This window comes from Mariprofundus sp. NF, from assembly GCF_013387455.1.
In the GTDB taxonomy this organism is placed as follows: Bacteria; Pseudomonadota; Zetaproteobacteria; order Mariprofundales; family Mariprofundaceae; genus Mariprofundus.
In genome coordinates this window covers 1-57,671 of the sequence record NZ_VWNC01000006.1, presented here as the reverse complement: position 1 = coordinate 57,671, position 57,671 = coordinate 1, and the positions used below count along the sequence as shown (strand labels likewise).

At 51.0% G+C, this 57,671-nt stretch carries 58 protein-coding genes, 3 tRNA genes and 1 pseudogene (1 of these 62 running past the window's edge); 32 read left to right on the top strand and 30 right to left on the bottom strand.

The features are described 5' to 3' along the window. The 14 genes from F3F96_RS09360 to serS form a co-directional block, all read left to right on the top strand. Positions 1-77, top strand: the final stretch of a protein-coding gene (locus F3F96_RS09360; RefSeq protein WP_176962997.1) for an SLC13 family permease. 1,264 nt of this gene lie to the left of the window's left edge; only the last 77 of its 1,341 coding nucleotides appear in the window; the start codon falls outside the window, past its left edge; it ends in the stop codon at positions 75-77. Between the two features lie 63 nt (positions 78-140). After that, positions 141-1,391, top strand: coding sequence for a lipoprotein-releasing ABC transporter permease subunit (locus F3F96_RS09355; protein ID WP_241697763.1), 1,251 nt, complete (start codon positions 141-143; stop codon positions 1,389-1,391). Then, complete coding sequence (locus tag F3F96_RS09350; RefSeq protein WP_176962996.1) at positions 1,384-2,067, top strand: ABC transporter ATP-binding protein; 684 nt, start codon at positions 1,384-1,386, stop codon at positions 2,065-2,067. The genes F3F96_RS09355 and F3F96_RS09350 overlap by 8 nt, the downstream gene beginning before the upstream one ends. Positions 2,068-2,209: 142 nt before the next feature. Continuing rightward, positions 2,210-2,497: an integration host factor subunit alpha gene (locus tag F3F96_RS09345; protein ID WP_176962995.1), complete on the top strand. Its 288-nt coding sequence runs from the start codon at positions 2,210-2,212 to the stop codon at positions 2,495-2,497. Next, positions 2,494-2,865, top strand: coding sequence for a MerR family transcriptional regulator (locus tag F3F96_RS09340; protein ID WP_176962994.1), 372 nt, complete (start codon positions 2,494-2,496; stop codon positions 2,863-2,865). The genes F3F96_RS09345 and F3F96_RS09340 overlap by 4 nt, the downstream gene beginning before the upstream one ends. 447 nt (positions 2,866-3,312) lie before the next feature. After that, a tRNA-Pro gene (locus F3F96_RS09335) sits at positions 3,313-3,389 on the top strand. Between the two features lie 97 nt (positions 3,390-3,486). Next, positions 3,487-4,104 (top strand): protein-L-isoaspartate(D-aspartate) O-methyltransferase, encoded by a 618-nt coding sequence (locus F3F96_RS09330; RefSeq protein WP_241697762.1) that lies wholly within the window; start codon positions 3,487-3,489, stop codon positions 4,102-4,104. Beyond that, the gene (locus F3F96_RS09325; protein ID WP_370465529.1) at positions 4,101-4,700 is read left to right on the top strand and encodes a YqaA family protein; all 600 of its coding nucleotides are present in this window, start codon (positions 4,101-4,103) and stop codon (positions 4,698-4,700) included. The genes F3F96_RS09330 and F3F96_RS09325 overlap by 4 nt, the downstream gene beginning before the upstream one ends. Beyond that, positions 4,691-5,452 carry a peptidoglycan DD-metalloendopeptidase family protein gene (locus tag F3F96_RS09320; protein ID WP_176962992.1) on the top strand — a complete coding sequence of 254 codons (762 nt, stop codon included), beginning with the start codon at positions 4,691-4,693 and terminating at the stop codon, positions 5,450-5,452. Before F3F96_RS09325 ends, F3F96_RS09320 begins: the two co-directional genes overlap by 10 nt. A gap of 74 nt (positions 5,453-5,526) precedes the next feature. Next, positions 5,527-6,372, top strand: a complete 846-nt coding sequence (locus F3F96_RS09315) for an RNA polymerase sigma factor RpoD/SigA (protein ID WP_176962991.1) — start codon at positions 5,527-5,529, stop codon at positions 6,370-6,372. Further along, positions 6,372-6,899 (top strand): adenine phosphoribosyltransferase, encoded by a 528-nt coding sequence (locus F3F96_RS09310; RefSeq protein ID WP_206675311.1) that lies wholly within the window; start codon positions 6,372-6,374, stop codon positions 6,897-6,899. The genes F3F96_RS09315 and F3F96_RS09310 overlap by 1 nt, the downstream gene beginning before the upstream one ends. A 66-nt stretch (positions 6,900-6,965) precedes the next feature. Further along, positions 6,966-7,042: transfer RNA gene (locus tag F3F96_RS09305), tRNA-Arg, on the top strand. A gap of 96 nt (positions 7,043-7,138) precedes the next feature. Then, positions 7,139-9,736, top strand: a complete 2,598-nt coding sequence (gyrA, locus tag F3F96_RS09300; protein WP_176962990.1) for a DNA gyrase subunit A — start codon at positions 7,139-7,141, stop codon at positions 9,734-9,736. Beyond that, the gene (gene serS / locus F3F96_RS09295) at positions 9,733-11,013 is read left to right on the top strand and encodes a serine--tRNA ligase (RefSeq protein WP_176962989.1); all 1,281 of its coding nucleotides are present in this window, start codon (positions 9,733-9,735) and stop codon (positions 11,011-11,013) included. The genes gyrA and serS overlap by 4 nt, the downstream gene beginning before the upstream one ends. 243 nt (positions 11,014-11,256) lie before the next feature. On the opposite strand, the gene F3F96_RS09290 is transcribed toward serS, so the two are convergent. Beyond that, complete coding sequence (locus F3F96_RS09290; protein ID WP_241697761.1) at positions 11,257-11,673, bottom strand: hypothetical protein; 417 nt, start codon at positions 11,671-11,673, stop codon at positions 11,257-11,259. 310 nt (positions 11,674-11,983) lie between these two features. On the opposite strand from F3F96_RS09290, the gene F3F96_RS09285 reads away from it, so the two are divergent. Continuing rightward, entirely contained in the window at positions 11,984-12,169 is a 186-nt protein-coding gene (locus tag F3F96_RS09285) for a hypothetical protein (RefSeq protein ID WP_176962988.1), read from the top strand. Between the two features lie 41 nt (positions 12,170-12,210). On the opposite strand, the gene F3F96_RS09280 is transcribed toward F3F96_RS09285, so the two are convergent. Beyond that, positions 12,211-12,975 (bottom strand): ImmA/IrrE family metallo-endopeptidase, encoded by a 765-nt coding sequence (locus tag F3F96_RS09280; RefSeq protein ID WP_176962987.1) that lies wholly within the window; start codon positions 12,973-12,975, stop codon positions 12,211-12,213. Between the two features lie 302 nt (positions 12,976-13,277). Between F3F96_RS09280 and lpxK the strand changes: the two genes are divergently transcribed. Continuing rightward, entirely contained in the window at positions 13,278-14,276 is a 999-nt protein-coding gene (gene lpxK / locus F3F96_RS09275; RefSeq protein ID WP_176962986.1) for a tetraacyldisaccharide 4'-kinase, read from the top strand. A gap of 27 nt (positions 14,277-14,303) precedes the next feature. Here lpxK and F3F96_RS09270 read toward each other — a convergent pair whose 3' ends face one another. Next, complete coding sequence (locus tag F3F96_RS09270; RefSeq protein ID WP_176962985.1) at positions 14,304-14,501, bottom strand: hypothetical protein; 198 nt, start codon at positions 14,499-14,501, stop codon at positions 14,304-14,306. Positions 14,502-14,667: 166 nt separating this feature from the next. Here F3F96_RS09270 and F3F96_RS09265 point away from each other — a divergent pair, with 166 nt between their 5' ends. The 10 genes from F3F96_RS09265 (at position 14,668) to F3F96_RS09220 (ending at position 24,405) form a co-directional block, all read left to right on the top strand. Next, positions 14,668-14,940 (top strand): helix-hairpin-helix domain-containing protein, encoded by a 273-nt coding sequence (locus F3F96_RS09265; protein WP_176962984.1) that lies wholly within the window; start codon positions 14,668-14,670, stop codon positions 14,938-14,940. A 229-nt stretch (positions 14,941-15,169) separates the two neighbouring features. Further along, complete coding sequence (locus F3F96_RS09260; RefSeq protein ID WP_176962983.1) at positions 15,170-15,712, top strand: manganese efflux pump MntP family protein; 543 nt, start codon at positions 15,170-15,172, stop codon at positions 15,710-15,712. Between the two features lie 164 nt (positions 15,713-15,876). After that, on the top strand, positions 15,877-16,344 hold the full coding sequence (gene rimP, locus F3F96_RS09255; protein WP_370465534.1) for a ribosome maturation factor RimP: 468 nt from the start codon (positions 15,877-15,879) through the stop codon (positions 16,342-16,344). 31 nt (positions 16,345-16,375) lie between these two features. Then, a complete protein-coding gene (gene nusA, locus F3F96_RS09250) occupies positions 16,376-17,851 on the top strand; it encodes a transcription termination factor NusA (RefSeq protein WP_176962981.1) in 1,476 nt (491 codons plus the stop codon). After that, positions 17,844-18,458: a YlxR family protein gene (locus F3F96_RS09245; protein WP_176962980.1), complete on the top strand. Its 615-nt coding sequence runs from the start codon at positions 17,844-17,846 to the stop codon at positions 18,456-18,458. Before nusA ends, F3F96_RS09245 begins: the two co-directional genes overlap by 8 nt. 9 nt (positions 18,459-18,467) lie before the next feature. Next, entirely contained in the window at positions 18,468-21,512 is a 3,045-nt protein-coding gene (infB, locus tag F3F96_RS09240) for a translation initiation factor IF-2 (protein WP_176962979.1), read from the top strand. Between the two features lie 39 nt (positions 21,513-21,551). After that, positions 21,552-21,866, top strand: a complete 315-nt coding sequence (locus F3F96_RS09235) for a ribosome-binding factor A (RefSeq protein WP_241697760.1) — start codon at positions 21,552-21,554, stop codon at positions 21,864-21,866. Next, on the top strand, positions 21,863-22,864 hold the full coding sequence (locus tag F3F96_RS09230; protein WP_186338952.1) for a bifunctional oligoribonuclease/PAP phosphatase NrnA: 1,002 nt from the start codon (positions 21,863-21,865) through the stop codon (positions 22,862-22,864). The genes F3F96_RS09235 and F3F96_RS09230 overlap by 4 nt, the downstream gene beginning before the upstream one ends. A gap of 15 nt (positions 22,865-22,879) precedes the next feature. Beyond that, complete coding sequence (truB, locus tag F3F96_RS09225; RefSeq protein ID WP_176962977.1) at positions 22,880-23,806, top strand: tRNA pseudouridine(55) synthase TruB; 927 nt, start codon at positions 22,880-22,882, stop codon at positions 23,804-23,806. Between the two features lie 38 nt (positions 23,807-23,844). Then, positions 23,845-24,405: a peptidylprolyl isomerase gene (locus F3F96_RS09220; protein ID WP_176963111.1), complete on the top strand. Its 561-nt coding sequence runs from the start codon at positions 23,845-23,847 to the stop codon at positions 24,403-24,405. Positions 24,406-24,513: 108 nt separating this feature from the next. Here the strand turns inward: F3F96_RS09220 and cmoB are convergent, their stop codons facing one another. Both cmoB and cmoA read right to left on the bottom strand, forming a co-directional pair. After that, positions 24,514-25,500 (bottom strand): tRNA 5-methoxyuridine(34)/uridine 5-oxyacetic acid(34) synthase CmoB, encoded by a 987-nt coding sequence (cmoB, locus tag F3F96_RS09215; RefSeq protein WP_176962976.1) that lies wholly within the window; start codon positions 25,498-25,500, stop codon positions 24,514-24,516. Next, positions 25,497-26,207 carry a carboxy-S-adenosyl-L-methionine synthase CmoA gene (cmoA, locus tag F3F96_RS09210; protein WP_176962975.1) on the bottom strand — a complete coding sequence of 237 codons (711 nt, stop codon included), beginning with the start codon at positions 26,205-26,207 and terminating at the stop codon, positions 25,497-25,499. The genes cmoB and cmoA overlap by 4 nt, the downstream gene beginning before the upstream one ends. Positions 26,208-26,456: 249 nt before the next feature. On the opposite strand from cmoA, the gene F3F96_RS09205 reads away from it, so the two are divergent. Beyond that, the gene (locus tag F3F96_RS09205) at positions 26,457-27,884 is read left to right on the top strand and encodes a diguanylate cyclase domain-containing protein (RefSeq protein ID WP_176962974.1); all 1,428 of its coding nucleotides are present in this window, start codon (positions 26,457-26,459) and stop codon (positions 27,882-27,884) included. Between the two features lie 68 nt (positions 27,885-27,952). Here F3F96_RS09205 and F3F96_RS09200 read toward each other — a convergent pair whose 3' ends face one another. After that, complete coding sequence (locus tag F3F96_RS09200; protein WP_176962973.1) at positions 27,953-28,171, bottom strand: hypothetical protein; 219 nt, start codon at positions 28,169-28,171, stop codon at positions 27,953-27,955. A 228-nt stretch (positions 28,172-28,399) separates the two neighbouring features. On the opposite strand from F3F96_RS09200, the gene F3F96_RS09195 reads away from it, so the two are divergent. Further along, on the top strand, positions 28,400-29,083 hold the full coding sequence (locus F3F96_RS09195; RefSeq protein WP_176962972.1) for a rubrerythrin family protein: 684 nt from the start codon (positions 28,400-28,402) through the stop codon (positions 29,081-29,083). A gap of 19 nt (positions 29,084-29,102) precedes the next feature. Here the strand turns inward: F3F96_RS09195 and F3F96_RS09190 are convergent, their stop codons facing one another. The 12 genes from F3F96_RS09190 to F3F96_RS09135 form a co-directional block, all read right to left on the bottom strand. Further along, positions 29,103-30,095 (bottom strand): phosphotransferase, encoded by a 993-nt coding sequence (locus F3F96_RS09190; protein WP_176962971.1) that lies wholly within the window; start codon positions 30,093-30,095, stop codon positions 29,103-29,105. A gap of 25 nt (positions 30,096-30,120) precedes the next feature. After that, positions 30,121-31,062 (bottom strand): succinylglutamate desuccinylase/aspartoacylase family protein, encoded by a 942-nt coding sequence (locus tag F3F96_RS09185; RefSeq protein ID WP_241697759.1) that lies wholly within the window; start codon positions 31,060-31,062, stop codon positions 30,121-30,123. A 98-nt stretch (positions 31,063-31,160) separates the two neighbouring features. After that, the gene (gene rimK / locus F3F96_RS09180; RefSeq protein WP_176962969.1) at positions 31,161-32,066 is read right to left on the bottom strand and encodes a 30S ribosomal protein S6--L-glutamate ligase; all 906 of its coding nucleotides are present in this window, start codon (positions 32,064-32,066) and stop codon (positions 31,161-31,163) included. Beyond that, positions 32,063-32,524, bottom strand: a complete 462-nt coding sequence (locus F3F96_RS09175) for an ATP-dependent zinc protease (protein WP_176962968.1) — start codon at positions 32,522-32,524, stop codon at positions 32,063-32,065. The genes rimK and F3F96_RS09175 overlap by 4 nt, the downstream gene beginning before the upstream one ends. Then, positions 32,517-33,824, bottom strand: a complete 1,308-nt coding sequence (locus tag F3F96_RS09170) for a mechanosensitive ion channel family protein (RefSeq protein WP_241697758.1) — start codon at positions 33,822-33,824, stop codon at positions 32,517-32,519. The genes F3F96_RS09175 and F3F96_RS09170 overlap by 8 nt, the downstream gene beginning before the upstream one ends. A gap of 17 nt (positions 33,825-33,841) precedes the next feature. Further along, positions 33,842-34,828 (bottom strand): mechanosensitive ion channel family protein, encoded by a 987-nt coding sequence (locus F3F96_RS09165; RefSeq protein ID WP_176962966.1) that lies wholly within the window; start codon positions 34,826-34,828, stop codon positions 33,842-33,844. Positions 34,829-34,835: 7 nt separating this feature from the next. Continuing rightward, the gene (locus F3F96_RS09160) at positions 34,836-35,789 is read right to left on the bottom strand and encodes a magnesium transporter CorA family protein (RefSeq protein WP_176962965.1); all 954 of its coding nucleotides are present in this window, start codon (positions 35,787-35,789) and stop codon (positions 34,836-34,838) included. 101 nt (positions 35,790-35,890) lie between these two features. Continuing rightward, positions 35,891-37,327, bottom strand: coding sequence for a glutamate synthase subunit beta (locus F3F96_RS09155; RefSeq protein ID WP_176962964.1), 1,437 nt, complete (start codon positions 37,325-37,327; stop codon positions 35,891-35,893). Next, entirely contained in the window at positions 37,320-41,978 is a 4,659-nt protein-coding gene (gene gltB / locus F3F96_RS09150) for a glutamate synthase large subunit (RefSeq protein WP_176962963.1), read from the bottom strand. The genes F3F96_RS09155 and gltB overlap by 8 nt, the downstream gene beginning before the upstream one ends. 193 nt (positions 41,979-42,171) lie before the next feature. Next, the gene (locus F3F96_RS09145) at positions 42,172-42,942 is read right to left on the bottom strand and encodes an SDR family oxidoreductase (RefSeq protein ID WP_176962962.1); all 771 of its coding nucleotides are present in this window, start codon (positions 42,940-42,942) and stop codon (positions 42,172-42,174) included. Further along, entirely contained in the window at positions 42,935-43,759 is an 825-nt protein-coding gene (hisJ, locus tag F3F96_RS09140; protein ID WP_241697757.1) for a histidinol-phosphatase HisJ, read from the bottom strand. Before hisJ ends, F3F96_RS09145 begins: the two co-directional genes overlap by 8 nt. Before the next feature lie 107 nt (positions 43,760-43,866). Continuing rightward, a tRNA-Lys gene (locus F3F96_RS09135) sits at positions 43,867-43,942 on the bottom strand. A gap of 169 nt (positions 43,943-44,111) precedes the next feature. Here F3F96_RS09135 and F3F96_RS09130 point away from each other — a divergent pair. The 3 genes from F3F96_RS09130 to F3F96_RS09120 all read left to right on the top strand — a co-directional run bounded on the left by F3F96_RS09130 (position 44,112) and on the right by F3F96_RS09120 (position 47,396). After that, a complete protein-coding gene (locus F3F96_RS09130; protein WP_176962961.1) occupies positions 44,112-45,146 on the top strand; it encodes an SH3 domain-containing protein in 1,035 nt (344 codons plus the stop codon). 304 nt (positions 45,147-45,450) lie between these two features. Beyond that, positions 45,451-46,653, top strand: coding sequence for an SH3 domain-containing protein (locus tag F3F96_RS09125; protein WP_176962960.1), 1,203 nt, complete (start codon positions 45,451-45,453; stop codon positions 46,651-46,653). A 188-nt stretch (positions 46,654-46,841) separates the two neighbouring features. Beyond that, entirely contained in the window at positions 46,842-47,396 is a 555-nt protein-coding gene (locus F3F96_RS09120) for an SH3 domain-containing protein (RefSeq protein WP_176962959.1), read from the top strand. Positions 47,397-47,521: 125 nt separating this feature from the next. On the opposite strand, the gene F3F96_RS09115 is transcribed toward F3F96_RS09120, so the two are convergent. From F3F96_RS09115 to hpnC, 11 genes are all read right to left on the bottom strand, one after another. Continuing rightward, positions 47,522-48,319: a TonB family protein gene (locus F3F96_RS09115; RefSeq protein ID WP_176962958.1), complete on the bottom strand. Its 798-nt coding sequence runs from the start codon at positions 48,317-48,319 to the stop codon at positions 47,522-47,524. Continuing rightward, entirely contained in the window at positions 48,297-48,719 is a 423-nt protein-coding gene (gene tolR / locus F3F96_RS09110) for a protein TolR (protein WP_176962957.1), read from the bottom strand. Before tolR ends, F3F96_RS09115 begins: the two co-directional genes overlap by 23 nt. A gap of 11 nt (positions 48,720-48,730) precedes the next feature. After that, positions 48,731-49,420 (bottom strand): protein TolQ, encoded by a 690-nt coding sequence (gene tolQ, locus F3F96_RS09105; RefSeq protein WP_176962956.1) that lies wholly within the window; start codon positions 49,418-49,420, stop codon positions 48,731-48,733. Beyond that, positions 49,417-49,854 (bottom strand): tol-pal system-associated acyl-CoA thioesterase, encoded by a 438-nt coding sequence (gene ybgC, locus F3F96_RS09100; protein WP_370465528.1) that lies wholly within the window; start codon positions 49,852-49,854, stop codon positions 49,417-49,419. Before ybgC ends, tolQ begins: the two co-directional genes overlap by 4 nt. Further along, positions 49,851-50,882, bottom strand: a complete 1,032-nt coding sequence (ruvB, locus tag F3F96_RS09095; protein WP_176962955.1) for a Holliday junction branch migration DNA helicase RuvB — start codon at positions 50,880-50,882, stop codon at positions 49,851-49,853. The genes ybgC and ruvB overlap by 4 nt, the downstream gene beginning before the upstream one ends. Continuing rightward, positions 50,879-51,448, bottom strand: coding sequence for a Holliday junction branch migration protein RuvA (ruvA, locus tag F3F96_RS09090; protein WP_176962954.1), 570 nt, complete (start codon positions 51,446-51,448; stop codon positions 50,879-50,881). Before ruvA ends, ruvB begins: the two co-directional genes overlap by 4 nt. Before the next feature lie 36 nt (positions 51,449-51,484). Beyond that, the gene (ruvC, locus tag F3F96_RS09085; RefSeq protein ID WP_176962953.1) at positions 51,485-51,973 is read right to left on the bottom strand and encodes a crossover junction endodeoxyribonuclease RuvC; all 489 of its coding nucleotides are present in this window, start codon (positions 51,971-51,973) and stop codon (positions 51,485-51,487) included. 205 nt (positions 51,974-52,178) lie between these two features. Next, complete coding sequence (coq7, locus tag F3F96_RS09080) at positions 52,179-52,832, bottom strand: 2-polyprenyl-3-methyl-6-methoxy-1,4-benzoquinone monooxygenase (RefSeq protein WP_206675310.1); 654 nt, start codon at positions 52,830-52,832, stop codon at positions 52,179-52,181. Between the two features lie 301 nt (positions 52,833-53,133). Beyond that, complete coding sequence (locus F3F96_RS09075) at positions 53,134-54,372, bottom strand: FAD-dependent oxidoreductase (protein WP_370465533.1); 1,239 nt, start codon at positions 54,370-54,372, stop codon at positions 53,134-53,136. 22 nt (positions 54,373-54,394) lie between these two features. Continuing rightward, the gene (gene hpnD, locus F3F96_RS09070) at positions 54,395-55,270 is read right to left on the bottom strand and encodes a presqualene diphosphate synthase HpnD (protein WP_176962952.1); all 876 of its coding nucleotides are present in this window, start codon (positions 55,268-55,270) and stop codon (positions 54,395-54,397) included. After that, positions 55,260-56,174 carry a squalene synthase HpnC gene (gene hpnC / locus F3F96_RS09065; RefSeq protein WP_176962951.1) on the bottom strand — a complete coding sequence of 305 codons (915 nt, stop codon included), beginning with the start codon at positions 56,172-56,174 and terminating at the stop codon, positions 55,260-55,262. Before hpnC ends, hpnD begins: the two co-directional genes overlap by 11 nt. A gap of 184 nt (positions 56,175-56,358) precedes the next feature. On the opposite strand from hpnC, the gene thiO reads away from it, so the two are divergent. Beyond that, positions 56,359-57,528, top strand: a complete 1,170-nt coding sequence (thiO, locus tag F3F96_RS09060) for a glycine oxidase ThiO (protein WP_370465527.1) — start codon at positions 56,359-56,361, stop codon at positions 57,526-57,528. Positions 57,529-57,579: 51 nt separating this feature from the next. Here the strand turns inward: thiO and F3F96_RS12720 are convergent. Then, a pseudogene (locus F3F96_RS12720) lies at positions 57,580-57,671 on the bottom strand (integrase); the annotation flags it as partial.

Sequence of the window (57,671 nt, the reverse complement as noted above, 5' to 3'; positions counted from 1 at the left end):
TGAAACACGCCTTCGGCCTGATGCTGATCTCCATTGCTATTTCACATATCTACTTGTATCTGCGCTACTTGTCCTGAAAGATTACGCTTTTCCAGAGGGGGAGATGTGTCACTACGATTTTCGTATAGAGGGGTCTGTCTTTGAAACAGCTTTTGTTCCAGCCACATGAGTGGATGCTGGCGCGTCGCTACCTGCGTTCCCGACGCAGTGAGCGCTTTGTTTCGCTGATCAGCTGGAGTTCAGGCATCGGTATCGCTATTGGTGTGATGACACTGATTGTGGTGTTGTCGGTGATGAATGGCGCGGCGGCTGAAATTCGCGATAAGATGCTCGGTTTCTCCTCCCATATCGATGTACAGGGGCCCGGTGACACCCTGGTCGACTGGCGGGGCTGGCTGACCACTGTTGAGGCGCTGCCTGAAGTGAAACGGGCTGCGCCCTATATTCAGGGGCAGGTATTGGCCTCTTACGGGTCGCGTGCTTACGGGGCACTGCTTAAGGGTGTAGATGTAAGCCGCAGTGATGATATTGCCCAGCACATTATTCGAGGTCGTTTTGTCGATGATGAGGGATCACCTTTTCAGGTGGTGATGGGCAAAACGCTGGTCAGAAAACTGGGGCTCGACCTTGGTGATCAGGTGCGTTTGATGTCGCCATCCGGTGGTATAAGTCCATCCGGTGCAGCACCGCGTATGCGTGGTTTTGAGCTGGTTGGCATCTTTGATTCAGGTTTTCATGAGTATGATGTGGGGGTGGTCCTTACACCACTTGTTGCCGTGCAAAAATTAAATCGTATGGGTGATGCAGTGACCGGTATTGAGCTGTTTCTGCATGATCGTGAAATTGCCGGTCAGATGAGCAGCAGGGTAAAAGCTGTGCTGCCACCCAATGCATGGATTGTTGACTGGCAGCGTCGTAATCGCGCTTTTTTCAATGCCCTGAAAACCGAGCGGCTGGCCATGGGTGTGATTCTATCGCTGATTATTATGGTGGCTGTATTTAATATGGTGGCCTCTCTGGTGATGGTGGTGATGGAGCGGCGCAAAGAGATCGCCATTCTTAAAACCATTGGTGCCTCACGTATTTCGGTGATGCGTATTGTGATGTTGATGGGCACCATGCTCAGCGGCATCGGTACACTGGTTGGTGCACTTTTGGGGCTGCTGCTGGCCTGGAAGCTTGATGTGCTACTGGCTTGGATTGAGACCCTTACCGGAGCCCAGTTTATGTCCGGCGAAGTCTATTTTATCGATCATATCCCATCCAAGGTGGACCCGGTTTCGGTTGCCATCATTGTCGGAATCAGTCTGATTATGGGGATTGCTGCTACCCTCTACCCGGCATGGAGGGCGGCAAGCGTGCCGCCTGCGGAGGCACTGAGATATGAGTGAGCAACCACTGTTTGAAGTAAAAGGTCTGTTTAAGGGGTTTGATGCACCTGCCGGTCGTCTTGATATTCTTAAAGGTCTGCAGTTTAGCCTTCATGAAGGTGAGTTCCTTGCTGTAGTGGGGGAGTCAGGCAGCGGCAAATCGACCATGCTGCAGATTCTCGGTACGCTGGAGTCACCTGATGCAGGTGAGATTTCACTTGAGGGGCAATCACTGCTCAATCTCAAAGAGGGTGATCAGGCCAATGTGCGCAATCGCAAGATCGGTTTTGTCTATCAGGCCCACCATCTTATTCCTGAGCTGACTGCGCTGGAGAATGTATGTCTACCACTGCAGGTGCAGGGCATGGATCTCGCTAAAGCTGAACTGCGTGGCATGGAGCTGCTGGAGCGTTTGAATATTGGTGAGCGCGCAACACATGTGCCGGCCAAGCTCTCCGGCGGTGAAGCCCAGCGTGTGGCGGTGGCCAGAGCGCTGGCGGCAAGTCCTTGTCTGATTCTGGCTGATGAACCGACAGGCAATCTGGATGAGCACAGTGCCCAGGAGGTGTTTGATCTTCTGCAGCAGCTCTGCAGGCAGGAGCGGGCAGCGGTGATTATGGTGACCCATAGCAAGGCATTGGCCAAGGCGTGTGACCGGACACTGTTGTTAACAGATGGTCAGTTGGTCTCCTTCTGAGTTGTTTTAGGGCGATCACTCTGTACCGGCTCTGAATAATAAAAAGCTTTGACAGATCAAGAGCTTCTGCTAACGTTCATAAGTCGATTCTAACAGATGAATCTGTTGTTTTGTTGTTATAAGGGGATAGGGACCAGGGAACGTGACGAAAGCCGAGATCGCAAAAACTGTGCATGAACGGGTTGGGTTGACCAAGAAAGAGTCTGCCCAGATCGTTGAGTCTGTACTCACTGAAATTCGCCAGTCGCTGGAGCACGGCGATAACGTTAAGCTTTCAGGTTTCGGCCACTTTATTGTTCGTCAGAAACATGCCCGTCGTGGTCGTAATCCGAAAACAGGTTCAGATATTACTATCGAGCCACGTTCAGTCGTGACATTCCGTGCTAGTCCTTTGCTCAAGAATAAGTTACTCGATGAGGGTGAGCGATGAACGCCAAGCAGGCTCTCGCCAAAGCAGGTCTCCAGGTTCCAGAGCTTTCTGATAAGCTCTTTTTTTCTATCCGCGAAGTAAGTGATGTATGTGGTGTTGAGCCGCATGTGCTGCGTTACTGGGAAACCGAGTTCAAACATATTAAACCTGTAAAGAAGAGCGGTAACCGCCGTTTCTATCGTCATCGTGATGTCTATGCGGTGCTGCAGATTAAACATCTTCTCTATGATCTTAATTTCACCATTCGTGGTGCCAAGAAGCGTCTGCTCAATGGTGATCTGGAAGATATTGTCGAACATAAAGATAGCCAGACCGTTCTGCGTCAGCTCAAGCAGGAGTTGCTGGAGATCAACAAACTTCTCGACTGATCACTGGATTGGTTTTCTGACCATTCATTAATAATCTTAAACATATTTATATCTAGAATAAGAAAGAGCATAGCTCTTAGCTTGTCTTTATTATAAGGCGATTCCACTCTGCTTGTGCAGAGCGTTCCCCTTTCTTTTCTGTACAAAAAGGCAGGAGCCGTTTGGACGAGCTTTAGCTCGCCCGTAGGGAGAGGGCCATGATGGCTCGAATTAAAAGAAATGAACGAAAACTGCCTATACCACCAGACTTTTGGATTAATTATTTATCGGTCGCGGCAGGCTACATTGATTTGGGTCATCCGTGCCCCTGACCCTGAGGGCCGAGCTGTAGCTCGTCCAAATCAGCCCTCCTGCTGTTTCGTCTTGGCCGCCTGCTAGCAAGGGGATTTACAACACTTCTTTTTCTTACATTATCATACAAATTAAGTATGCTTCACCGCCATTCAACGGGACGTAGCGCAGTCTGGTAGCGCACACGGCTGGGGGCCGTGTGGTCGGAGGTTCGAATCCTCTCGTCCCGACCAATTCTTATGGGGTTATTGCATTGATGGAGATGAAGTTCGGGGCACAGCACTGATGCCCTTACATGCAAACCTCGCATATGAGCGGCCGCGTCAGCGCATGGTTAGCGATCAGCTGCAGGCACGTGGCGTTGATGATGCGCGCGTATTGGCTGCGATGGGCTCAGTTCCCCGTCATATGTTTGTTGATCCGGCACTTGTCTCACGCGCTTATCAGGATGCATCGCTGCCGATCGGCAGTGGTCAGACTATCTCTCAACCCTACATGGTAGCGCGTATGACTCAGCTGCTTGGCCTGCAGGGCCATGAGCGGGTTCTGGAGATCGGAACCGGCTGTGGTTATCAGACTGCAGTGTTGTCGCGTCTCTGTCGCCGTGTCTACAGTATTGAGCGTATTCAAGCGCTGCATGAGCGGGCCCGTCAGAATCTCAGGGCAGCACGACATGCCAATGTGATGCTCAAATGTGGGGATGGGCGTCTGGGCTGGGAAGATTATGCGCCCTATGATGCGATTATTGTCACTGCAGGCGGCTTTGCCTCGGAGTTATGGTTACCGCAGCTGAAGACCGGTGGTGTTCTGCTCTTGCCTGAAGGTGAGGGTGGTGCACACAGACTGGTAAGACGAACCAAAATGGCCCATGGTTACAGCGAGGAGTATTTTGATGCATGTACCTTTGTTCCACTACTTGAAGGAGTCGAGTCATCGCTGAGTCGGTGATCACAGAAAAACGCCCTTCAATGTTGCGGCGTCTCTATGACTGGACACTGGCCTGGGCAGAGCATCCCAAGGCTGGTTTGGCACTGTTCGTGATAGCCGTGGTTGAGGCCAGTGTATTCCCGATTCCCCCTGATGTGCTGCTGCTGTTGATGTCGATCAGTCGTCCTGATCACGCTTTCCGTTATGCCGCGATTACCACGGCAGGTTCATCGGTTGGTGCTGTGATCGGTTATGGCATCGGCATGTTTCTCTTTGTTGCTATTGCCCAGCCGGTGCTGGAGTTCTACCACGCGGTGGATACCTTTAATCAGGTGCAGGATAAATTTAACCAGTGGGGCGTCTGGTTCGTGGTCATTGCCGGTTTCTCTCCCATCCCGTTTAAGATTGTCACCATTGCAGCAGGCGCTTTTAATCTTGCGTTTCTACCGTTTATTATCGCCGCCATACTGGCGCGAGCGGCCCGTTTCTATCTGGAGGCGGCGATCATGCACTGGGGTGGTGAGCCGCTGCGTAATTTTGTCGAGAAACATTTCCAGCTGTTAACAGCGGTCGTTGCAGTTGCAGTGATCGGAGGCTTTGCCCTGTTGTGGCTGTAGCCATCAGAGTTCTCGCTCTGCTTATGCTGCTTTCGCTGGCAGGCTGTTTCTCTACCCACACTGGCTCCGGAGTCTCCAGAGCAGATAAAAAAGCGGTGGTCTATTATGTCCGCCCCAGTGATACCCTCTATAACATCGGCAGAAAGTTCGGCATTGATTACCATCTCATCGCCAAACGCAACTATGTCGGCAAGCCCTATAAAATCTTTGTCGGACAGCAGCTCTATATTGACCGCTACGCGCCGCGATCCCGGCAGTTTCCTTCATCAGCTATCAAACGCAGTTACAAAAAGAAGCCGGTTATAAAAAAGGTGGTGAAGCGAAGCAGTAAGCCAGCTACAACCACCCATAAAGCCAAGGCCGGTAGTTATGGTAAGGGCAAGCTGCTCTGGCCGGTCAATGGTAAGGTGACCAGTCGCTTCGGGCGGCGCGGCAGTCGTATGCATGATGGCATCGATATCTCCGGCAAGGCGGGCACACCAGTCCGTGCCGCTGCTGATGGTGAGGTGGTCTATTCCGACTCCAGACTGAGTGGTTACGGTAAACTGGTGATTGTACGGCATGGCCGCAACCTGTTTACCGCTTATGCCCATAATCAGCGTAATCTGGTGAAAAAGGGTGCCAGGGTGAAAGCTGGTGATGCGATTGCCCGGGTCGGCAGTACAGGCCGAGCCAGTGGCCCGCACCTCCATTTTGAGGTGCGTCAGGGCAGTACACCGGTTGACCCGCTTGCCTATTTGCCACGTCGATGAGATAGTCTAAGCTGTGATGATGATGTGGAGTCAAATAGGTAATTTTCCTATCTTTTCAGAGGAGTTAGAGGCCGATGGCTAAGCAGCTCAGCCTTGAGCCGATGGCAATGTATATGCGGGAGATCTCCCGTTATGAGCTGCTGTCCCCTGAAGAGGAGGTATCACTCTCGGTTCGCATTGCTGATGGCGATGAGGATGCCCGCCAACAGATGATCCAGACTAATCTGCGACTGGTGGTGAAGATTGCCCGCCGCTATATGCATCGTGGTCTGGCCCTTGGGGATCTGATTGAAGAGGGTAATATCGGGCTGATGCGGGCGGTTGAGAAGTTTGATGCCGCTTATGGCTGCCGTTTCTCCACCTATGCGACCTGGTGGATTCGTCAGTCGGTGGAGCGGGCGATTATGAATCAGGCACGCACCATTCGCCTGCCGGTGCACATTGCCAAAGAGTATAATGCGGTGATGAATTGCGCCAACAAGTTGCGCGTGACGTTGGGACGCGAAGCCACCGAGATGGAGGTGGCGGAGAAGCTGCAGATTCCACTGGCCAAGGTGCAGAGTCTGTTGTGCAGCTCGCTGACCACCGAGAGTGCCGATGATATGCTGCATGAAGAGGGTGATTTTACCCTTTACGATATTACAGAAGATGAGGATGCCATATCGCCAAGCCAGCATATGGAGCAGACGCGTCGCAATGAGATGTTAAAGGCGTGGATGCAACGCTTAACACCGAAGGAGCGGGAGGTGGTTCGCCTGCGTTATGGGCTGGGCACGCCCGATGATGCCTGGACACTTGAGGCGATTGGTGAACATATGGGTGTCACACGCGAGCGCATTCGCCAGATTCAGGTGGCAGCACTGCAGAAGCTGCGCCGTATGGTAGATAGTGAACATGTCGATTTTGAGGAGATTATCTGATGGGTGAAGATGTCATGAGCTGGCAGGATTGTATTCGTGATGTGCCGGACTTTCCCAAGCCGGGCATTATATTTAAGGATATCACACCGATGCTGGCCAATGGTGCTGCATTTGCGCAGGTGATTGATCAGATGGCTGAGCGGGTTGGGCCTGATGTGGATGCTATTGTCGGTGTTGAATCCAGAGGTTTTATCTTTGGTGCTGCACTGGCCTTTAAGCTTGGACTCGGACTGGTGACGGTGCGTAAACCGGGTAAGCTGCCTGCCGATATTCACTCGGTAGAGTATGAGCTTGAGTATGGTGTGGACCGGCTGGAGATTCATCGGGATGCCTTAAGTCACGGCCATAAAGTGGTCATCGTCGATGATCTGCTGGCTACTGGTGGCACCGCTGCGGCAACGGTTGAGCTGGTGCGAAAACTGGGTGCTGAGGTGGATAGCTGTCTGTTTGCCATTGAGCTCGGATTTCTTGATGGCAGGGGTGCGCTGGACAGTGTCAAAGTGGATAGCCTGATCAGCTACGATTAACTCCGATTATGTGATGTTCGACCGTGCAGTTCGCTTGCGAAACCGCTATGATTCATCGCGATTTTCGCCCTCGTAGCTCAGCTGGATAGAGCGGCCGCCTCCTAAGCGGCAGGCCACACGTTCGAATCGTGTCGAGGGCACCATTTAACATAGGATTCTCTGAACAACAGATCAGAGTTTGCCGCAATAGAAAGATAGAGACAGAAAATAATCGAAAAAGAGATATCGAGGCTGAATAGATGGAAGAGACACTGAATCCTGCCATACCCGTACTGATCGAAGACGAGATGAAACGCTCCTACCTCGATTACGCCATGAGCGTGATCGTAGGTCGTGCACTGCCCGATGCCAGAGATGGCTTGAAACCGGTACATCGCCGTATTCTTTTTGCCATGCAGGATCTGGGTTGTACCCATGACAAGCCGTATAAGAAATCGGCGCGTGTGGTTGGTGATGTAATCGGTAAATACCATCCGCATGGTGACTCGGCAGTTTATGATGCCATGGTGCGTATGGCGCAGCCATGGAGCATGCGTCATCTGCTGATTGATGGTCAGGGTAACTTCGGTTCTGTCGATGGTGATTCACCGGCGGCAATGCGATACACAGAAGCGCGTATGAGTAAGCTGGCAGCTGAGCTGCTGGCTGATATCGATAAAAACACCGTTGATTTTGCCCCCAACTATGATGAGTCGCTGAAAGAGCCGAAGGTGATGCCAGCCAAGTATCCCAACCTGCTGGTCAATGGTTCACAGGGTATTGCTGTGGGTATGGCTACCAATATTCCACCGCATAATCTCGGTGAAGCGATCAATGCCTGTATCGAACTGGTTGCCAATCCCGATGTTGATGATGATGAGCTGATGCAGATTATGCCCGGTCCCGATTTCCCGACCGGCGGTTTCATCTATGGGCGTAAGGGCATTCGTGATGCATTCATCTCCGGCCGTGGTTCAGTCACCATGCGTGCCAAAGCGATGGTGGAAGAGAACGCCAAAACCAAACGTCAGGCACTGATCATTGCCGAGCTGCCGTATCAGGTGAATAAAGCCAATCTGATCGAAAATATCGCCCATCTGGTACGTGATAAGAAGCTGGAGGGGATCTCCGATCTGCGTGATGAGTCCGATCGTGACGGCATGCGCATCTGTATTGAGCTTAAACGCAACGAGATTCCTGAGGTTGTACTTAATAACCTCTACAAACATACGCAACTGCAGTGCAACTTCAGCTGTAACCTGCTCGCGCTTGTCGATGGTCAGCCGAAACTCTGCGGCGTGCGCGAACTGCTGCTGCACTTCCTCGATCATCGTCGTCAGGTGGTGACACGTCGCTGCCTGTTTGATCTGGCCAAAGCTGAAGCACGTGCCCATATCCTGGAAGGGTTGCTGATTGCTCTGGATAATATCGATGAGGTGATCAAGCTGATCCGTGCCAGCCAGACGCCGGCTGAAGCCAAAGAGGGGCTGATGGCCCGTTTCGGTCTGTCGGATAAACAGTCACAGGCGATTCTCGATATGCGTCTGCATCGTCTCACCGGCCTTGAACGCGACAAGATTCAGGCTGAGTTTGATGAGCTGCAGAAGCTGATTGACCACCTTAAAGCGATTCTGGCAGATGAGAAGCTGCTGATGGCTGTGATCGTTGAAGAGCTGGAGATGGTACGTGATAAATATGCCGATGTGCGCCGCTCGATCATTATGGATGAGACTGCCGAGCTCTCGGTTGAGGATCTGATCACTGAAGAGGATATGGTCGTGACCATCTCCAATGAGGGTTATATCAAGCGAAATGCCACCTCCCTCTACCGTGCTCAGCGCCGTGGTGGTAAAGGCAAAACAGCCATGACCACCAAAGATGAGGATTTTGTAGCGCAGTTGATGGTGGCATCTACCCATGACTATCTGCTCTTCTTCTCTGATCGTGGCCGTGTGTTCCGCAAGAAGGTGTATGAAGTGCCACAGGCCGGACGTGCCACACGTGGTAAAGCGCTGATTAATCTGCTGCCGGTGGAGAAGGGTGAGAAGATCTCAGCTACGTTGGCGATTCGTGACTTTGAGGGTGACCAGTACATTATTATGGCCACCAGAAATGGTGTGATCAAAAAAACCCGCCTCTCCGAATATCAGAATATCCGTACCAACGGTATTATCGCCATTAAGATCGATGATGATGATGGTCTGATCGGTGTGACTGTATCCAATGGTGAGCAGGATGTGATGCTCTGCGCCAGTAACGGTAAAGCGATCCGCTTCTCCGAATCGGATGCCAGGCCGATGGGACGCTCTACACGCGGTGTAACCGGTATGCGTATGCCAACAGGTGAACATCTGATCTCGATGACGCTGGTGAACGATAGCGCCTCACTGCTGGCGGTTTCTGAGAATGGTTATGGTAAACGTACCTCGATCTCCGAGTACAACGTGCAGAAACGTGGTGGACAGGGTGTCTTCACACTGAAAACAGGTGGTCGCAACGGTAATATGATCGCTGCACTGCTGGTGACCGATGAAGATCAGGTGATGATGATGACCGATTCCGGTCGTCTGGTTCGAATCAAGATGGATGGCGTCTCTGTGATTGGCCGTAACACGCAGGGTGTAACCCTGATCGGTTGTGATAAGAAAGAGCGCGTTATTGGTGCGGCACCTGTGGTTGATCGCGGTGATGACGAGTCTGAAGAGGCCCTGTTAGAAGGAGCTGAAGATGCCCTCGAAGATGCCCTCGAAGATGCCCTCGAAGATGGAACTGTAGAGGGAAGCGTAGAAGGCACTGAAGAGAGCGCTGCTGGAACTGATGAGAGTGGAGCCGAAGAGACTGGAGCAACTGAAGAATGATAGACAGACAGGCGATTCGTCGCGATTTTGAGGCCCTGCAGGCAGCCATTGCCCGTCGTGGTGGTGATGTTGTAGCAGAGGGTTCGGCATGGGCGCGTGTGGCTGCACTTGATGTGAAGCAGCGTGAGCTGAAAACCGAATCAGAGACACAGCAGGCGGAGCGTAATCGCGCCTCCAAAGCGATCGGCATGAAGAAAGGCAAAGGCGAAGATGCCTCGGCTGAGATCGCCGCGATGGGGGAGGTCTCCCGACGTGTGAAAGAGCTTGATGCGCTGAGTAAAGAGGCGGAAGCTGAATTTGCCGCAGCACTGCTTGAGATTCCCAATCCGCTGCATGAGTCGGTTCCAAATGGTGAGAGCGAAGATGATAATGTCGAGATAAGCCGTTGGGGCACACCACGCACTGATAAGGTTCCACCCCATTGGGATATCGGTACGGATCTCGGCATTCTCGATTTTGAGGCTGGCGCCACACTGGCCGGAAGTCGTTTTACTGTCATTAAAGGTGCCGCAGCACGTATGGAACGCGCTCTGATGCAGTTTATGCTCGATCTGCATGCCGACAGACATGGGTACGAGGAGGTGTGGGTTCCAGCCATTGCCAACTCCAAAACCATGACCGGTACAGGTCAGCTGCCCAAATTTGCCGATGATCTCTATAAGTTGGAAGGGGAGGATCAATACCTGATTCCAACCGCAGAAGTGCCGGTAACCAATCTCTATCAGGATAAAATCCTCGATATTTCAGAACTACCTAAGCGGCATTGTGCTTATACCCCATGCTTCCGCCGTGAAGCCGGTTCTGCAGGTAGGGATGAGCGCGGTATTATCCGCCAGCATCAATTCGATAAGGTGGAGTTGGTGCATATCACCACCCCTGAACGTGCGTTATCTGATCTCGATGAGCTCGTTGGTCATGCCCAGGCAGTACTGGAAGCGCTGGAGTTGCCATATCGTACCGTAAAACTCTGCACCGCCGATGTCGGTTTCAGCTCGCAGTTAACCTTCGATCTGGAAGTGTGGTTGCCGTCGCAAAACTGCTATCGCGAGATTAGTTCATGCTCATCCTTCGGCCAGTTTCAGGGCAGAAGGGCAGGTATCCGCTACCGCGAAGAGGGTGGCAAGCCACAACCGGTAGCAACCCTGAACGGCTCAGGTCTGGCCATCGGCCGCACGCTCGTAGCGATCCTTGAGAACTACTGGCAGGAAGATGGTTCTGTAAAAGTGCCTTCTGTTTTGCAACCCTACATGGGTGGCATGAAGTCTATAGAGGCCTGATAAAACCATCCTTTATGACTGGTCGTTGAAGTAATAAAGCACTCTGAATTTCAGGGTGCTTTTTCTTTTTATGCGGGTCGAATGGTACAAAGATAGGCCTTGTATCTTTAGTTTTGTTGGTTTTTAGTACGGGAATCAACACATGTCAGAGTGATGCTGTGCAAGGCTGACACATAACTTGACTTATACTTGACACATAACCAAAAAAGGCCACCCGATTGAATTAAGAGGGGACGCTACCCTTTAGATGCTTTCCTCTGAATCTGCTGTTGAAAAGGTCTCCCTCATCCACTCATAGAGCGTTTGGGCGGTCAGGCTTTTGATTGCAATGCTCACAAATTCATCACTGGGGTCTTCATCACGGCGGCAGAACTGGTAGTTGGCGATCTCCGGCTGGCTGTCATGCACCATAACCAGAATGCGCTTGCCACTCTTCAGACAATCTATGGTCATCAGATCAGCCGGAATGCCGTGTTCGCGCATCCGGTTAATCAACCCGACAACGGGATTGATATGATCGAAATCCTTCTGAATCTTCGCATGCGCCACTTCAATAGCGTCACAAATATGTTTAATCGGTCTCTCTTCCAATTCCAACTCCTGTGAGTCTGCAACCTTAGCAGGGCTTGGGAGGCTGGTCAGGCCTCGAAGCTCCAGCATCAGATCACAACACGCACCAAACAGAAAATGACTCTATATCAGCATCAATATAGTTAGTTGTATATACGCGCAGCGGGAACGCCACTGCTTGCTCGTGCAGATTTGTGTACCAATTGAGGTGGATTCAAGATTTTTGCTTAGAAAATTTGTCAAAATCGTTATAGTAATCGGCCTATGGAAATCAGATATGAAAGCACCGATGAACCTGAGTTTATTACGATTCAGACGTCGAATGAGATGATCAAAACGGGCACATGGCTTGGAACTTATGCCCCAGATGAAAAGTACATCGTCACTGTGGAGTCAGAAGATGCCAGATAATCAACCAACCTATTTCTTATACTGCAAAGCGTGTGATTTCCAGCAGGACGTGGCGAAGATACTGCCGCGAACGCCGTTTGAATCTGTTGAAGCGCTTGCCAAAGAAGCGCATCGCTTTCACTGCTCCGTTTGTGGCGCCAAACATGTTGTTGTAAAAGAGGTTCCGGAGAGCTGAACGGTTATCTCAGTGGATTTTGCAGAGAGGGGAGAGACCCGTCAGGAGCGCGCTGCAGGGTCCTGAATCAGGGATAACTCCTCAAGGCGAATGGCGATGGCTTCAACAGAGACACGGAACTGATCTGCCAGTGAATAGACATTGCGTCCGCCATAACTTTTGGTGCCGGCAAGCAGTCGGGAGATATCACGGCGTGTTTTATGTTTTTTCTTCAGCTTGCTTAACGAGTCGCAGGTCAGTGCAAAAGCGCTATCTTCAGTTAATACGAAGCTTTCAGTGCCAAAGAGTTCAATAAAACGTGCTTTGACCAATTTGGCTGGCATAAGAAAGAAGGTGGCGAACTTGTCAGCTTCCCGCTCTATGGGATCTCTTGCTATCGACTCCCCGTTCAGAGGCCTGTCGCGATGTAGTGATCCACTAATCTCATGTAAGACAGCATGACCCAACTCATGGGCAGCGGTGAAGGAGAGCACACTCATCGGAAAGCGCTTGGAGAGGTGAACTCTTTTGGTGTCTCTGTTGATAACACCTGCAACCTGAACATGGCCCTGATCAGAATCGTAGGTGGCCAGCTCCTCTTCGAGAAAGAAGTCATAACCCAGCAGTTCCAACCCTTTGGCCGGATCAATAACGATGGTTGCGTCAGTTGGACTCCAACCCCAAATCTGTTCTCTGTTTTGCCACAGCTCTCTGAGAAGTTGAGTCGCCTGCGCCTCAATCTGGCTATCGGAATAGCGCCGGGTTGTGAGCAGTGCATCAGTTAATTCAGCGGAGTCATCCTGAATGACCATTTGAAAATTTCCCATCTACTCCCTCCACACCCTCCTGGCAGTGCAAAACCGTTGCCGAAACCAGGTCAAATTAACGAAACCTATCAAGTAGTTATGGAGGTTTGTTAATCCAGTACGACACTATGAGTTAGCATTCGCATTTCTGCAATAGTGAATCTCTCTTCACTGCTGTTGCAGTCTCATAAGATAGCATAGGTCAGGACTGCCTGAATGGCAGGTAAAAGCAAAATAATTTGTTTGGTTTGCTGCGAAGAGGAGGTAGATGAAAGGAGGAGTGAGGATTAGGTTCGGCATCAGGTTCATAGAGGTGAGAGTGAATGCTGCATCAGCGTATTGAGTATATGTGGTGGAACAGCAGGCGAAAGCCTAATGCGGTGCTCTCTGGTATCTCTGTGATTTATGCCCTGGTGTCGAACATGGTTCAGAGGCAGCGGCTGAAACAGGCTGTTAAACCTGCCATTCCTATGATTTCAGTTGGAAATATCACTGTCGGTGGCAGTGGTAAAACACCTTTTGTGGTGTGGCTGGCTAATGAGCTGAAAAAACAGGGCTTCAATCCTGTGCTGTTATCACGAGGGGATGGGGCAAACAATCAAACGCCGCACCTGATCTCTGAATACTCCAAAGCCCATGAGGTGGGTGATGAAGCGCTGCTGCTCTACCGTTTAAGTGGTTGCCCGGTGATTGCAGGTCGTGACCGTGTGAGCGGCGCATCGCTGGCCGCAGATTATGGGGATATCCTTATTCTCGATGATGGCTTTCAGTATCGGCAGCTGGAACGTGTTTGCGACATTGTGCTGGTGCCATCCGAGGGGGTAGGCAACGGAGGCCTGCTTCCTGCCGGTCCATTAAGAGAGCCTCTCTCCGCGCTGGATCGGGCCGATCTTATTGTGCGCAGTGGTCCGTCCGATTGCAGGCCTTTATCAACGCAGAAAGAGTGGAGTTGGTCGGCCAAAGCAGGCCTGCTTCGGGATTGGAACAGCGAAGGCGATTTCCTGCTGGAAGCTTCCAGGCCGGTTTGTCTGGTCACGGGTGTTGCCAGGTCCTGGCGGGTCTTAAGGGATCTCAAAGCACTGGGTTATGAGGTGGGCGAACATCTGAGTTTTGATGATCACCACGCTTATTCAACGCAGGATATTCAGAGACTGTTACAAAACCATGCTTCGATCGTGACCACAGCCAAAGATGCGGTGAAGCTCAAACCGTATTGGCCGGATGACAAGCCTCTGTGGGTTCTGGAGCAGCAAATTGAAGCCCAGAGCGGTCTTGTAGAGGCCATTGTGGATAAACTGTGTGGATCACAAAAGAGCTTATAACTATCTAATCTTCTTAATCAATTAACTTTAAAGTCCATGTTTTATCCTGCTTAAGCGGAATAGGAATTTGCGCTTCTCGCGCTCATCCATGTTGCGCAGGGCGGTGAGATAGATCGCTTCATTTTCCGAGTGCAGTTCGCACAGCTGTAAAACCTCCTGCTGTAGTTCAGAAGGTAAGTTGTTGAATATGTGCAGTGCTTCAGTACTCAGGTTTTCAGGATTCACTTCGCAACCTCTTTAGTCTTACCGGATTTGCTTACCAAAGGCTTACACTCTTTTTCTCTAAGCAGGTTATAAACCACTATTACAATCCGGATATAGTTTGCTATAATAGTAACTCATTGTCTGGAACAGGATAGTCCGGCAACAGATACGACACAGGAGGATAGATATGAAAATAAAACATCTACTACTGTCTCTGTTTGTTGCTTTGTTCATGATTGCAGGGCCAGTTACTGCTGGCGATCGCATCAATTTGAATACAGCAACAATAGAGCAGCTGCAGGCGTTACCGGGGATTGGCCCTAGTACAGCAGCAGCCATTGAGGCGTACCGAAGTGAACATGGATCGTTTAAATCTGTCGATGAGTTAACCAACGTGAAAGGTGTTGGTGAAAAGAGACTCGATGCAATCAGGGATGCGATTGAGGTAAGTAGCAAGTAGGGAATCATCAACCACAGATGTTTCTGCGCTATGGTGTGGCACTTATCATGAGTGCCACACCTTTTTTTGGTTGATTACATTTAGTGTAAAAAACATTTATAAAACAGCATGATAAAATAAATGGTTAAAGTTTAATCTATAGATGAACCGGCTGCTCTGGTTGTTATTAGTCTATTCAAATCCGCTTCCATAGGCAGAATGCGACCATCTTATTTTCGGGAGAGTCCCCTTGATTGAAGTTCTGTTTCTGGCTGTTGCACTCGCTATGGATGCATTTGCTGTCTCTATCGGTTTAGGTTCGAAAGAGGAGAAGCAGAAGCTTGCAGCCCTGGCGCTTAAGGCGGGTATCTGGTTCGGTCTGTTTCAGGGCTTGATGCCACTGATCGGTTATCTCGGTGGCAAGGGTGTGTTGGGCTGGGTTGAAGGTTATGCCGCATGGATCGCTTTTGGCCTGTTGCTGCTGATTGGCGGCAAGATGATCTATGAATCGTTCTGTGAAGGGGTGGAGGAGGAGATCACCTCAACCAGTAACCGGGTGATGCTGATGCTGGCCATCGCTACCAGTATCGATGCCATGGCTGCAGGTTTTTCGTTAACACTGCTGGAGGTCAATGCACTCTCCGCCTGTCTGATCATTGCCGTGACCACATTTCTGTTCAGCTGGCTGGGCGTATTTATCGGTTATCGCAGTGGTACATGGCTGGAGAGCAGGGCGGAGCTGTTTGGTGGTGTTGTGTTGATTCTGATCGGGCTGAAAATTCTACTGTTTTAATCTGTTGTTACTCTCCACACGCTATATAATAACATTGCAATCTCTAAGAACGGGGCTATGCTTCGCGTCGTTAAAAGTGGGCCGCGGCCCGCTTTTTTTGTTTTAATGGGTCTGCAATCAGAATTTCTGTTAGCAGTCCCAGAGGTGGTATAACGTTGGAAGAAGTGATTCGTGCGTTGCTGGAGCCGATTACCGAAGAGCTAGGTCTTGATATTATCAAGATAAGCTTGGGTAGTGGCCGTAACCAGTTGCTGCGTGTGATGGTGGACCAGACCGGTGGTGTGGACTCCGATATACTGGCACGGGTTAGCAGGGGACTTGCACTGCAGCTTGATGCTGAGGATCTGATCCCGGGTGCCTACCGCCTTGAAGTAACATCTCCGGGGCTGGATTACGCCTTTGAGACAATGGCTGACTTTGAACGTTATAACGGTAATTGGGTGAAAGCCTACTTTGTCGATGGCAGAACGGTTGAGGGCAGAAACCTCGGCCCACTGGCGTCGGGAGATGGCTTTACCCTGCAGGTTGAGGGCAAACGTCCATCTGATAAGCATGACGAGGTGATCTTCTTGAATGAGATTACCAAAGTGGTACGGGCAATTAACTGGAAAGAAGTTTCCAGTAGAAAATAAAGACTGAATTGTGAGTGAGTGAGATGCGAGCATGAATGTAGAAATATTAGCAGTTGCGGATGCAGTCGCACGTGAAAAATCAGTAGAGCGCGAGCTGGTACTTGAAGCGATGGAACAGGCGCTTAAGACCGCTGCGCGTAGAACCTATCCGGGCAAAGAAGTGCTGGCGGAGATTGATCGCATGACAGGCGAGATTCGTCTCTTCCACGTTCGCACCGTTGTGATAGAAGAAGAGTTTGAAGAGGAAGAGAATCATCTTACCCTTGAGCAGGGTCAGGAGATTGATCCGGCTGCTGAGATCGGCACTGAGTTCCGTGAAGCACTTCCACCGATTGAATTGGGTCGTATTGCTGCCCAGACCGCCAAACAGGTCATTAACCAGAAGATTCGTGAGGCTGAGCGTGATCGTGTGATCGCTGAGTATGAGCCACGTGTGGGTGAGTTGATTACCGGTATCGTGAAGCGCGTTGAGCGTGGCAATGTCTATGTTGATCTGGGTCGCGGCGAAGCTGTGATGTACCGTGAAGATCTGCTGCCGCGTGAAACTTTCCGTCAGGGCGACCGTGTTCGTGCCTATCTGCGCGAAGTACGTAACCAGACCAAAGGACCATTGGTATTCATCTCCCGTTCTGATGCAGGCATGGTCTTACGTCTATTTGAACAGGAAGTGCCTGAGATTGAAGATGGTGTAGTCGCTATTCAGGCGATCGCTCGCGATCCCGGCTCACGCAGTAAGATTGCTGTGATCTCTACCGATGCGGCTGTTGACCCTGTCGGTGCCTGCGTAGGTATGCGTGGTGCCCGTGTGCAGGCTGTTGTTAATGAGCTGCACGGCGAGAAGATCGATATTATCGAGTGGACTGAAGATCCGGCTGTGTTTGTTGTCAATGCACTGGCTCCGGCAGAGATCGAACGTGTACTGGTTGATGAAGCGACCAACACCATTGAAGTAGCTGTGAGCGAAGAGAACCTGGCGATCGCCATTGGCCGTCGTGGTCAGAACGTGCGTCTGGCATCCGAGCTGACCGGCTGGGGTATTGAGCTGATGAGTGCGGGCGAAGAGAAAGAGCGTCGCTCTGAAGAGATCGCCAGTGCCAAGGTTGTATTCCAGGAAGGGCTCGATGTTGATGAGGATTTCGCTGCCGTACTGGTAGATGAAGGTTTCTTCAGTCTTGAAGATCTGGCCTACTGCGCGATTGAAGATATCTCAGGCATCGGTGGTCTTGATGCTGAGGTGGCTCAGGAGCTGCAGAAGCGTGCACGTAATGTGCTGCTGGATCAGGCGCTACAGGTCAATGCAGAAGAGGGTGAGACAGCTGTCTCACTGCTGGATCTGCCTGGCATGACGCGTGAAGTTGCCGAGCAGTTGGCAGCACGTGAGATGGTAAGTGTGCAAGCTCTGGCTGATGCGGCTGGTGATGAGATTGAAGATATTGAAGGGCTTAGCCGTGAACAGGCTGATGCTCTGATTATCGCTGCCCGTGAGGCTTCCGGCTGGTTTGACTAAGTCGGATGCTGGCTCAGAGAGGCGTTGTGTCGCCTGTCGAAGCAGCCTGCCTAAGCAGGATATGCTCAGATTGATCGTTGATGACGAAGGTCAGATATGGCCGGATCTGTTGCATAAATTGCCGGGAAGGGGGCTCTACCTCTGTATGGAGGCCGAGTGTCTATCAGGCATGAGTGACAGGCGTCTGCAGCCATTGCGGGCGAAGTTCAAAGTGGATTTTCCACAATGGACGCTGTTGAAGGAGCGTTTGCATGTGATCCTTCATAAGCAGCTGTTGCAGATGTTTACACGTCTGCGGGTTAAAACAGAGATTGGCAGGGATGCAGTGATGCATCGTCTGTGGAATAATGCGCCAATGCTACTGCTCGTAGCTTCGGATGCAGGTGATGCAGTGGTTCGGCAGATTGAATCGGCTGTAGAGAAACGAGAGCAGGCAGGACATCGATCGCGTCTGTTAAGTGTGGGTTCCAAGCAGTGGCTTGGCGAGATGCTTGGACGGGAAGATGTCGCAGTTGCAGCACTGGGAACTTCCGGCATGATGGCGACGAACGTCAGGAAGCTGCACCAGTTTTGTGTCTGGTACGGACAACTAAAGGCAATAGGGTAAGTAGTAAACATGGCTAAACGTATTCTCGATCTGGCAAAAGAACTCAACGTGGAAGCGTCTGATATTCAGCGAGTTGCCGTACAGTGCAACATCGTGGTGAGCGGACCCACCAGTACGTTGGATGCCGACGATCAGGCGAAGGTTCGCTCCGCCATGAAAAAGGCAGCCCAACCGGATGCCCAGAAGAGTGGCGGTAAAACACTTACCCTCAACCGCCCGATGGTCGCAGGCCAATCGCGCAGCGGCGCTCAGGTAGAGGGGCGTGGCCGAACTGTTGAGGTTGCGGTTCGTCGCCGACATACCCCGGTTGCCAAACCCGGAGCAGTGGCAAAACCAGCACCTGAAGCCGCCCCGGCCCCAGCCGTTGAGAGTAAACCTCTAGCTCCGGCTCAGCGTGCCGCTGCAGCTGTAGAGCAGAAGAAACTTGATGATATCAAGGAAAAGGCCGCAGCAGCCGCTGCTAAACGCGCCGAAGTTAAAGTTGAAGTGAAAAAGCCAGTCATTGCTAAGCCGGCTGCCGCGGCACCAGTAAGTGCTGTGAAGAGAACCGGTCCTACACCAGCCCAGCGGGCTGCTGCAGCTGTTGCACCAGCAAGTGCTGTGAAGAGGACCGGCCCTACACCGGCCCAGCGCGCCGCTGCAGCGACTAAAACAGCAACCCCTGCAGTTAATCGTCCACAGGGCCGTCCCGGTGAGCGCCCACAGGCCCGTCCTGGTGATCGCCCACAAGGTCAGCGTCCGCAAGGCCGTCCTGGTGATCGTCCACAAGGTCAGCGTCCGCAAGGCCGTCCTGGCGATCGTCCACAAGGCCAGCGTCCGCAGAATCGTCCGGGCACACAGCCGAATCAGTCTACCCATAAAGGGCCGCGCACTACCATTCGTCGTGGTTTGACGCCTGCCCAGATCGCTGCATCAAAAGCACCGAGCTCTTCGGTTAAACAGATTGAGAAGAAGATTTCAGATGACCGGGCACAACAGCGCAGAAGTGCGCCGCAGAATCGCCCTGATCGCAATGCGACACCTGCACAACAGGCTGCAACGCGCAGGTCTCCATCTGTTGCAGTCTCTCCGGATGCTGCAACAACTCCGCCACCAGGTGCTCAGCGCCGCCGTGGTGGTCCCGGCGGCAGCAGGCCACAACGCAGGCTTTCACCTGCAGAGAAGGCAGCACGCAGGGATTACGCTTCCAAACGTCATGAGGTTCTAACACCTGAACAGCAGGATCGTCAGGCCCGACTGGCTCGCGGCTCCAAGCGACGTGACCTGGGTGTCAACAAAGACGATGAAGCCTTTGTGGTGCGTACCGTTGAAGTCACCGATCCGATTATGGTTTCTGAACTGGCCAGTCGTATGGCGTTCAAGAGTGCACAGGTTGTGCGCAAACTCTTTGAGATGGGTATGACAACCACGATTAACGAAGCAATTGATGCTGAAACAGCGGTACTGATTGTTGAAGAGTTCGGCCATAAAGCCAAGATCATCAATGCAGGCGCAGTTGAAGATGTGCTGGTGGAGGATACCTCTGAAGATAATGATGAGGATCTGGTACCTCGTCCTCCTGTCGTCGTAGTGATGGGTCACGTGGATCATGGTAAAACCTCGATACTTGATGCCCTGCGCAAAGCGCATGTGGCTGATGGTGAAGCCGGTGGCATCACCCAGCATATCGGTGCTTATATGGTGAAACTTGAAAGTGGCGAGCGGGTTGTCTTTGTTGACACACCTGGTCATGAAGCCTTTACCGGCCTGCGGGCACGTGGTGCAAGCATGACTGACGTGGCTGTACTGGTTGTAGCCGCAGATGATGGCGTTATGCCGCAGACCGTTGAAGCACTGAATCATGCACGTGCAGCCGGTGTGCCAATTATTGTTGCAGTGAATAAGATGGATAAAGAGGGGGCTGATCCTGAGAAGGTGATGCGTCAGCTTGCCGAACATAATGTGCTCTCTGAAGATTGGGGTGGCGACACCATGTTTGTACAGGTCTCTGCACATACAGGTCAGGGTCTGGATGAACTGCTTGAGAATCTGGCACTGCAGACTGAAATCCTCGAACTCAAAGCTAATCCGGAGCGTCGTGGTAAGGGTATTGTGGTTGAGTCGCGTCTGGATCGTGGTCGCGGCCCGGTTGCTACCGTTCTGGTTCAGAATGGTACATTCAGACAGGGTGATACCGTAGTTGTCGGCTCTGCAACAGGACGCTTGCGTGCGATTGTTGATGAAAATTCAGTTCAGCACCGTACAGCCGGCCCATCCATTCCGTTTGAGCTGCTGGGACTTGACTCTGTACCTGAAGCCGGACAGCAGATCTTTGCCGTTGAGAATGAGAAACAGGCACGTGATATTGTCCGTTACCGTAAAGACAAGGATCGTGAGATGGGCGCAGAAGCCAAGAAACGCGCCAGCCTTGATGAGCTATTTGCTGATCTGCAGAGCGGTATCAAGGAAGTTCCTGTACTGATCAAGGGTGATGTGACCGGTTCTGTTGAAGCGATGGCAGAATCACTGGCTAAGGCCGGCACTGATGAGGTGAAGGTGAAGGTTGTACACAAGGGTATCGGTGGTATCACCGAATCTGATGTGATGCTCGCATCCGCTGCCAACGCGATTATTATCGGTTTTAATGTGCGCCCTGAAGCCAAAGCCAAGAAGGTAGCTGAAGTTGAAGGCGTAGATATCCGTTTCTACAAGATTATTTATGAAGCAATCGATGAGATCAAAGCTGCAATGGCCGGTGTTCTCTCACCGAATAAGGTTGAGAAAGTTACCGGTGAGGCTGAAGTTCGTGATGTCTTTGTCTCTCCGAAGATCGGCGCTGTTGCCGGTTGCTACATGACCGACGGTATTGTTACGCGTGGTGCCCGTGTACGTGTACTGCGCGAAGGCGTGATGATTTACGATGGCCTGCTGGCTTCTCTGCGTCGCTTCAAAGATGATGTGAAAGAGGTGAAGAGCGGCTACGAGTGCGGTATGAGTATTGAGAAGTTCAATGATGTGAAGGTCGGGGATCGCTTCGAGTTTTATATCATTGAGGAAGTAGCGGCTACGCTGTAAAGCGTTATGAGACATATGCCTCCTGCACAGCAGCGCTTTTTGACTGATATTCAGCGCCTGCTCTCCACACTTCTTCTCCGCGATGTTGCCGATCCAAGGCTGTTTAACATCTCCATTACCCGTGTTGAGTCACCGGGCCGCCAGATGGTGGATGTCTGGGTGTTTCGCGGCCAGGAAGAGGACCATAAATCGGTCATCAAGGCACTTGAACGTATCACACCCCATTTCGAACATGAACTCAGGCGTGCACTGCCAAAGCGGCGCATGCCTAAACTCAGATTCAAGTGGGATTCGGCTTTCGAGAAGAGTGGCGATGTGCTGATGATGTTGAAAAAACTCGAGGCGTCGGATTGACTATTAAGTTGCAGCCGCTTCTTTCAGATATTGATTGGCAGCCGATCATTGAACAGATTGAGCAGGCCTCCTCCATTACCCTGACTACCCACTGCAATCCGGATGGTGACGGTATCGGTTCAGAGCTAGCGCTCTACGATGCCTTTACCCGTATGGGTAAAAAGGTGCACATGTTTAATCGGGATGGTATCCCGCGCATCTACAGCTTTCTTGAACATGCCTGGAATATCGAGCGTGGCGCTCCCTATCCTGAGGCTCATCATGATGATCTTATTATCAGTGTCGATAGTGGTTCACGTGGCCGACTGGGCCTTCCAGAGAGCTTTTTTGAAGGGCGCACGCTGATCAATATTGATCACCATGCCAGCAACCAGTGCTTTGGTGATTATAATGTGGTTGATAGCCGTTATTGTGCGACCGGTGCAATGGTTTTTGATCTGCTGATTGCATTGGGGCAGCCGCTTACTGTGGCCAGTGCCAGTGCCATCTATACCGCCATTTTGACTGATACAGCCAGTTTCCGGCTCGCCAGTACGACTGCCGGTGTTTATCGCATGGCAGCTGATCTGGTGGATGCCGGAGCTAAACCATGGCCGATTAGCATGGGTGTCTATGAGAGTCGCCCGCTTGCCGGTCTGCATATTCTCTCAGCATGTCTGGAGACACTGGAGATTCGTGATGAAGGGCGCTCTGCCTGGATGTTTATCAATCAGCAGATGTATGACGCAACCGGTGCCGATGTAGAAGATTCAGAAGGGTTGATCGATTACGGACGCAGTATTCATGGCGTTGAAGTCGCTGTACTGATTCGCAGTGATGAGTCCGGTCCTGAGCGATGGAAGGTCAACTTCAGAGCCAAAACAGATGCTGATGTGGGTACTCTGGCAGCCTCCCTGGGTGGTGGTGGTCATCACTATGCATCCGGATGCATGTTGCGCGGCAGCTTTGAAGAGGTTCGCGACAAAGTTCAAGCTGCCGTCACCGGGCTTCTTGTTTAATTTATTTCAGATTTAATGATCTCTGCTTTACCTGTTTCAGGCATTATTTTTCTCGATAAACCGCTGGGCTGGAGTTCGCGCCAGGCGGTTAATGAAGTGATGCGCCTATTCTCTGAACCCGGGAAAAAACGGATCAAAGCCGGTCATGGCGGTACACTCGATCCGCTGGCTACAGGCATGTTACCGATCCTGCTTGGTGAGGCGACCCGTTATGCTGAACTGGGGTTGGGTGCTGATAAATCTTACAGGGTCACCTTTGATCTCAGTTGCCAGAGCGATACGCTGGATCGGGAAGGGGAAGTCACAGCCCGTTTCGATCAGAGCATCACAGAAGAGCAACTGCTGGAAATAATGCCTCTATTTTCTGGCCCGATTGATCAGACACCACCGATCTACTCTGCCATTCGCATTGATGGCAAACGTGCCCATGAACTGGCCCGTAAGGGTGACGTGGTGGAGATGAAATCACGATGCGTGACGATTCATCAATTGAAGCTGCTGTCGTTCGAATTTCCGCTGGTAACTCTTGAAGTACACTGCTCCAAAGGTACCTATATCCGTTCGCTGGCCCGCGATATTGGTGCCCGGCTTGATATGGGTGGTTGTGTGACTGAACTCAGACGTCTCTCCACCGGGGGCTGGCCTGAGAGTATGATGGTGACAGAGCAGGAGTTGCATGAGAAAAAAGAGCAGTGTCTCTTGCCACTGGCAGCATGGTTGCGCAACCTTTCACCACTGCAATTGAGCGTTGATGAGGCGAGACGCTTTTTGCAGGGGCAGCGGATTCAACTGATGTCGACATCCGAAAATGAGGATGAGCGGGACGTAGCTGTTTTTGAAGGAGATACACTGTTGGGTACAGGCACCCTGAAGGCAGGTATGAAGCATATGGTCGTGCATCCGGCCCGTATTTTGCCATCTGCACAGGATAAATACCGGTGAGTGCAGATCTGGAAAAAACAAAAAAGAGAAATTATATTATGTTAGGCTTGGCCTTTGTCGGACTGCTTGTTCTAAATCAGTTCAATGCTGAGCAGAGCCAGAAAACAGAAAAGGAGAGTAGCGTGGGACTATTTACATCAGCACCGAAAGCGGGCAACAAGGATATTCCGGAAGGAAATCACATTAAAATGGAGACTGAGAAGGGCGATATCCTGATAGAGCTCTATCCGGATTCAGCACCGAATCATGTGGCCAACTTCAAGTTCCTTGCTGGTAAAGGTTTTTACGATGGCCTGACATTCCACCGTGTGATTGCCGGTTTTATGGCCCAGGGTGGCGATCCTGACGGTAATGGTATGGGCGGTCCGGGTTATCAGATTGATGCTGAATTCAATGATCGTAAACATGTGCGCGGCACACTTGCTATGGCGCGCTCTGCCAATCCCGATTCAGCAGGTAGTCAGTTCTATATCTGTTATGGTGATACACCACATCTGGATGGTCAGTACACCATCTTTGGTCAGGTGATTGAAGGCTTGCAGACCGTTGACGATATCCGTCAGGGTGATGTCATGACCAAGGTCTCCGTTCTTCCATAATCAACTACAACTTACCACAGAGGACACGAAGTAAGAGCAATAATTTCGTGTCATTTTGACAGAGAACCTCTGTTTAACGTCTTTCTTCGTCTCTTCGTGGTTAGTTAATCATTTCTTTGCTGTTACAACCGCACGGATAGGGGCTGGATAACCTTCGATGGTCAGGCTTGCATCAACCGGATCAAGGAAGTGGGGCAGAGATTCGAAAGTCATCCACTCAGTAGGTCGCTGCTCTTTAACGGTTGTCGGGCTGATATCAATGACCTGAACCGTTTTATAACCGGCTCGCTTCAGCCACAGTTTGAGCATGGCGACAGAGGGGATGAACCAGACGTTACGCATCTTGGCATAACGCCCGTGTGGCATCAGACATTGCGACTCATCGCCTTCGATCACCAACGTATCGAGTACCAGTTCACCGCCATCATTGAGCAGCTCTTTAAGTTCAATCAGGTGATCAATGGGTGACTTGCGGTGGTAGAGGATACCCATGGAGAATACCGTATCGAAGCACTGCATCTTCTCAGGCATATCTTCGATACCTACCGGCAGAATAAATGCCGGAGCATTAGTGACGTAACGTTTGATGGTGGCAAAATGCATCGAGAAGAGTGGGGTTGGGTCAATGCCGATAATCAGCTTGGCATCGTCAGCCAGCATACGCCAGAGGTGATACCCCGAGCCACAACCAACATCGAGAATAGTACGGCCTGCCAGTGGCGAGATGTGATCCTTCAGACGATCCCATTTCCAGTCGGAGTGCCATTCGGTATCGATATGGACCCCGAATATTTCAAATGGGCCTTTGCGCCATGGATGCATCTGCTTCAAGGCAGTCTCAATTTCTGCATGACTCAAGGTGGTGTCAGTAGCACTGCCGATTTTGATCGCTGAGGCGTTGAAATCGACTATAGAAGGGATGATGTCAGGCAGGGCATCAAAACCGCCTTGCCAGCGGCCCAGGTCGCCGTGTTTAAGTATCTTGTGCCAACCCTTGTCGTGTAGTGCCATCAGAGTCTCAGAAAACGCAGTCAAAGAGGATTGAGTCAGATGTTCTTGTAACTTCAGCCCTTCGGCATTCTTGTATGCTTTCATTTGACGGCAATCATGGAGGCGAAGTTAAAGCACTGGAACCAGGTATGTGATGAGGAGAAACCAGCCTGTTTCAGACGTGCATGGTGCGCTTGTAGTGTTTCGGGAATCAATACATCCTCCAGTGCAGTGCGCTTGCGGCTGATCTCCATATCCGAATAACCCTGTGCTCGTTTAAATGCTTCATGCAGTTCGATCTGACGCAGGTTTTCATCCGCATCTTCAAAAGCAATCTTCTCCGAGAGAATCAACACGCCACCGGGGTTTAAACCCTGGTAGATCCTTCTCAGCAGATTCAACCGTTCATTTTTGTCCACGAACTGTAGTACAAAGTTCAAAACCACAACGGAACCGTTTTTAATGTCAGTTTCGAGAATATCCTGGCAACAGATCGTCACAGCTTCCTCTTTCAGCATCTCCTGACAGCGCTCAACCATAGCAGGGGAGTTATCCACTCCGATTATGCTACAGGATTTTCCGCTAGCACCTCGACTCAATGCCATGGTAGCGGCACCGAGAGAGCATCCCAGATCATAAAGGTTAGAACCATGCTGGGCATACTGGTGGGCTAATAGCTCAACCATCTGCAACGTCTGACCATAGCCGGGCACGGAACGGCCAATCATATCGGCAAACACAGAGGCCACCTTGTCATCAAAGGTGAAACCATTGCTGTGGATTTCTGAGGTGTAGATGGCATCGCGGCTCATGAGGCGAAACCTGACGGTAAAATGGTTATGGATGAACCATTATTTTCAACTTTATGTGCACCTCTCTGTTCAGAGTGGTCATTACCTGCATTTGGAGCAGTTATTCTCTCTGTTTACCCCCTCTGTGAGTGATGATTATCAGCTTATTCTCTGTTTTGGAACGATAATTGCTTTACCGGAATAGCAGCGCTGGATTCACTTCGATAGAGCGGGTACGCTGGCTTGCGAATAAAAATTGAGGAGGGTTGCATGACAGATGCTCATCAAAAGAGCCATACTGAACTGGTTGCGCTGTTTGCCCAGGCCAGTAACCTCATGCATGTATCTCCCGATATCCCCTCTATTATGCGCGTTGCTTCACTGACCGCCATGCAGCTTGTTGATGCATCGGCTGCTGCTACCGGCCTGCTTCTTGATGATAAACTGGCATTTTCTGAATATGGTGACGGTGTCAGCTGGACGTCTTATGCCTGCCGATTTGGCAGTGAAGTGGGCTGGATTGATGATCTGATTAAACATCGTAAAACATGTGTGATTAATCAGTTAGATGAACCATCAGTCTTTGACGCGGATCTTGCACCAGCTCTGGCGCAGGCAGAGCGATTCATCGCCGTTCCGGTGATAGGTAAAGAGGATGATCTGCTTGCCTGCATACTACTCTTTGATGGTAACAAGGTTGAACTCGATGGGCTGGATTGTGCACATCTTGAACTTCTGGCTTCGATGATGTCTGTGGCAATTGATAACAGCATTCAACATGCTGAGAATCGCAGGGTAGAGGAGGATCTGGAAAAATCAGTGGCAACCTACCGCACACTGGTAGAACAGATTCCTGCCATCACCTATATCGCCACACTTGATCGCACGCGTATTCTTTTTGTCAGCCCTCAGGTTGAGGATATTCTGGGTTACTCTCAGGATGATTTTCTGGCCAATCAGGAGACCTGGGCTCAGCAGATCCATGAAGATGATCGGGAGCGGGTGCTTTCTGAAGTGCGTGAGAGTATGCAGGAGAATCTTCCGTTCCACTCCGAATACCGGATTCGTTCAAAATCTGGCAGAGATATCTGGGTGAAGGATGCCGCAGCGACAGTTCGTGATCATGATCATGATCTCTACCTGCAGGGTGTAGTGCATGATATCAGTGAGCGTAAAGAGTCTGAAAAGAAACTGCTGCAGATGGCCCATTTTGATCAGCTGACCGGTCTGGCCAATAGAACGCTGTTTCTTGATCGTCTTGATCAGTCACTGGCACAGGCCAAGCGCCACAAACAGGGGTTTGCCGTTCTGTTTCTCGATCTTGATGGTTTTAAAGCCGTGAACGATAACCTCGGCCACAAAGCGGGTGATGTACTACTCAGCGAAGCTGCCCACAGGCTGGCGGCCAATGTGCGCGAAGTGGATACCGTTGCTCGCATGGGCGGTGACGAATTCACCATTATTCTCAATGAGGTGAGTAGCCGCAAAAGTATTGAGCAGGTTGCCAGTAAACTTCTTAAGTCAATCTCAGCCCCCTATGAGCATATTGATGCACAGTTCAAGGTGACACTGAGTATGGGCATTGCCCTCTATCCTGATGATGGCATGAATCGCGATGCGCTGATTACGGCTGCCGATAATGCGATGTACAAGGCAAAAAACAGTGGTAAGAACTGTTTCTCTTTTCACCAATCATAAAAGCTATTCTGAATAACAACTGTCGAAGCACTGTTGTGGCTCCATAGTATTAACTCATGACTTGAAGCTTAGACGTTGCCTTTCTGGTTATAGAGATCCATCAGTTTAGATTCGAGACGATGATTACCTGTTGTCTCTGTTGCCTGACGGGCTTCACTGGATATCGACATTTGATCCGGCTTGGCTTGCTGGTGATTACTGGTTGCCGGGGTTTTGGGCGCAGTGTGATGGGCCTGCTGTAGCAGACGCGTAATGAATCCATCAGATGGCAAAATAGTAAGTGCCACAACCACTCCTTAACTGATCAAATACTAAGAACCTTACCTGTTAGAGTTCTTGCACAGTTATACATCGGTTCAGAAGAGTTCGACTTTAGAAAAAAAGTGAAATTATTTTGTATTTAGTTTCATCGTGTGTGGTTGATGGCTTTAGCTTGTCAAAAAAAGTGCGCCACTCCTGTTGGAGGGGGATAATGAGCACTGTATTAAAATTTAACAAAGGCCTATAATAATCATATGCAATGTTCGCGGCACCCCCTGGCTGCAACGACTTTGATTCTTGCGGCCCTGTTTGCCATCACCGGCAACATCAGCACGCTACAAACTGAAGAGAGCCTGAAGCCAGACTACACAGAGACCATTGCCGTACTGCAGATGTTATATGGCAATGAGGTGCGAGCCGGTTATCGCTATCAACTCTATTCTGACAGGGCCAAAGCCGATGGTCATATCAATATCGCCCATATGTTCAAAGCCATTGCCGCCTCAGAAGCGGTACATGCAAAAAACTTTAAACGCATTCTACAGAGCCTTAATACCGAGGTGCATGAGATTGATCTCAGTTCCATCAAAGCTTCAGGCACAAAAGATAACCTGAAATATGCGACACATGTCGAACTCTCCGAGATCGACAACGAGTACCCGCGTTATATCCAGAGAGTTGGGGTGGAGAGTCACGCGCAAGCCGTGGAGTATATCAATTATGCCTGGGAGGCAGAGCGGCAGCATCGCGAACTGATTAAGGAGATCCAGAGTGGCACGGGTTTCTTTTTCAGTGTGCTGCTCGATCGCTTCCGTGAAAAAGAGAGTGTCTATTATGTGAATCAGAACTGCGGGGCTACTGTGCATGAGCTGCCTGTAGATGCCTGTCCGATCTGTCACAAGCCGTTGGATACCTATATGGAAATTCCCAAGCCGTGATTAATGCTCAACTCGGATGTTAGCGATTCAGCTCTAAGCTCAGGCGGGAAATGACTTCCGAAGTGAGTCGACGACTGTAGTTGTTCACCTTCCAGTGGCCCGGCATCCAGCCGGCAAGGAAGCGGTTGAAATCTACCCAGGCGATGGGAAAGAGGGCGCGCCACTCAGATTCCAATACGTTCCAGTCAATATTTTTCCCTTGTATATCAATAGCTTGCTTCAACGCCTTAAAGTAAACATCGAGAAGTTCATCTTCCCATATTTCACACAGATATTCATCAAGGCAGCTGCCGAGGAAGTAGATCACATCCTTCATACCGCAGCCGCCACCGACATACTGAAAATCCACCGCAGCGACCTGCTTGCTATCGGTTGAGAAGCAGAAGTTGGCGATCTTAGCATCACCATGCACAAAGGTTTTAAAACGGCAGTTGTTCAGCTTGGCATCAATGGCGGCCGCAGCCTGTTTCAGGGCGGGATCATCAGTAACTGCCAATTCATCCGGGCGTGTAGCCAGATGCCAGTAGGTGCCGGTTTGCCAAAGTTCATTAGGTGTTTCACTCATAAAGGTGGCGTGAAAGTTGGCCAGCCATTTCAGGCAGAGCTCAACAGTCGGGCGATCCATCTCGCCTCTGCGTAGCGGAAAACCCGCTGCATCAAGGTCTTCAAGCACCATCACATGTTCATCATCTGCCAGTGTTGCAGAGTAGTAGCAGCGGGGAACGCGTGCATTCTCACTGCAGCGATTGGCATAATCGGAATACCAGGCCATCTCCACATCGTAGGATTTTACTTTGCGTGCATGCGAGCGGTCAGAGTGCCAGCCTCGCGGATGATCCGCTTCGGTAGGAAAGCGCACATGTTTAAGCACCACGCTTGTCATTGCTGCGCCTTTTAGCTGAATGCGCACAATCTCACCGTATCCGCTCCACAGCGACTGGATAACTTCGCCCTGAGTAGCATCAGTTGCGCCTGTAGCCTGTTTAACGATATCGAGAAGGTTCTGGTTCATAGGGATCAACTAAATGGTCTAAGGGTTAGATAATAGGGGTTGAGCCGGAGATGCTACCCATCTCTACAGGATCAAGTTCAGACTGGAACATATCAACGGCCTCAGAGGCATTCTCTGTATTTCTGAAACGGGCCAAATGCACAAGGGCATCACCTTCATGAACCAGTGGCAAATTCGTTCTGCCAATAATAATACCTGTATGCGGGGCAGCGATATAGGTTTGATTGCCACCATAAGGATCAGCAACACAGCCCAGGGTATCATCTTTGTTCACACAAGCGCCAAGTTTGACGGTTAGCCTTAAAATGCCGCTCTGGGGTGCGCGAATCCAGAAGTTGGATTTGACTGTGCGAGGAATAACAGTTCTTTTACTGGTGGTTTTGCGCAACATGCCGATCTCACGCATCACATTGACAATGCCACGCACGCCGGCACGAATACTCACCTCATCAAAGCGCAGAGCTTCACCAGCTTCATACACCAGCCATGGAATGCCCATGGCCACCGCTGCCTCTCGGATCGTGCCAGGACGTAGTGCTGCATCGATAATCAGCGGGGCACGAAAAGCTTCAGCCAGCCTTAGTGTTTCCTCACACTCCAGATTCCCCCTGATCTGAGGAAAATTATCGCGATGAATCGCTGCTGTATGCAGATCGATACCATGCGTGGCTTTGGAGACAATCTCCTGCATAAACAGATTGGCCAGACGTGCAGCAAGAGAACCTTTTTCCGAGCCGGGAAATGATCGGTTAAGATCACGCCGGTCGGGAAGATAGCGGCTCATATGGATAAAACCGTAGACATTAACAATCGGAATCGCGATGAGTGTGCCACGCAGGTTTGCCAGTGATTTCAGCCCAACCAGACGGCGGATGATCTCAATGCCATTGATCTCATCACCATGCAGCGCTGCACAGACCAGCAGACAGGGGCCTGGTTTTTTGCCGTTTATTACATGAATCGGCATATTCAAATCTGAATGCGTCGAAAGAGGGGGGAGAGGAAAGTCGATAATTTCGTGACTTCCCGGCTTAACCTCTTTGCCCGCTATGAGCATGGTAGTGTTCAACCTTTGCCTCTGGTTCCGGTGCGGCCGGATTTGGCATTTTTCTCGATGCAGGCGATGATCAGACCTGCTACATCCTTACCTGTTGCCCGCTCAATACCTTCCAGACCGGGCGAGGAGTTCACCTCCATGACCACGGGCCCATGATTGGAACGCAGCAGGTCTACACCAGCCACATTCAGTCCCATGATAGAGGCGGCACGAACTGCTGTAGAGCGCTCTTCAGGGGTAATGCGAACGACTTCAGCAGAACCGCCACGATGCAGGTTGGAGCGGAATTCACCCTCTTTCCCCTGACGTTTCATTGCTGCGACCACCTTGCCATCAACTACAAGGCAGCGGATATCTGCACCACCGGCCTCTTCAATAAACTCCTGCACCAGAATATTGGCATTCAAACCAAAAAAGGCCTCAATCACACTCTCTGCAGCTTTCTTGTTCTCAGCCAGTACCACGCCGATACCCTGAGTTCCCTCCAGCAGTTTGATGACAAATTTAGTACCACCGACTGAAGTAAGAAGATCATCAATATCATCAGGATTGCGGGCAAAACCGGTGACTGGAAGGCCAATGCCTTTGCGTGCCAATAGCTGGACAGAACGCAGCTTGTCCCGTGAGCGGGAGATGGCCACAGATTCATTGAGCGGGTAGACACCCATCATCTCAAACTGGCGCAGCACAGCTGTACCATAAAAGGTAACCGATGCACCGATACGTGGAATCACCGCATCAAAGCCCTCCAGTTTTTTACCTTTATAGTGGATGGATGGTCGCATCGAGGTGATATTCATGTAACAACGCAAGTGGTCGAATACCTCTACCTCATGGCCGCGTTCTTTGGCAGCTTCAACCAGCCGTCTGGTTGAATAGAGTTTTGGATTGCGTGACATAATAGCTATTTTCATAATGCTTCCCTTGTGTTTGACGCTGTTTTATTGGGTTTACCCAGAAGATAAGACTTTTCCGGATCCACCATGCAGTCACCGAGCATCGCGGTTCGCCCCAGTAACATTCTGAATTTCATGTTTTCTCGATTGGTTAAAGTCATCTCAATATGTTTGGTTAGCGCACCCAGTTTTACCGGGGTGGATATAACGGGTCTGAGTTCGGTGTGACCGCCGGAATCTGTGACATTACGCTCATCAAGCAGTGTTGCTGTGCACTCTTTTACAATAGAGAGGTCATGCTGGTCGGGGTGAATCCAGAAACGCACCTTACCAACACCATCCTCACTGAATGTCTCCAGTTTAAAGGTGTGCAGTGCAGAGCTGCGTGCACCGGTATCCACCTTGGCTTTGACTGCATCAATGCCCAAGTCGGGCAGGCATACCCATTCGCGCCAGCCCAGTAGTATCTTATTCATCAATAGCACCCATTTTAATCGACTGAGTCAGACGATCATCTTTGATGTGAATATCCCGCTGTGGGAAGGGAATCGTGATGCCAGCCTTCTTAAATGCACGCCAGATCGCCAGATTTACTTCCGAACGCACACCGCCCAAGCCGTTTTCAGGATCAAGGATCCAGATGCGCAGTTCAAGCACAATGCCGTTATCACCAAACTCCATGAGTCGGGTCAGTGGCACAGGATTATCCTGCACACGAGATGATGCCTTGGCGCACTCAAGCATCAGCTTCATAGCCTCTTCAGGATCATCGTTATAACTGATCTGTACACGCAGTTTCATGCGAATATCAGGATCGGTGTAACTCCAGTTGATCACCTCAGAGGTGACCAGGTTCTCATTGGGAATGAGTGTTTCAACACCATCACGGTCACGCACTACAATATAACGAGCACGCAACTCCTGTACCCAGCCGAACTTATCGCGCACGGTAATCACATCGCCGGGTTTGATGGAGCGGTCAAAGAGCAGAATAAAACCGCTGATAAAGTTGGAGGTGATTTTCTGCAGTCCAAAACCGATGCCGACGCCGACAGCGCCACCAAAAACAGTTAGCGCTGTTAAATCTACACCTGCCGCATCAAGGCCGACAAACATGGCAATGGCAATGAGCAGGAATTTGCTGGTTTTGGCCAGTGCAACCCTGGCGCTTTTACTGAAATGCTCGAAGTTATTTAAACGCTGCTCAATAAAATTGGCTAGCCAGAGTGCCATCACCCAGAACAGGACGACGGTAAGGGTGACTTTTATCGTCAGCAGCAAGGAAATGCGCTTCTCACCAATAGAGAACGCCAGCGCATCGAGTGCGGCGAGCACATCAGGCAGCCAGCCCAGCAGATGCAGGGCAACCATTATCCAGATGGTGGTGCTGATAATATTTTCCCAGGCTTTCACCAATGGGCCGGGTGAAAACCCTTTGCGTAACATGTAAATGAAAATGCGAATCGCTGCCAGCGAAAGTAGCAGTGGTGTTGCCAGTGCCAGCAGTGGCGTTGCAAAGCCAAGATGAAGCAGAACCGATTTGCCAATCAGTGTGACCACCAACATGGAGATTGGAAACTGGATGCGCTCAATGGTTTTGAGTGACATTTTACGTAAGCGACTGGATTGCTCATCGTTACGCTCGGCAACCAGCTTGATCATCATTTTCTGTACAAGCAGTGCGCATACCACGGCAAGGCAGAGAACGGCCAGCTGTAACCAGAAGTCAGCCTGGGTGACATGTGCCATCCATGCGTCGATATTGCTCCGGATCATTTCCAACATAAGACTCCTTAGACTGGTATATTCGGTTTATTCAACAGGGGTTGATCAATGATATGCAGATCCCTTTGCGGGAAGGGGATCGAGATGTCGTTCTCTTTAAATTTATCCCAGATGGAGAACATCACTTCACTCTGTGGTTTGTACCTGCCTTCTATCACATCGTCCACCCAGAACAGCAGTAGAAAATTCACTGAACTGTCTCCGTACTCTCTCAGGTAACACTCCGGTGCAGGCTCACTCAGACAGCGGGGATGTTCAGCCGCCGCCTCAAGAACAAGTTGACGGGCTTTCTTAATATCTGACTTGTAGGAGACCCCGATGGGTATATCTACACGGCCTCTTTTATTGCTATAGGTCCAGTTAACCACCTTGTTGGTAATGAAATCTTCATTGGGCACCATAATCTCTTTGCCATTAAATGTTTCAACCAATGTATATCTGGCACCGTTATGTCGGATGAACCCGTATGTTCCATCATCAAGTTCAATCAGATCACCATCCTCAATGGTCTTCTCAATCAGCAGGATGACACCACTGATATAGTTGGAGGTGATTTTCTGCAATCCAAAACCGATACCGATGCCGATCGCACCGCCGACAACTGCAAATGCAGTAAGATCAACACCAATGAGCTTAAATGAGAAGAGAATCAGGAAAAAATAGACGATAAACTGGATAGCCTTAAGAATCAGAGCCCTGTTACTGCTTGAGATCGATTGTATGCCAACAACCTTTTTCTCAATAAAACCGAGTGTAATGCTGCTCAACCAGAATAGCACAAGGATGACAAACAGCGCTTTGACAAGCAGATATGCAGACAGACGCACATCACCAACAGAGAAAGATAGAGCTTCTGAATCAAGGGTGTTAATCACAGGCTGAAGGCGCTCACTGCCTACCAGTACCGCAATTCCCAATCCGGCAATGATAAGCAGCACCCAGGCAAGCCAGGGTCGTGGTAGAAACAGTGATTTTACCATTTGCTTCATGTCCATGGTTTTATCACCACCATTTTTTGAATTTGAAAAAGGCCGCAAGCATGGCACCGAGTATCAGCATGCCCCACACCGAGAGGGCAAAACCGTTGGGATTGGTCAGCACTTCCATCTGAGTAAAGTTCATGCCGAAGATGCCGGCAATAATCCCCATCGGGGTTAGCACAACTGTAATCACGGCGAGAAAGGTCATGACTTCATTCAATTTCTGGCTGAGCAGGGATTGGGCTGCCTGCATCACATTCAGGGCATGTTCAGCTTTGGATTCGGCAATCGCGGTGGCACGGGTCATATGCTCATGTGCATCGATAAGCCGTAAATTTCCCTTATAAACAGGATCAATCATCAGTTTCTCAATGGCAATGCCGTTGGTTCTGGCATGCCGGGCCAGTGTGGCTATCTCTTTACGCATAGTGAGTAGCCTGCCCAGATCAGCTTTGTTCACATCTGCCAGGCACTCCTCTTCAAACTCATCCATCTCTTCGCGCAGGACATAAACACGTGAAAGCAGGTAATCCACCAGCATATGTATGATCTTGCTGGCACAGGCATCGACATCCAACCCAATAAAGTCCGAGTTGGTAAAGTGGTGAAATCGCTTGCCGGGCCAAACCAGCGCACACATATCACGGTCTACAAGAATGGATACGCTGCTCACCTCACTGATTTCATCTGCGGTCTCTTTTTCAACCGGAAAACGCAGGATGACGTGCATGGCACCGTTTTCCAGCCGGGTGAAGTGGGGAGGGTGATTAGGATTGCAGATATCCTTGATATGCAGCTCATCCAGCGCAAATCGCTGAGATAGAAGATCCAGCATTTCAGGCGAAGGGTTGGCCATCCGCCAAAGCGTGTGCGCTTCAGTTGCCAGTGCCTCTTTCAGAGCGATCTCCTGCATATCGTTTAGCAGGTGGAGATGCTGCGAGACTCCATTTTCAATGGTATCCTTGACTTGGGACATATCACATCCTCTGGCCTGACTATAAGATCAAAGATTTAAAAAGGCGACAGATAAAAGAAAGGGCCGCATATGCGACCCTTTTTACTTTGAACGTTTTGAAATCAGCGGGGCAGGGTGGTTGAACCCATCAGGAACTCATCAACAGAACGAGCGCACTGACGGCCTTCGCGTATTGCCCAGACAACAAGAGACTGACCACGACGCATATCACCGGCAGCAAATACCTTGTCGATGCTGGTTGCATAGTCGACATCAGTAGCAGTGACGTTACCGCGACCATCTTTCTCTACGCCCAGCTCTTCGAGCATGCCTTCATGTACAGGATGTACAAAACCCATAGCCAGAGTGACCAGCTGTGCAGGCAGTTCGAATTCAGAGCCTTCGATCTCGTTCAGCTTCCACTGACCATCTTCCTGTGTCCACTCAACACGAACACACTCTACAGCCTGCAGATTGCCATCAGCATCACCGATGAAACGTTTGGTGGAAACTTCCCAGTCACGGTCGCAACCCTCTTCCTGAGAAGTCGAGGTGCGCAGCTTCATAGGCCAGTTCGGCCATGTGGTCAGCTTATTCGGAACTGCTTCAGGTTTAGGCAGGATTTCGATCTGGGTCACTGATTCAGCACCGTGACGGACAGAGGTGCCGATACAGTCAGAGCCGGTATCACCACCACCGATCACTACCACATGTTTACCGGCAGCAGAGATGAACTCATCATCAGGGATCTTATCACCGAGAACGCGTTTGGTGTTTTTGGTCAGGAACTCCATGGCGAAATGAACGCCATTGAGCTCACGACCCGGAACAGGCAGGTCACGCGGTTTTTCGGAACCACCGGAGAGGATCACTGCATCAAAACGGTTAAGCAGGTCAGATGCTGAGACATTGTCACCGACAGTCGAGTTGACGCGGAATTCAACACCCTCTGCACGCATCTGGGACATGCGACGATCAATCACGGACTTATCGAACTTGAAGTTCGGGATGCCGTAACGCATCAGGCCGCCAATGCGGTCATTCTTCTCAAATACAACCACGTCATGGCCGACACGGGCCAACTGCTGAGCCGCCGCCATACCTGCAGGGCCTGAGCCGACAACCGCTACACGCTTGCCGGTTTTGACCGCGGCAATCTGGGGTGTGATCCAGCCTTCCTCCCAACCTTTTTCAACAACGGATAGCTCGATATTTTTAATCGAAACTGAATCACCGATCAGGCCAACAGTACACGCCTCTTCACACGGAGCAGGACAGATGCGACCGGTAAACTCAGGGAAGTTATTGGTGGAGTGCAGTACATCCAGCGCTTCACGCCAGTTGCCGTGATAAACCGCATCATTCCAGTCAGGGATGATGTTGTTGATCGGGCAGCCGTTGTGGCAGAAGGGGATGCCGCAATCCATGCAGCGCGCACCCTGCGTGCTCATATCTTCAGGCAGTTTTGAAAACTCTTTGAAGTGTACAATACGGTCTGCGACCGGTGCATAGCTCAGGTTTTCGCGAGCGAATTCTTTAAATCCGGTTGCCTTACCCATTGATACTCTCCTTTGCAGCTTCTGCATTTTCCGCTTCCATCTCTTCCAGTGCACGGCGGTAATCTACCGGTATCACTTTAACAAACTGGCCAAGGTAATCGGCCCAGTTCTCAAGAATCCGCTTACCAACGGCTGAGTTGGTATAGTGCACATGACGCTGGATCAGCGTGCGCAGAATCTTCTGATCATTCTGAGAGAGCGTGTGTTTGATGTTTACACGGCCATGCGTTTCAAGATCCGGGCCCTGATGATCCAGCTCTTCCAGTGCATCGGCTTCTGAGGCAACAGGTTCAAGTGCGACCTGCGCCATATTGCAGCGGCTCTCGAAGGTGTCATCGGTATCCAGTACGTAAGCGATACCGCCAGACATACCAGCAGCAAAGTTACGGCCTGTATTGCCGAGTACGACAATGGTGCCACCGGTCATATATTCACAACCGTGATCGCCAACGCCTTCGACAACAGCAACGGCGCCTGAGTTACGTACTGCAAAACGCTCACCACCTACACCATTGAAATAACATTCACCTTCAATAGCACCGAACAGCACGGTATTGCCGACAATGATGTTCTCCTCGGCTTTAAGCCTGGATTCAGCAGGCGGGTAGATAGCAATACGGCCACCGGAGAGGCCTTTACCTACGTAATCGTTTCCTTCACCGGCCAGATCGATGGATATACCACGCGTCAGCCATGCACCGAGAGACTGACCAGCAGTACCCTTGGCTTTGATAGCAATTGTGTCTTCAGCCAGACCTGCATGACCATAACGCTTGGCCACTTCACCTGCGAGCATGGTACCGAAGCTACGATCGACATTGCAGATTGGTGTTTCGATCACGACTGGCGTTCTGTTTTCCAGTGCCTCTTTCGCCTGTTCGATCAGTTTATTGTCGATGAGCTTCTCAAGGCCGTGATCCTGTGTTTCAGTGTGGTAGACCGAAGAACCGTTGGGATCAACGCGGTGGAAGATAGGTGAGAGATCGAGTCCTTCCGACTTCCAGTGCCTTAGAGCATCGTTGGTATCGAGCATATCGGAGCGGCCGATCATCTCATCATAGGTGCGGAAGCCAAGTTCTGCCATAAGCTCGCGCGCTTCTTCAGCAAGGAACATGAAGAAGTTAACCACATCCTCAGGTTTACCTACGAACTTCTTGCGCAGTTCAGGATCCTGTGTGGCAACACCGACCGGGCAGGTATTGAGATGACACTTACGCATCATGATACAACCCTCAGCAATCAGTGCGATGGTGCCAAATGCAACCTCATCTGCACCAAGCAGAGCGGCAATAACAACATCACGACCTGTACGCATCTGGCCATCGGCCTGCAGAATCGTACGACCGCGCAGGCGGTTGAGTACCAGTGTCTGCTGCGTTTCAGCCAGTCCTAACTCCCATGCAGAACCTGCATGTTTAATCGAGGTGATCGGGCTTGCACCGGTACCACCATCATGGCCGGCAATCACCACGTGATCGGCATGCGCTTTAACCACACCGGCAGCAACCGTGCCTACACCGATTTCGGAAACCAGTTTTACGGATATATCAGCAGCCGGGTTGGTGTTTTTCAGATCAAAGATCAGCTGTGCCAGATCCTCAATCGAGTAGATATCGTGATGCGGAGGCGGGGAGATCAGTCCTACACCAGGTGTGGAGTGGCGCACACGGCCGATTCGTTTATCAACCTTGTGGCCTGGCAGCTGTCCGCCTTCACCCGGTTTCGCTCCCTGTGCCATTTTGATCTGAATCTGATCAGCGTTGGCCAGATATTCGGTGGTGACACCAAAACGACCTGAGGCGACCTGTTTAATGGCCGAACGCATCGAATCGCCATTGGCCATTGGTTTGAAACGTTCAGGCTCTTCGCCGCCTTCACCTGTATTGGACTTACCGCCAAGTCGGTTCATGGCAATCGCCAGTGTGGAGTGGGCCTCGTGAGAGATCGAACCGAAGGACATCGCTCCGGTCACAAAGCGTTTCACAATCTCAGTTGCCGGTTCCACCTCATCCAGTGCAACAGGCGCATTTGCTTTGAATTTGAACAGGCCGCGCAGGGTTTTAAGCTTGCCCGCCTGGTCATTTATTTCATTGGCATACTCTTTATACAATGAGTAGTTAGATGTTCTTACTGCATGTTGAACTTTAGCAATAACACCCGGTGTCAGGGTGTGATCTTCACCACGTGCACGCCATGCATATTCGCCGCCGACATCCAGTGCATTTTTGTAGATCATCACACCACGGAAGGCATCGATATGACGCTGGGTAGCTTCCTGTGCAACCTCAGTCAGGCCTGCACCTTCAATCTGAGTTGCCGTGCCGGTGAAGTATTTGGCTACGAAATCAGAAGCCAGACCCACAGCTTCGAAGATTTGTGCACCACAGTAGGACTGGTAGGTGGAGATACCCATCTTGGACATCACCTTAAACAGCCCCTTACCAATGGCTTTGATATAACGCTTTTCGGCTTCTTCAGCACTCAGGTCTGCAGGCAGTTGTCCCTGACGTTTCATATCCACCAGTGTTTCAAAGGCCAGATACGGGTTAATCGCCTCAGCACCGAAACCTGCCAGACAGGCGAAGTGGTGTACTTCGCGTGCTGAACCAGTTTCAACCACAAGGCCTGTTTCTGTGCGCAGCCCTTCACGGATCAGGTGATGATGTACTGCTGAGGTAGCCAGCAGGGCAGGGATGGCAATGTGCTGCGCATCCATCTTGCGATCAGAGAGAATAATAATGTTGAAACGATCACGAACTGCCTCTTCCGCCTGTCTGCAGAGGTTGGCAATAGCTGTTTCCATGCCAGCTGCACCCTGATCTACTGCATAGCAGGATGAGAGGGTAATGGTGCGGAAACGGTTATCAGTGTACTGATCGATATGGCGAATCTTCTCCACATCGACATTGGAGAGAATTGGCTGATGCGCTTCAAGACGCAGCTGTGGCTCACTCTCTTCAAGGCCGAGCAGGTTAGGGCGCGGACCAATGATGGTGGTCAGACTCATCACCATCTCTTCACGAATCGGATCGATCGGAGGATTTGTGACCTGTGCGAAGAGCTGACGGAAATAGTGATACAGAGGTTTGGCACGGTTAGAGAGCACAGTCAGCGGACTGTCATTACCCATTGAACCTGTACCTTCCTGGCCGGAAACGGCCATAGGTGTCATCAGGAACTTGATATCTTCCTGTGTGTAACCAAAGGACTGCTGGCGATGCAGCATGGTATCGTGATCAGGAGCCTGCGGAGCAACCTCCTGTGGCAGGCTCTCCAGCTGAATCTGGGTTTTACCCAGCCACTCTTTATACGGTTTGGCTGCAGAGAGCTGCTGTTTAATCTCATCATCATCAATAATACGACCCTCTTCAAGGTCGATGAGCAGCATTTTGCCCGGCTGCAGGCGCCACTTCTTGATGATCTTCTCTTCAGGGATATCAAGCACACCCATCTCGGATGCGCCGAGTACCAGATTATCTTCAGTGACCAGATAACGGGTAGGACGCAGACCGTTACGGTCAAGTGTTGCACCAATCTGGCGGCCATCGGTAAATGCTACGGCGGCAGGGCCATCCCATGGCTCCATCAGGGCTGCATTATGCTCATAGAATGCCTTGCGCTGCTCATCCATCTGTTTGTTGCCGGCCCACGCTTCAGGGATCATCAGCATGGCTGCGTGTGCCAGTGAATAACCACCGGCGACGAGCAGCTCCAGTGCATTATCAAAACATGCAGTATCGGACTGTCCCTCTTTGCTGATTGGCCAGAGTTTGGTCAGATCATAACCCAGCAGTTCAGACTTCATCGACTGACGGCGCGCATTCATCCAGTTGATGTTACCGCGTACGGTATTGATCTCACCGTTATGCGCCATCATGCGGAAGGGGTGAGCCAGCTCCCATGACGGGAAGGTGTTGGTGGAGAAACGCTGATGTACCAGAGCCAGAGCGCTGGTCATGCGTGCATCGCGCAGGTCTTCGTAATAGGGCGATACCTGATGGGAGTGGAACATGCCTTTATAAACAATGGTGCGGCTGGAGAGTGATGCGGTATAGAAGTTGGCGGCATCATCACTGCCCAGTGCAGAGACAGCATTGCTGGCTACTTTACGGATCACATACAGTTTGCGCTCAAATGTATCCTGATCTGCACAGTTTTCACCTTTAGCCACAAACAGCTGGCGAATAACCGGCTCACAGGCAGTGACACTCTCCGGCAGATCTGCACGGATCGCATCTGTAGGTACATCACGCCAGCCAAGCATAACCTGGCCTTCATTGGTGACGGCTTTTTCGTAGATCTCCTGGCACTGCTTGCGGTAGGTCTCATCCTGCGGGAAGAAGACCATACCAACGCCGTAGTCACCTGTAGCGGGCAGATTAAAATCAAGATCAGCGGTTACCGCTTCAAAGAACTGGTGGGGAATCTGCAGTAGAATGCCCGCACCATCACCTTCGCGAGGGTCGGCACCGGCAGCGCCACGGTGAGTCAGGCGCTCAAGGATTTCCAGACCTTTCTCAACGATATCGTGACTTTTCTCATTTTTGATGTGGGCGACAAATCCAACGCCACATGCATCATGTTCGTTTCTTGGGTCGTAGAGACCCTGCTTAACAGGCTTTCTGTTCACACTTGTATGTGAATTACTCATTCTATTAACCTCACAGATTTAGACTCAAAACACTCGGCAAAACCGGACGCACGACGTGTCTGAATCTGAATTCCTCAATCAAACTTTGTATCACTCCCCCCGGAGCGAAAAGGGGGCGCAATCTAGCGAAAGTGGAGAGAATTCTCCACTCTAATTGCAACCTGGAACAGCGCTGAAAAAAACAGGACGCTGTTCAGGGGCGAAGCTGGCTCTCCATGATCTTCAGGGCTATCGAGCGAGGAACTGCTTTTTGCAATAAAAACAGTACTTTATGGCGCCATCCCGGGACGCAGAAGCCACCACCTTTGGCAAGACTATGCAGTGATGCCTCCACAATCAGCGGAATCGGAGTGCGAAAGAAACTGCCCGTCCCTGACGGCATTCCCGAAACTTCACGGAATCCGGTAGGCGATGGCCCCGGTGCGAGTGTTACAATCCGCAGCTTGCCAGCCAACTCTGTGCGCAGTGATTCACTCCAGTAGGTCAGCCCGGTTTTTGCTGCAGCGTAGGTGCTCATGTAGGGCAGTGGCGCTTCACCGGCCAGTGATGAGACATTGATGATAAAGCCGCTGTTTCTTAGCAGGCAGGGTAGCAGGGCATGGGTGATGGCGATGGGGGCATTGAGATCGGTTTTGATTACATCGATCTGTGGCACGATACCGGTTCTCTCGAAGGTGCCCCAGATGCCGAAACCGGCATTATTGACTAGTCCGACCAGCTTCTCCTTGGCAACGGCTTCCAGCAAGCTGGCAACGCCTGTTTTAGCTGTCATATCTGCCAGCACAAGTTGATGACGTTCGGGATGTTTCAGGGCTGCCAGTGTCATTTTCAGACGAGGCAGGTCGCGCCCGTGCAGAATCAAGCGGTACCCCTGCGGCTCAATCTGTTTGGCGAACTCCAGACCGAAACCACCGGATGCTCCGGTGATCAGTACTGCCGGTTGTCTCTCGTCAGACTCAGTCATGGGTAATGGCCTGCATGGTGCGTTGGCGCTGTTTAAAACTGGCTATCTCATTGATACCAAAGGATTCCAGCAGAGCCAGGCACGCATCACTGCCGTGGCCGACTTCACCCGGAGCATGTGCATCGGAGCCATAAGAGAAGGTTATGCCCAACTCAGCGGCACGTTTGACAATCGCTTTGTGTGGATAGATCTCTGCCACCGGTTTACGCAAACCCGCTGAACTGATTTCCAGTGTCACATCAGCCTTTTTCACAGCCTGTAACATCGCTTCTATAGCCTCTTTTACAGCCACAGAATCAGCAGGCGGCCTGTGTCCAAATTTCTTAATCAGGTCGGGATGGCCGATAATATCGAACAGGCCGGATTCAGCTGATTGCTGCACCAGCCTGAAATAGGCGCAGTAGGCATCTTCAATCTTCCATGTGTCCCAGATCTGGATGGTGTCGGGATTATCAAATCCCCAATCGCCGATGTAGTGCACCGAGCCGATGACATAATCCCAGTTGTAAGAACTGATCATCTCAGCCACATAGGCCTCTGTACCCGGATGAAAGTCAGCTTCCAGTCCAATCCGCACTGTTAATTGCTCTTTCAGCGCATCACGGACCTGTTCCACTTCCTTCAGATAGCCGGGCATCTCGCTGCGATCCATGCGCCAGGGTTTATCAAAATCATCAGGCATAGGGGAGTGATCCGACATGCCGATCTCAGTTAGTCCGGAAGCAATAGCAGCCTGAGCATACTCCATCACCGTGCCTGTAGCGTGGTTACAGCGCGGGGTATGCATGTGGTAGTCAGGGACGGGGCGATAAGTCATGTGCCGATTGTAAAGGTGTGAAGCAAAGCCGCAACGAATGTTTATGCATAAAAGAAGAGGGGGAAAAGAAAAAGGGACCCCGATCTCTCGGAATCCCTTGTTTCATATGGTGCGCCCAGAAGGACTCGAACCTTCGGCCCACGGATTAAAAGTCCGCTACTCTACCAACTGAGCTATAGGCGCATCGCTTTGCAGCGCGGCGAAGTGTGCGAATTTAGGCGCACGTGTCAAACCCTTTTCTACATCAATTGGCTGAAGCCGAAAAAGAGGTTATAGTCACGGGAGAGGAATGGGGCCTGTCAGGTTCAATTTGAATTCGAGCTGGAGATGTTTCTCCTGTGCAAGAGGTGATATGAACGACAAGAGTGATTCTACTGCTGACAGTAAAAAAAGTAATATTGAAAAAGACAATGAAACCGGAACATTCCAGCAGCAACTTGATGTATTCATGGAGCAGGAAGAGTCGCTTCTTCTGGACGCGGATGGGGCTGGAGAAGCGGCCGTTCAGGATCACCTCGATCACTTTGTTGAGGATATAGATCAACAGTATGAGGCTGGTTCGGGGGAAGATGTTGATAGTGAATTGTCTCATCTTGATCCGTTTGCAGATGAAGAGATGGCTGCTTTTGAAGGTGAATCAACACAACGTTCCGACCATGCCGCTACAGGCAGGGGCTCTTATGGCAAATTAATTTCAGGAGCATTGGCGACAACTGCGTTACTTGTTGTAGCTGTTGTCTGGTTCGTATGGCCATCAGGTCCTGTCAATCAGTATGCCGTCAAACATGAGCCGGTAGTTGCGGAACCGACTCCTCCCGTAATGAATGTGAAGCCAGAAGCCGTGGTAGTTGAACCAGAACCTGAAGTCGCAGTGATAGCGGATGTTGTTGTTGAACCGGCAGCTGAAAAGGTAATTGAAGAAAAAGCTATTGCTGTCGAAACAGTTGCGGCAGAGACCGAGCTGCAGATGCCTGCTGTTTCAGATAAAACAATGAAAATCGGGGTCAGTTTTGGCAATGTGCGTGCCCTCCCGCAAGCCGGCACAAAAATTGTGGCCAAGCTGCCACGTCACACGCCTGTGTTGGTTGTGGCCAAGCAGGGTGACTGGTTCCAGATTCGCCTTAGTGGTGATCAGAGCGGCTGGGCTCACCACTCTGTTCTGACAGAGGTTAAAAAACCTGTAGTCACTACAGCATCTGCGGCAACGACACTATTGGTGGTGACTGTAAATGTAGGCAATATTCGCAGGGACCCGCATCCGAAAAGCCAGATTCTCTATAAGTTGAAGCAGGGAACTGCTGTGACACGTATTAATATTGAAGGAGAGTGGTATCAGGTACGCCTGGATAACGGTGTTGAAGCGTGGGCTCATCAATCAATATTCTGACTAATCCGGACTATTCACAAATGCTGTCGCGCCCTCGCTTGTTCCTTTGCCCGCAACGGAGCCCTTGTCAGTCATCCGTAAGCATGGCTACGCACTCCTTCCAAGGAAATACGCTGCGACCAAAGACCCTGCGTGATCATCACAGCGATTTATGAATAGTCCGGGTTGAACCCGTTCGGAAGTTTTTAATAAATAACAACTTTTCTACGCAAGTATGGCGTAGATCACATTTTCTATCTGCTCACATCCATAGTGTTCCCGAAAATAAAGCAGTCCTGCGGGACAATGGGATGAGATGGATCATATGAGCAGATCAGGTAGTGAAATAGAGCATCAGGGCGCAGACCTGCGAGAGCAGCTGCATGCCATCGTGAACAGCGAGATGGATCTCTTCGCAGACGTCGACAAAATTGCAGAGGTGAGTCAGTTGCAAACAGAGGTGAACCAGTTTATGGCCAACCTGCAGCAGCGTTTTGACGGTTATATACTCGAAATCGAGAGAGAGAATGCATCGGCAGCTGAAGCTGCCGAAGATGAGGCGGTCGAAGCCGCCCTTGCCGCAACAGCCCCGACAGAAACAGAACATCTCGAACTTAACAAAGATGATGTGATGAACCTGGAAAAAGAGTTTGGTACTTACGGTATCACTCAAGCCAATGGCATAGGAGAGGGTAAACGCACACCTCGCGAGACTGTGATTCAGAGTCTGATTGGTGCCACCATTGCAGTGGCGCTGATGTGGGTGTTCTGGCCAACAGCGGATCATGACGTTGCTAATGATGCGGTTGATCTGGCAAAGGTTGAGAGCGTGAAGCCTGTAGTCACTGAAAAGGTAGCACCTGTTGTCACTGATAAAACTGCTGCTGTGAAAGCCGAAGAGATGGCTGCACTCAAAGCTGTTGAAGATGCATCGATTGTTGTGACTACAACAGAGGTTATGCCTCAAGAGAGCAAGCCTGAGTTGGCTGTTACAGAAGCAACGCCACCAAAAGCGGTTGCTGACACAAAGATCAGCACTGCAGATCCTGTAGCTAAACCGATCGAGAAAACCAAAGTAGAGAAGCAGGTTGCTGCTAAAGAGCCTGAAACGGTTGTGAACAGCATCATCAACACAGTGATGACCAGTGTTGAGCCGATGTTTGCCGGTGAAAAAATCAAGGTAACAGCTCATTTCGGTAACGTGCGTAGCGCTCCTGATAACAGCGGCAAAGTGGTTTCACGCCTTAAAAAGGGTGAAGAAGTTTATAAGCTGGATGAGAAAGACGGCTGGTTCCAGGTCAGGTTGGACGATGAGAAAACAGCATGGGTACATAAATCCCTGTTTGCGCCACGTCTGAAGGTGGGTGTGGATGTTGGTAATATTCGTACGCAACCAACTGGCAAAGGTAAAATCGTGACTCGTTTGAAAAAGGGTGATTACGTCACCAAAACGGGTGAGCAGAAGGGTTGGTATCAGGTGAAACTTGATAGCGGTAAAACAGCCTGGGCACACCGCTCGATCTTTTAATTCAGTCTATATTGTAATTATAAAAAGCCGTCCGATTTGGGCGGTTTTTTTTGGTCAGGTGATCGGGGGGGGGCACTAAGTATATAAATATCTTCTCATCATATGGTGTGGATCACAGTTTCATTTCACCACTGCCTGCACTATCGACTGATAAGTAGATCGTCCTGCGGGACGGGAGGTGCAGACATATGAATAGACCAGACAGTAAAGTTGAAAATGTGATGGATCTGGATGAAGAGTTCGACACTTACGGCATTAAACAGGCCAATGGCATCACTGAAGCGAAACGCGTGTCTGTAAAGCAGATGCTGGCCCTGGGAGTGATTGGCTCACTGGTTCTAGTATGGGGGCTGTGGCCAGCATCGGATCAGAGCAGTGCTGAACAAATCACGGTAACAGCCCACTATGGCAATGTACGCGATACTCCGGATAACAGTGGCAAGGTGATCTCACGCGTTAAAATGGGTGAAACCGTTTATAAGCTTGCAGAGAAAGATGGTTGGTTCCATATCAGACAGACGGATAGTGAGACCACAGCCTGGGTACACAGATCGGTATTTTCTCCTCGACTGCAGGTTGGCGTGCAACTCGCTAATATTCGTAAGCAGCCGACGGCTAAAGGCAGCATCGTCACACGTCTGAAAAAGGGCGATTACGTCACCAAAACGGGTGAGCAGAAGGGGTGGTATCAGGTGAAGCTCGATAGCGGAAAAACTGCTTGGGCACATAGCTCAGTTTTCTGACTGTTTACATTTGAACTCACAAAAAGCCGCCCAATCGGGCGGTTTTTTTTTGTGCTGAGCATGGCTGTTATTTGAATTTTTACTGCTAAAATATAATTCAGGTGTTGGATAAAACCAGGATGTGACTACTTAAGTGGACGGAAACGGAGTCGGTTGTTACGGAAATACTCGAACTGCTGTTTGGGCAGCTGGAATGGTGCAGCAGCCTGAATCGCTCGGATCAGTGATGCATCCATCATGTCGTTACCCGAACTCTCAATGACTTTCACGGAAACGACTGCGCCACTGGGGGCAAGCACCATCTCAACCAGAGGATCTGTGAGTCTGTCGCTACTGGCAGGCACCTTCCACTGCTCCTGAACCGCCGCCTGCATCAGCGCGACATAACGCTCGATCTCATTCTTGGAGAGCTGCTGGCCAGCGATATTGGCGATATCGGGGCGTGACGTGGAGGCTTTGTTGGTTGAGCTGCTGCGATCTGATGAAGAGCCGATAGGGGCGAAAGGATCGAAATCATCCTCTACCTTTTTTGCCACAGCTTTGGGTTTCGGTTTTGCCACCACTTTAGGTTCTGTTTTTGCCTTGGGTTTCGGCTTCTCTTCCAGCTTCAGTACAGGTTCAAGTTTTGGTTTTATTTTGGGTTTTGGCTTCTCAACAGCCTTTGGCTTGGCCTCCTGCTTTTTTACAGGCTTCACCTTGCGTCGCGACTGCTGTTCAATCGCTGAGAGCTGCTTGGCAGAGATCATCATCACTTCAATGCGTTGCAGCGGCTGCTCCTTTTTCTGGGTCTGCCAGAAGGAGAGCGTGACCACGACAATCAGGATGAGAGCGTGCAGCAGGAACGCATAGAGCAGATCAAGTTTGGTCAGATCTGCTGAATGATCCTCGGCCGGGACTCGTCTAACGGCGCGGCTCAGTGACAAGACCAACTTTCCTGATGCCTGCTGTTTCGAGAAGACTCATCACTTCAGCGACACGACCATAGGGTGTTTTTGCATCGCCACGGATGAAAACGGGCAATCCCGGTTTCTGCTGGCGCATCGCCTGGATACGCGGGGCCAGCTGTTTAATGCTGATCGGCTGCTTCTGCTTCTGCATAAAAATATCACCATTGGCGCGAATGGTCACAACCAGCGGTTCAATATTCTGTTGCATGGCAGGCGCTTCAGCATCCGGCAGGTCAACATTTACACCCTGGGTGAGCAGGGGAGCCGTGACCATAAAGATAATCAATAGCACCAGCATCACATCCACCAGTGGTGTGACATTGATCTCACCCATCGGCTCGTTCTCTTTACTCCATTTACTCTGTCCGGCCCACATGGTTAGCTACCTTATCCTTTCATGTGGCGGGAGATGATATTCAGGAACTCGGAGTTGAACTGCTCCATGTTCGAGGCCAGCCGCTTAAGATCAGCGGTGAACTTGTTGTAGGCGACAACAGCTGGAATCGCTGCAATCAGACCGAAGGCGGTTGCCACCAGTGCTTCTGCAATGCCCGGTGCAACAGCGGTCAATGAGGTGTTCTGGGTAAGGGCGATGCTCTGGAATGCATTAACGATGCCCCATACGGTGCCGAACAGGCCGATGAATGGGGAGGTAGAACCTACCGTGGCGAGAAAGGCGAGGTTGCGGGATAGGCGTTCCATCTCTCTGGAGAAGGCGGCATCAAGGGCGCGCCGGATACCGTCCATACCACCGGCGGCAATAATTTTGCCCGCTTCACTCTGCTTGGCATCGCGACGGGTACGCATGAACTCACGGTAACCGGCCTGAAAGATATTGGGCAGTGATGAGTTGGGATACTGCTGCGGAATGCCAGCCAGTACGGTGTCCATATCGGTACCGCTCCAGAAGGTTTTGGAGAAGGACTCTGCCTGACGGCGCGTTCTGCTGTAGAGGCGCCACTTATTAAAGATAATCGCCCATGAGACAAGCGACAGCAGTATCAGCAGGATAAGTACCCCCTGCACGACAAAACCGGCATTCAGGATAAGGGTTAGAATCGATAGGTCCTGATTCATGAAGAGATCTCCTCTGGTCTGTTTAAATGGCTTTTCAATCGTTCAATTACAATTTTGGGAATGCGGCTAACACTACCATCACGGCTGATACAGGCGAGCTGGATATCACCTTCGGTGAGCAGAAGGCCATCAGACTGGCGATAGATATGCTGCTTAAAGGCGATGCGGGCACCACGCATCTCAATCAGTGCGCTCTCAACATTTAACAACTCATTGAAACGGGCAGGGGCATGATAGCTGACATTGGCCTGACGCACGGCAAACATCACGCCGAACTCTGCTTCGATCAGATCAAGTTCAAGGCCTGCAGAGCGCAGGAATTCACTGCGTGCACGCTCCATATATTTGAGGTAGTTGGCATAATAGACAACACCACCATGGTCGGTGTCCTCATAATAGACGCGGATGGGCCACGATTCACTGAAGCTGGTCACAGCAGTGACTCCTGCTTACCTGTGCCCGGCAGTTCACGTTTAAGGTGTGCGTAGGCCAACGGTGTGGCGGTGCGGCCACGCGGGGTGCGGGCTATTAACCCCTCCTGCAACAGGTAGGGCTCCAGTACATCCTCGATGGTATCACGCTCCTCTGAGATTGAGGCGGCCAGCGTGTCCAGACCAACCGGGCCACCACTGTATTTATCAATAATCACCAGCAACAGGCGTCGATCCTGATGATCAAGGCCGAGATGATCGACCTCAAGTCGTTGCAGTGATGAGTCGGCAACAGCCTGATCAATAAGTCCTTCATGTTCGATCTCGGCAAAATCGCGAACACGGCGCAACAGGCGATTGGCGATACGCGGTGTGCCACGTGAACGTTTGGCAATCTCCAGTGAGCCGACTGCGGCAGTCTGGATCTCCAACAGGGAGGCAGAGCGACTGACAATGCGTGCCAGCTGTTCATGCGTATAGAACTCCAGCCGTTCAATGACACCGAAGCGATCACGCAGTGGATTGGTCAGCAGTCCTGCACGTGTGGTGGCACCAATCAGGGTAAAGCGGGGAATATCCATCTTGATCGAACGGGCGGCAGGGCCCTGACCAATCACAATATCAAGCTGAAAATCTTCCATGGCCGGATAGAGAATCTCCTCCACCTGCGGGCTTAAGCGGTGAATCTCATCAATAAAGAGTACATCACCCTCTTCAATATTGGTCAGCATGGCTGCCAGATCACCGGGGCGCTCAATAACAGGGCCGGAGGTGGCGCGAATATTCACACCCATCTCGGTGGCAATGATATTGGCCAGGGTAGTTTTGCCCAGTCCAGGCGGGCCATAGAGTAGCACATGATCAAGTGATTCACTGCGCGCTTTGGCCGCCTGAATATAGATCTTCAGATTGGCTCGGATCTTCTCCTGTCCCACATACTCATCAAGGCTTTTGGGACGCAGGGCAGCATCCCAGTTATCCGTGGGTGTTGAGATGCCATCGATCAGGCGCTGCTCTTCTAAATCACTCATCCAAGTGCCTTCAGTGTATTGCGGAACATCGTTTCAAAATCGGCCGGTTCCACCTTTTTCAGGGCGGCATCAATCTGGATGGGTTTGTAACCGAGGTTGGCAAGGGCTGAGCGCACATCATCATGACTGTTGCTGATGCTAACGCCTGCGCTGCTCACAGCTCCTGCATCGAGTTTGCCCTGTAGCTCAAGAATGAGTCGCTGCGCAGTCTTTTTGCCGATACCCGGCGTGCGCGAGATGGAGAGATCATCAGCATTTTCAATAGCGAGTACCAGCTCTTCAGTGGACATGCCACTCATCAGATTCAGCCCCATACGGGCCCCGATACCGGATACGCTGGTCAACTTGCGAAACAGGGTGCGTTCAGCACCATTGGCAAAACCGAACAGGGTAATCTGGTCTTCGCGCACATAGGTGTGGATCGAGAGTTCAGCTTTGCCACCCTGTTTAAGTTTACAGAGGGTCTGCAGGCTGAGTGCTACTTCATAACCGACACCGCCGGTCTCTACGATAACAAGGCCTGCCGGATCGAGTTCTCGAACTGTACCTGATAACCAACCGATCAATTTATCCCCCGCAGCAGCTGTTTTGAGTGGCAGTGATCATTTCTTTCCCGCCATTTTCTGCATCGGTGAATGATGCGCATGGCAGATGGCTACGGCAAGGGCGTCTGCAGCATCTTCAGGGCACGGCTCAGGCGGATGCAGCAGCATACGAATCATATGACCGACCTGATCCTTATCTGCACGACCAAAACCGACCACGGCCTGCTTCACCGCTGTGGGAGAGTAGGGGCTTACACGCAGTCCGTGAAAGCCGCAGGCTGCCACCAGAGCACCGCGTGCCTGACCCAGTTTCAGGGCTGAACTGACATTTTTGGAGACAAAAACATCCTCAATAGCAGCGCTCTCCGGTTTGAAATCAGCAATAATCTTTGACAGGCCTGAATAGAGAACAAACAGGCGCTCATCATAATCGCCTTTGCCGGTACGAATCACGGCATGGTGCACGTGTGTAAGGCGATTGCCCTGCACATCTATAATGCCTACACCTGTTTTTACTGATCCAGGATCAACCCCGATAATTCTCAATGGTTCATCCGCAGTTCTGAATTGGCGTTAATAACTGTCACAGCGTGTTGAATCGTGGACCGTTTACGATGTCCTGGCATGAAAGATCCCCTCAGAATTATCTTATGCGTACCATAACAGGGGGGGAGTGCGTGTGAAACGTTAGGTGTGAGGTGTGGCGATTATTATCCTCACCCCTGACGCCTTACCCCTAACGAATAACCATCTATATCTTTTCTGCGACGGAAGTCATCACCTTGGAGGTCAGTTTCATCATCTGTTTGATCGGTTGTGGCAGATCGGCAGCACCGAGATCTTCAGCCAGTTCGGCATGACCCTGCTCATCAATCTTCATCTGCTCGACAATCGCGCGGCTGCGGCTGTCATTGGCAGGTAGATTATCCAGATGGGAGTTGAGGTGGCGCACTACCTGATGCTCTGTTTCAGCCAGAAACCCGAGATTCCAGCGGTCACCGGCAATGCCTGCTGCCATACCGATGGCAAATGAACCTGCATACCAGAGTGGATCAAACAGACTGGGACGTTCACCCAGCTCATCCAGGCGACTTCGACACCAATTCAGGTGATCGGACTCTTCAATCGAGGCGTGACGCAGTTTGTCCACCAGCTTGGGATCGCGTGCTGTCAGGCTCTGCCCCTGATAGAGGGCCTGCGCAGCCATCTCTCCGGAGTGATTCACCCGCATCAGACCAGCAGCCAATCGCTTCTCTTCAGCAGTGAGTTGTGCTGGTTCACTCTCTACTTGGGAAGCGGGGTAGGTGCGGGAGCTGACCTGCCTGCAAAAGATGTTATTCAGGGCGCGATCGATCTCGCCAATAAACTGATCTGCCATGGTCGGATTACGGAATGGTTTGTTCATGAATGAATCATAAATCTCTAAATCCTTAACGCAACAATGGATATACACAGGTCTTATCCCTTTATTTTCAACGCCTTCAGCCGCTCTCCACAGAGCCTGTGGATAACTGTGTGGATGAAACCGGTTTGAGGCCTCTGTTTATTACAGTTCTGTGGCACGCAGTCGACATGCTTAAAAAATAGGCATCATGAATAGTTGTTATTATTCAGCATGTTAAGATGATTGTTTTGATTTGTTCGGAAAGAAAGGCCGCAAGTTGAACTTTTAGGGAAAATCTCACGCGTCAAGTGGATAAAAACTATTACTGAAGCAGTTTTCGGGCTTGTGAGGCAGCTTTTTCACCACGTAATACAGCAAACTCAATGGTGGCAGGCAGTTGGCCCGGAGCAGGGGACTCGGTTGCATCGAGAATTCTGGAGGAGGCTGTGAGCATCGGCTGACTTTCACGTACAAGCACAGTCGCCCTTTTTTCACGGATTATACGGTGGTGGACGGGTACCGATTCAACGTCACAGATAAGGTTGATTTCATGGCTGATCTGCGCAACCAAAACCTCATCACTGATCCTGCTCTCATCGGCACTGATCACGACGCAGAGGTGCCTTAACGGTGGGCTCTCTTCAAAGGTCTGTGAAACATCGAAAAACCACTCGCCGGAGGTGCCGATGCCGCCGATCAGAGGCTCGGGTAGGCCGCAGTGCCCCTTATACCAGAGATGAATATTGGTGATGCAGCGCGTTTCAAAGCGCTTCTCCAGACCTAAAAGGGTAGCTGCTGCATAAGCAGGCAGCGCAAGAACTGCTGTTGTAAATGGTTTGCCATCCACTTCAACCAGACCGCCTGCCTGCTCTTTAACAGAGCGAACGCGGTAACCAGTTCTGATGCTTACACCCAGTTGTTCAGCTTTCTCTACAAGAGGGGCAATCAGCGCCTTATCCAGTGGTGCATTAAACCAGCCAAGTCTGGCCGAGGCTTTGGATGCAAAGCTCTCTTTCAACACCCGTTTAAATGTTGCAGCACTGGCGGTACTTATATCCTCATTCATCACACCCAGACAGATCGGCTCAAGCATGTCGCGGCGTAAATTCTCGGGGATAGCGGCTAATCTGAACAGCTCAGCAACAGTGCTCTGTTGATGGTTGCTTTGATCCAGCAGGCGGGCCAGTCGCAACATCGCTGCTGCTGAACGCCAGTCATGACCCGGCAGTGCTTTAACCGCGATAAGCAGCGCCATGGAAAATGGCATGTAAGGCGCAGGTTGAAGGTTGAAGAGTTTGCGCTGCTCATCCCATAACGAAAGTTTGAGTGATGGCTGCCATGTCACGTTATCCGCTGCACTGCAATCGCTTAGCAGCTGCTGTGTGGCCGCATAAGCACCAATAAGAAGGTGGGGGCCGTTATCGCAGAGCTCTCCGGTAGTTTTATCAATAAATGAACGGGTTCGGCCGCCCGCTTTGGCTGCGGCTTCAAAGAGTTCAACCTTAATACCAGCCTCAGCCAGCCGGATTGCAGCGGTGAGGCCGCACAGGCCGCCACCAATGACTGCAACAGATCGGCTAATCTCAGAACTCCAGTTTTAGCGGCATGTTTTTCTTTATTGCCCTGGTTTCATAACGCCATGTTTTCCATGCCGTCCAGATCTTGCGCAGGGGCAGAATATGAATCGGCTTCTGCCACATATCAAAATCGGCATCGCGCAGGCGCTGCAGATAGTTGTAGTAGATCGTACCCATCAGAATCGATGGCCGCAGGCTCTCACGATCCTCATCAGGTAGGTTATCCAGGGCCTGGCGATAGGCCGTTTCAGCGCGTTCGGCATAGTCACTAAGCAGGGCGCGCATGCCGTCGCTCATATTGCCATCTTTAAAATCCTGATCGCTGACCCGATAGCGGATGCGCTCCTCTTGAGGGAAATAGATGCGGCCCATTTTGGCATCGGTAGCGACATCACGCAGGATGTTGGTCAGTTGCAGTGCTTCACCGAGAGAGGTGGCAAAGTCGCGGCTTTTACGGTTTTTGTAACCGAACACTTCAATAGTCAGCAGCCCTACAGCACCGGCAACCCGGTAGGCGTAGAGTGATAGATCGGCATGTTTAAGGATAGGCTGGCGCTTCACATCCATCAGCATGCCATCGATAATCTCAACCAGCAGCTCCTCATCAATAGGAAAGTGTTCAGCAGCCCAGGCCAGCTCTCTGCCCACCGGGTGCTGCGCTGTGCCTTTAAATGCGCGGTTTAGCTCTTCACGCCAGAAGGCCAGTTTGGAGAGGGCAACCTCCTGCTCTTTCACCTCATCGGCGATATCATCGACTTCACGACAGAAGGCGTAGAGCGCCATCATGGCCCGGCGCTGCTCTTCAGCCAGAAATAGAAAGGCATAGAAAAATGAGGAGCCGGAACCTCTGGTTCGATCACGGCAGTACTGTTCAGGTGTCATGATCTATTTTCCTTTGTGCAGTTGATGGAAACAGGGTGTCTTTCAATACAGGCAGCAGCATCACTTTCCATTCACCACCGGCCAGACTTGGCCTCTGCTGCAGCGGTTGCTCACTCTGCTCAATTTTATGAAGCATGCGGCGACCACCGTGGATGGTTGCAGCAATCTGCAGACGCAACCTGAAGGGCAGCTTTAAGAGCAGAGGAACACCTGACTCAAGCAGTTCGCTGGTGGTTAACAGGGCGTGGTTGAGGACAGGCTGCAGCATTTCATCACTAACCTGGCTATCGAGCATCATCTGGCTGCTCAACGCTGACTCCTGCAGCCATGTTTGCGGTAGATAACAGCGCCCTCGTGGCAGATCGATGCTCAGATCCTGCCAGAAATTGATCAGCTGCAGCGCAGTGCAGATACTATCTGAGCAGCGAACCGCTTCACCGTCATGAACCCCGTGCAGGGCAAGCATCAATCGTCCAACCGGATTGGCGGAGTGTTTGCAGTAGAAGAGTAGCTCATCAAAACTTGAGTAGGCGTGGATGGTGACATCCATACGAAATGCGATAAGCAGGTTATACAGCTCTTCAACCGGCAGGTTGTGCCTGCGAATGGCATCACCAAGCGCCATAAATACCGGATGATCGATATTCGCATCGGTTTCACAGCGCTCCAGCAGCGTCTCCCAGGCATCGATCTGTTTGATTCTGGTTTCAGGAGCCGCATCACCCTCATCAGCCAGATCATCGGCGTGACGGGCAAAGGCGTAGATCGCCGCTACAGCCGGGCGCAGATCAGCCCTCAGCAGTTTGGATGCTGTGGGGAAGTTCTCATAGTGGTTCCGTGCGATATCCAGACAATGTTGATAAGCTTGCGCTAGCTGCATGGGCTGGCCTGTAGAGGTCGACATAGCGGCATGGTGGCAATGCAGCAGTGATTCCGCAACTATTCAGTACAGAGGCAATGGAGACCACTGAGAACGCAAAGGTAGGCAAAGGAAAACTACTAAAACAGAAATGATAATCTGTTTTATATAATTCGTGTCTATTCGTGTTCATTCGTGGTTCGCTTGAACAGACTAAGGGGAGAGGATTGTGACAAAATACAGTCAGGATAGTGGTAAACGTGTAGCCGTGGTCGGTGGTGGCGTTATAGGCTGCCTGACAGCGCTCTATCTGCACCGCCTTGGTGCAAATCCCATAATCCTTGAAAAAGGCAATACAGGCCGTGAATCGAGCTGGGCTGGTGCCGGTATTCTCTGCCCGATTCACCCATGGCTCTATCCCGACAGCTTCACCCATCTGGTAGATGCCAGCCTCTCCATGTTCCCTGAAATGAATGCTATGCTGGAAGAGTTAAGCGGCTTAAAGACTCAGTGGCAGTCGTGTGGCCTGATGATTCCAATGTTTGCCGATGATCGTATTCACCACCGAGAGGATGCATTGAACTGGTCCAAACGCTTCGGCTGGAAGGTTGAAGAGCTGGATTCGAAACAGAGTTGTGAACATGAGCCGACCATGAGCCCGCAGGTTAGTGGCTCTCTGTTGTGGCCGGAAGTTGGGCAGGTACGCAATCCACGCCTGCTGGCCGCCGTTAAACAGGCACTGGCCAACAGCAACATCACCATTCGTGAACAGGCCGAGGTGATCGGCGTTGGTAAAAACGGAGAGGGTGAAGTCTCATCGGTAACACTTGCTGGTGGTGAAACCGTTGAAGTCGATGCCGTACTGCTGGCAGCAGGCAGCTGGAGCGGTGAACTGGCGCGTCAGATTGGTCTTGAGCTGCCAGTCGAACCAGTTAAAGGGCAGATTGTGCTGCTCAAAGATAAACCGGGCAAAGTAAATAGCATCATCAAACATGACGATGTCTATCTGGTGCCACGTGTGGATGGTCATATACTGGTTGGTGCCAGCATGGAGCGGGTAGGCTTTAAACCCGGCACGACCGAATCAGTCGTCAATAACCTGCTCGAAGCAACTTATCGCATTACACCGGGCCTTAAAGATGCAGAGATTATTGAGCAGTGGATGGGCTTCCGTCCCGGCAGTCCCGACGGCATGCCATACCTTGGCCCTGTAGATGGCCATCCCGGCCTGTTTGTGGCCACCGGTCACTACCGCAATGGCGTAGCCCTTGCCCCCGGCACAGCCGATATCATGAGCCGCTGGATCATGGGTGAAATCCCATCAATGGATCTCTCTGATTTTAGAGTGGACAGGACAGTGGTTAATCTTGAAAAAGTAGGTTTCCCCGCCGCCGCGTAATCTCTGCTCGAAGCTCTTGTCTCGTCCTAAAATACGTTGACGTTTTTTTATTCAAGCCGGCTGCCAATGGCAGTCGGCTTTTTTATGCACCTCTTCGGGTGTTTTCATTCCCAGGCTGAGGTGCGGCCTGAGTCGATTATATG

Coding starts and splice junctions, on each gene's coding strand:
- F3F96_RS09155 (WP_176962964.1), bottom strand. CDS start 37,327: ATGGGTAAGGCAACCGGATTTAAAGAATTCGCTCGCGAAAACCTGAGC.
- ruvB (WP_176962955.1), bottom strand. CDS start 50,882: ATGAGTGATTTAGAAGAGCAGCGCCTGATCGATGGCATCTCAACACCC.
- F3F96_RS09310 (WP_206675311.1), top strand. CDS start 6,372: ATGGGTGAAGATGTCATGAGCTGGCAGGATTGTATTCGTGATGTGCCG.
- F3F96_RS09160 (WP_176962965.1), bottom strand. CDS start 35,789: ATGTCCCAAGTCAAGGATACCATTGAAAATGGAGTCTCGCAGCATCTC.
- cmoA (WP_176962975.1), bottom strand. CDS start 26,207: ATGAGCCGCGATGCCATCTACACCTCAGAAATCCACAGCAATGGTTTC.
- truB (WP_176962977.1), top strand. CDS start 22,880: ATGATCTCTGCTTTACCTGTTTCAGGCATTATTTTTCTCGATAAACCG.
- gltB (WP_176962963.1), bottom strand. CDS start 41,978: ATGAGTAATTCACATACAAGTGTGAACAGAAAGCCTGTTAAGCAGGGT.
- gyrA (WP_176962990.1), top strand. CDS start 7,139: ATGGAAGAGACACTGAATCCTGCCATACCCGTACTGATCGAAGACGAG.
- hpnC (WP_176962951.1), bottom strand. CDS start 56,174: ATGTCGACCTCTACAGGCCAGCCCATGCAGCTAGCGCAAGCTTATCAA.
- F3F96_RS09165 (WP_176962966.1), bottom strand. CDS start 34,828: ATGGACATGAAGCAAATGGTAAAATCACTGTTTCTACCACGACCCTGG.
- F3F96_RS09175 (WP_176962968.1), bottom strand. CDS start 32,524: ATGAATAAGATACTACTGGGCTGGCGCGAATGGGTATGCCTGCCCGAC.
- cmoB (WP_176962976.1), bottom strand. CDS start 25,500: ATGAAAGCATACAAGAATGCCGAAGGGCTGAAGTTACAAGAACATCTG.
- F3F96_RS09285 (WP_176962988.1), top strand. CDS start 11,984: ATGCCAGATAATCAACCAACCTATTTCTTATACTGCAAAGCGTGTGAT.
- F3F96_RS09120 (WP_176962959.1), top strand. CDS start 46,842: ATGAATAGACCAGACAGTAAAGTTGAAAATGTGATGGATCTGGATGAA.
- hisJ (WP_241697757.1), bottom strand. CDS start 43,759: ATGACTTATCGCCCCGTCCCTGACTACCACATGCATACCCCGCGCTGT.
- tolQ (WP_176962956.1), bottom strand. CDS start 49,420: ATGAATCAGGACCTATCGATTCTAACCCTTATCCTGAATGCCGGTTTT.
- F3F96_RS09170 (WP_241697758.1), bottom strand. CDS start 33,824: ATGATCCGGAGCAATATCGACGCATGGATGGCACATGTCACCCAGGCT.
- coq7 (WP_206675310.1), bottom strand. CDS start 52,832: ATGAACAAACCATTCCGTAATCCGACCATGGCAGATCAGTTTATTGGC.
- F3F96_RS09340 (WP_176962994.1), top strand. CDS start 2,494: ATGAACGCCAAGCAGGCTCTCGCCAAAGCAGGTCTCCAGGTTCCAGAG.
- infB (WP_176962979.1), top strand. CDS start 18,468: ATGGCTAAACGTATTCTCGATCTGGCAAAAGAACTCAACGTGGAAGCG.
- F3F96_RS09265 (WP_176962984.1), top strand. CDS start 14,668: ATGAAAATAAAACATCTACTACTGTCTCTGTTTGTTGCTTTGTTCATG.
- F3F96_RS09195 (WP_176962972.1), top strand. CDS start 28,400: ATGCAATGTTCGCGGCACCCCCTGGCTGCAACGACTTTGATTCTTGCG.
- F3F96_RS09220 (WP_176963111.1), top strand. CDS start 23,845: ATGTTAGGCTTGGCCTTTGTCGGACTGCTTGTTCTAAATCAGTTCAAT.
- F3F96_RS09130 (WP_176962961.1), top strand. CDS start 44,112: ATGAACGACAAGAGTGATTCTACTGCTGACAGTAAAAAAAGTAATATT.
- F3F96_RS09145 (WP_176962962.1), bottom strand. CDS start 42,942: ATGACTGAGTCTGACGAGAGACAACCGGCAGTACTGATCACCGGAGCA.
- F3F96_RS09280 (WP_176962987.1), bottom strand. CDS start 12,975: ATGGGAAATTTTCAAATGGTCATTCAGGATGACTCCGCTGAATTAACT.
- nusA (WP_176962981.1), top strand. CDS start 16,376: ATGAATGTAGAAATATTAGCAGTTGCGGATGCAGTCGCACGTGAAAAA.
- F3F96_RS09125 (WP_176962960.1), top strand. CDS start 45,451: ATGAGCAGATCAGGTAGTGAAATAGAGCATCAGGGCGCAGACCTGCGA.
- F3F96_RS09185 (WP_241697759.1), bottom strand. CDS start 31,062: ATGCCGATTCATGTAATAAACGGCAAAAAACCAGGCCCCTGTCTGCTG.
- tolR (WP_176962957.1), bottom strand. CDS start 48,719: ATGTGGGCCGGACAGAGTAAATGGAGTAAAGAGAACGAGCCGATGGGT.
- hpnD (WP_176962952.1), bottom strand. CDS start 55,270: ATGACACCTGAACAGTACTGCCGTGATCGAACCAGAGGTTCCGGCTCC.
- serS (WP_176962989.1), top strand. CDS start 9,733: ATGATAGACAGACAGGCGATTCGTCGCGATTTTGAGGCCCTGCAGGCA.
- rimK (WP_176962969.1), bottom strand. CDS start 32,066: ATGAAAATAGCTATTATGTCACGCAATCCAAAACTCTATTCAACCAGA.
- F3F96_RS09330 (WP_241697762.1), top strand. CDS start 3,487: ATGGTTAGCGATCAGCTGCAGGCACGTGGCGTTGATGATGCGCGCGTA.
- F3F96_RS09190 (WP_176962971.1), bottom strand. CDS start 30,095: ATGAACCAGAACCTTCTCGATATCGTTAAACAGGCTACAGGCGCAACT.
- lpxK (WP_176962986.1), top strand. CDS start 13,278: ATGCTGCATCAGCGTATTGAGTATATGTGGTGGAACAGCAGGCGAAAG.
- F3F96_RS09350 (WP_176962996.1), top strand. CDS start 1,384: ATGAGTGAGCAACCACTGTTTGAAGTAAAAGGTCTGTTTAAGGGGTTT.
- F3F96_RS09290 (WP_241697761.1), bottom strand. CDS start 11,673: ATGCTGGAGCTTCGAGGCCTGACCAGCCTCCCAAGCCCTGCTAAGGTT.
- F3F96_RS09315 (WP_176962991.1), top strand. CDS start 5,527: ATGGCTAAGCAGCTCAGCCTTGAGCCGATGGCAATGTATATGCGGGAG.
- F3F96_RS09205 (WP_176962974.1), top strand. CDS start 26,457: ATGACAGATGCTCATCAAAAGAGCCATACTGAACTGGTTGCGCTGTTT.